The sequence below is a fragment of the Microbispora sp. NPDC088329 genome, from assembly GCF_040685655.1.
GTDB lineage: Bacteria > Actinomycetota > Actinomycetes > Streptosporangiales > Streptosporangiaceae > Microbispora.
In genome coordinates this window covers 112,919-170,589 of the sequence record NZ_JBFBIP010000004.1, presented here as the reverse complement: position 1 = coordinate 170,589, position 57,671 = coordinate 112,919, and the positions used below count along the sequence as shown (strand labels likewise).

42 protein-coding genes (2 of these 42 running past the window's edge) are annotated in these 57,671 nt (G+C 71.5%); 18 read left to right on the top strand and 24 right to left on the bottom strand.

Features of this window, described 5'->3' with window-relative positions; genetic code table 11:
• The 3 genes from AB0O28_RS10865 to AB0O28_RS10855 form a co-directional block, all read left to right on the top strand.
• On the top strand, positions 1-229 hold the 3' portion of the coding sequence (locus AB0O28_RS10865; RefSeq protein ID WP_363638677.1) for a sensor histidine kinase. It extends 1,619 nt beyond the left edge of the window; 229 of the gene's 1,848 nt are visible here — the last part of the coding sequence; its start codon lies beyond the left edge, outside the window; its stop codon occupies positions 227-229.
• Entirely contained in the window at positions 214-879 is a 666-nt protein-coding gene (locus AB0O28_RS10860; RefSeq protein ID WP_363638675.1) for a response regulator transcription factor, read from the top strand. The genes AB0O28_RS10865 and AB0O28_RS10860 overlap by 16 nt, the downstream gene beginning before the upstream one ends.
• A gap of 120 nt (positions 880-999) precedes the next feature.
• Positions 1,000-1,632, top strand: coding sequence for a hypothetical protein (locus AB0O28_RS10855; RefSeq protein WP_363638673.1), 633 nt, complete (start codon positions 1,000-1,002; stop codon positions 1,630-1,632).
• Here the strand turns inward: AB0O28_RS10855 and hemQ are convergent.
• Entirely contained in the window at positions 1,604-2,305 is a 702-nt protein-coding gene (hemQ, locus tag AB0O28_RS10850; protein WP_363638671.1) for a hydrogen peroxide-dependent heme synthase, read from the bottom strand. The two genes, AB0O28_RS10855 and hemQ, sit on opposite strands and share 29 nt — an antisense overlap.
• An 84-nt stretch (positions 2,306-2,389) precedes the next feature.
• On the bottom strand, positions 2,390-3,823 hold the full coding sequence (gene hemG, locus AB0O28_RS10845) for a protoporphyrinogen oxidase (RefSeq protein WP_363638669.1): 1,434 nt from the start codon (positions 3,821-3,823) through the stop codon (positions 2,390-2,392).
• 278 nt (positions 3,824-4,101) lie between these two features.
• On the opposite strand from hemG, the gene AB0O28_RS10840 reads away from it, so the two are divergent.
• Positions 4,102-5,280 carry an ROK family protein gene (locus tag AB0O28_RS10840; RefSeq protein ID WP_363638667.1) on the top strand — a complete coding sequence of 393 codons (1,179 nt, stop codon included), beginning with the start codon at positions 4,102-4,104 and terminating at the stop codon, positions 5,278-5,280.
• Between the two features lie 88 nt (positions 5,281-5,368).
• Here the strand turns inward: AB0O28_RS10840 and AB0O28_RS10835 are convergent, their stop codons facing one another.
• Genes AB0O28_RS10835 through AB0O28_RS10805 form a run of 7 tightly spaced genes read right to left on the bottom strand, consistent with a single transcriptional unit; the run spans position 5,369 to position 11,946 of the window.
• Positions 5,369-6,694, bottom strand: a complete 1,326-nt coding sequence (locus tag AB0O28_RS10835; RefSeq protein WP_363638665.1) for a nucleotide pyrophosphatase/phosphodiesterase family protein — start codon at positions 6,692-6,694, stop codon at positions 5,369-5,371.
• Positions 6,694-7,806 (bottom strand): metabolite traffic protein EboE, encoded by a 1,113-nt coding sequence (eboE, locus tag AB0O28_RS10830; RefSeq protein ID WP_363638663.1) that lies wholly within the window; start codon positions 7,804-7,806, stop codon positions 6,694-6,696. The genes AB0O28_RS10835 and eboE overlap by 1 nt, the downstream gene beginning before the upstream one ends.
• A 2-nt stretch (positions 7,807-7,808) precedes the next feature.
• Entirely contained in the window at positions 7,809-8,651 is an 843-nt protein-coding gene (locus tag AB0O28_RS10825; protein WP_363638661.1) for a TatD family hydrolase, read from the bottom strand.
• A 5-nt stretch (positions 8,652-8,656) separates the two neighbouring features.
• Positions 8,657-9,160: an EboA domain-containing protein gene (locus AB0O28_RS10820; protein ID WP_363638659.1), complete on the bottom strand. Its 504-nt coding sequence runs from the start codon at positions 9,158-9,160 to the stop codon at positions 8,657-8,659.
• Complete coding sequence (locus tag AB0O28_RS10815) at positions 9,126-9,965, bottom strand: sugar phosphate isomerase/epimerase family protein (protein WP_363638657.1); 840 nt, start codon at positions 9,963-9,965, stop codon at positions 9,126-9,128. The genes AB0O28_RS10820 and AB0O28_RS10815 overlap by 35 nt, the downstream gene beginning before the upstream one ends.
• Positions 9,962-10,807, bottom strand: a complete 846-nt coding sequence (locus AB0O28_RS10810; RefSeq protein ID WP_363638655.1) for an SCO3242 family prenyltransferase — start codon at positions 10,805-10,807, stop codon at positions 9,962-9,964. The genes AB0O28_RS10815 and AB0O28_RS10810 overlap by 4 nt, the downstream gene beginning before the upstream one ends.
• Positions 10,804-11,946 carry an inositol-3-phosphate synthase gene (locus tag AB0O28_RS10805; RefSeq protein ID WP_363638653.1) on the bottom strand — a complete coding sequence of 381 codons (1,143 nt, stop codon included), beginning with the start codon at positions 11,944-11,946 and terminating at the stop codon, positions 10,804-10,806. The genes AB0O28_RS10810 and AB0O28_RS10805 overlap by 4 nt, the downstream gene beginning before the upstream one ends.
• A gap of 495 nt (positions 11,947-12,441) precedes the next feature.
• Here AB0O28_RS10805 and AB0O28_RS10800 point away from each other — a divergent pair, with 495 nt between their 5' ends.
• The 3 genes from AB0O28_RS10800 (at position 12,442) to AB0O28_RS10790 (ending at position 18,304) form a co-directional block, all read left to right on the top strand.
• Complete coding sequence (locus AB0O28_RS10800; protein ID WP_363638651.1) at positions 12,442-13,590, top strand: sugar phosphate isomerase/epimerase family protein; 1,149 nt, start codon at positions 12,442-12,444, stop codon at positions 13,588-13,590.
• Between the two features lie 105 nt (positions 13,591-13,695).
• Positions 13,696-17,010, top strand: coding sequence for a PQQ-dependent sugar dehydrogenase (locus AB0O28_RS10795; RefSeq protein ID WP_363638649.1), 3,315 nt, complete (start codon positions 13,696-13,698; stop codon positions 17,008-17,010).
• A gap of 205 nt (positions 17,011-17,215) precedes the next feature.
• Entirely contained in the window at positions 17,216-18,304 is a 1,089-nt protein-coding gene (locus AB0O28_RS10790) for a DUF4349 domain-containing protein (RefSeq protein ID WP_363638647.1), read from the top strand.
• A 6-nt stretch (positions 18,305-18,310) separates the two neighbouring features.
• Here the strand turns inward: AB0O28_RS10790 and hemE are convergent, their stop codons facing one another.
• Entirely contained in the window at positions 18,311-19,348 is a 1,038-nt protein-coding gene (hemE, locus tag AB0O28_RS10785) for a uroporphyrinogen decarboxylase (protein ID WP_363638645.1), read from the bottom strand.
• Positions 19,349-19,902: 554 nt separating this feature from the next.
• On the opposite strand from hemE, the gene AB0O28_RS10780 reads away from it, so the two are divergent.
• The 4 genes from AB0O28_RS10780 (at position 19,903) to AB0O28_RS10765 (ending at position 22,846) form a co-directional block, all read left to right on the top strand.
• Positions 19,903-20,499: a DUF3000 domain-containing protein gene (locus tag AB0O28_RS10780; protein WP_363638643.1), complete on the top strand. Its 597-nt coding sequence runs from the start codon at positions 19,903-19,905 to the stop codon at positions 20,497-20,499.
• 3 nt (positions 20,500-20,502) lie between these two features.
• On the top strand, positions 20,503-21,726 hold the full coding sequence (locus AB0O28_RS10775) for an HRDC domain-containing protein (RefSeq protein WP_363638641.1): 1,224 nt from the start codon (positions 20,503-20,505) through the stop codon (positions 21,724-21,726).
• A gap of 1 nt (position 21,727) precedes the next feature.
• Positions 21,728-22,123, top strand: a complete 396-nt coding sequence (locus AB0O28_RS10770) for a VOC family protein (RefSeq protein WP_363638639.1) — start codon at positions 21,728-21,730, stop codon at positions 22,121-22,123.
• Positions 22,124-22,432: 309 nt separating this feature from the next.
• Complete coding sequence (locus tag AB0O28_RS10765; protein WP_363638637.1) at positions 22,433-22,846, top strand: hypothetical protein; 414 nt, start codon at positions 22,433-22,435, stop codon at positions 22,844-22,846.
• 147 nt (positions 22,847-22,993) lie between these two features.
• Here AB0O28_RS10765 and AB0O28_RS10760 read toward each other — a convergent pair whose 3' ends face one another.
• On the bottom strand, positions 22,994-25,417 hold the full coding sequence (locus AB0O28_RS10760; RefSeq protein ID WP_363638635.1) for a hypothetical protein: 2,424 nt from the start codon (positions 25,415-25,417) through the stop codon (positions 22,994-22,996).
• 230 nt (positions 25,418-25,647) lie between these two features.
• On the opposite strand from AB0O28_RS10760, the gene AB0O28_RS10755 reads away from it, so the two are divergent.
• The 4 genes from AB0O28_RS10755 (at position 25,648) to AB0O28_RS10740 (ending at position 29,865) form a co-directional block, all read left to right on the top strand.
• Entirely contained in the window at positions 25,648-26,832 is a 1,185-nt protein-coding gene (locus AB0O28_RS10755; RefSeq protein WP_363638633.1) for a thiolase family protein, read from the top strand.
• Positions 26,829-28,934, top strand: coding sequence for a 3-hydroxyacyl-CoA dehydrogenase NAD-binding domain-containing protein (locus AB0O28_RS10750; RefSeq protein ID WP_363638631.1), 2,106 nt, complete (start codon positions 26,829-26,831; stop codon positions 28,932-28,934). The genes AB0O28_RS10755 and AB0O28_RS10750 overlap by 4 nt, the downstream gene beginning before the upstream one ends.
• A 352-nt stretch (positions 28,935-29,286) precedes the next feature.
• Entirely contained in the window at positions 29,287-29,619 is a 333-nt protein-coding gene (locus AB0O28_RS10745; protein WP_363638629.1) for a DUF6247 family protein, read from the top strand.
• A complete protein-coding gene (locus tag AB0O28_RS10740; protein WP_363638627.1) occupies positions 29,620-29,865 on the top strand; it encodes a hypothetical protein in 246 nt (81 codons plus the stop codon).
• 535 nt (positions 29,866-30,400) lie between these two features.
• Here AB0O28_RS10740 and AB0O28_RS10735 read toward each other — a convergent pair.
• From AB0O28_RS10735 to AB0O28_RS10725, 3 genes are all read right to left on the bottom strand, one after another.
• Entirely contained in the window at positions 30,401-30,883 is a 483-nt protein-coding gene (locus AB0O28_RS10735) for a DUF4241 domain-containing protein (protein ID WP_363639154.1), read from the bottom strand.
• Positions 30,823-31,665 carry a hypothetical protein gene (locus tag AB0O28_RS10730; protein WP_363638625.1) on the bottom strand — a complete coding sequence of 281 codons (843 nt, stop codon included), beginning with the start codon at positions 31,663-31,665 and terminating at the stop codon, positions 30,823-30,825. The genes AB0O28_RS10735 and AB0O28_RS10730 overlap by 61 nt, the downstream gene beginning before the upstream one ends.
• A gap of 94 nt (positions 31,666-31,759) precedes the next feature.
• Complete coding sequence (locus tag AB0O28_RS10725) at positions 31,760-32,833, bottom strand: alkene reductase (RefSeq protein WP_363638623.1); 1,074 nt, start codon at positions 32,831-32,833, stop codon at positions 31,760-31,762.
• A 127-nt stretch (positions 32,834-32,960) separates the two neighbouring features.
• On the opposite strand from AB0O28_RS10725, the gene AB0O28_RS10720 reads away from it, so the two are divergent.
• The gene (locus AB0O28_RS10720; RefSeq protein WP_363638621.1) at positions 32,961-33,341 is read left to right on the top strand and encodes a MerR family transcriptional regulator; all 381 of its coding nucleotides are present in this window, start codon (positions 32,961-32,963) and stop codon (positions 33,339-33,341) included.
• A gap of 64 nt (positions 33,342-33,405) precedes the next feature.
• On the opposite strand, the gene AB0O28_RS10715 is transcribed toward AB0O28_RS10720, so the two are convergent.
• From AB0O28_RS10715 to AB0O28_RS10690, 6 genes are all read right to left on the bottom strand, one after another.
• The gene (locus AB0O28_RS10715; protein WP_363638619.1) at positions 33,406-35,586 is read right to left on the bottom strand and encodes an alpha/beta hydrolase-fold protein; all 2,181 of its coding nucleotides are present in this window, start codon (positions 35,584-35,586) and stop codon (positions 33,406-33,408) included.
• Positions 35,587-35,867: 281 nt separating this feature from the next.
• Entirely contained in the window at positions 35,868-36,005 is a 138-nt protein-coding gene (locus AB0O28_RS10710) for a hypothetical protein (protein WP_363638617.1), read from the bottom strand.
• A gap of 76 nt (positions 36,006-36,081) precedes the next feature.
• A complete protein-coding gene (locus tag AB0O28_RS10705; RefSeq protein ID WP_363638615.1) occupies positions 36,082-38,931 on the bottom strand; it encodes a BTAD domain-containing putative transcriptional regulator in 2,850 nt (949 codons plus the stop codon).
• A gap of 75 nt (positions 38,932-39,006) precedes the next feature.
• Complete coding sequence (locus AB0O28_RS10700; protein WP_363638613.1) at positions 39,007-39,507, bottom strand: hypothetical protein; 501 nt, start codon at positions 39,505-39,507, stop codon at positions 39,007-39,009.
• Between the two features lie 74 nt (positions 39,508-39,581).
• Positions 39,582-46,655, bottom strand: coding sequence for a polymorphic toxin-type HINT domain-containing protein (locus AB0O28_RS10695; RefSeq protein ID WP_363638611.1), 7,074 nt, complete (start codon positions 46,653-46,655; stop codon positions 39,582-39,584).
• A gap of 45 nt (positions 46,656-46,700) precedes the next feature.
• Positions 46,701-50,168, bottom strand: coding sequence for a LamG-like jellyroll fold domain-containing protein (locus tag AB0O28_RS10690; RefSeq protein ID WP_363638609.1), 3,468 nt, complete (start codon positions 50,166-50,168; stop codon positions 46,701-46,703).
• 268 nt (positions 50,169-50,436) lie between these two features.
• On the opposite strand from AB0O28_RS10690, the gene AB0O28_RS10685 reads away from it, so the two are divergent.
• Positions 50,437-51,084: a LysE family translocator gene (locus AB0O28_RS10685; protein ID WP_363638607.1), complete on the top strand. Its 648-nt coding sequence runs from the start codon at positions 50,437-50,439 to the stop codon at positions 51,082-51,084.
• Here AB0O28_RS10685 and AB0O28_RS10680 read toward each other — a convergent pair.
• Entirely contained in the window at positions 51,050-52,531 is a 1,482-nt protein-coding gene (locus tag AB0O28_RS10680; protein WP_363638605.1) for an amino acid permease, read from the bottom strand. The genes AB0O28_RS10685 and AB0O28_RS10680 overlap by 35 nt on opposite strands.
• 66 nt (positions 52,532-52,597) lie before the next feature.
• The gene (dxs, locus tag AB0O28_RS10675) at positions 52,598-54,511 is read right to left on the bottom strand and encodes a 1-deoxy-D-xylulose-5-phosphate synthase (protein ID WP_363638603.1); all 1,914 of its coding nucleotides are present in this window, start codon (positions 54,509-54,511) and stop codon (positions 52,598-52,600) included.
• Positions 54,512-54,750: 239 nt separating this feature from the next.
• Between dxs and AB0O28_RS10670 the strand changes: the two genes are divergently transcribed.
• Positions 54,751-55,542, top strand: coding sequence for a neutral zinc metallopeptidase (locus AB0O28_RS10670; protein ID WP_363638601.1), 792 nt, complete (start codon positions 54,751-54,753; stop codon positions 55,540-55,542).
• Between the two features lie 5 nt (positions 55,543-55,547).
• Here AB0O28_RS10670 and AB0O28_RS10665 read toward each other — a convergent pair whose 3' ends face one another.
• Both AB0O28_RS10665 and AB0O28_RS10660 read right to left on the bottom strand, forming a co-directional pair.
• Complete coding sequence (locus AB0O28_RS10665) at positions 55,548-56,750, bottom strand: ROK family transcriptional regulator (protein WP_363639152.1); 1,203 nt, start codon at positions 56,748-56,750, stop codon at positions 55,548-55,550.
• Between the two features lie 87 nt (positions 56,751-56,837).
• Positions 56,838-57,671, bottom strand: the 3' portion of a protein-coding gene (locus AB0O28_RS10660) for an ABC transporter permease (protein ID WP_363638599.1). It continues 414 nt past the right edge of the window; 834 of the gene's 1,248 nt are visible here — the last part of the coding sequence; the start codon falls outside the window, past its right edge; the stop codon is at positions 56,838-56,840.

Sequence of the window (57,671 nt, the reverse complement as noted above, 5' to 3'; positions counted from 1 at the left end):
CAACGCGGTGCGTCACGGCGCGCCCCGCCGCTGCGCGGTGCGGCTGGGCCGGGCCGGGGACGGTTTCGAGCTGAGCGTGTGCGACGACGGACGGGGACTCGGGCCGGAGGCCGTCCCGGGAGTCGGGCTGACCTCCATGCGGGAGCGGGTGGAGGAACTGGACGGAACGCTGACGATCGGAGCCGCCGCGGGCGGCGGAACGGTGGTGACCGCGTGGATTCCCCTGTGATCGGGCATGTGATCAGGCTGCTCGTCGTCGACGACCATCCGGTGGTCCGCGACGGCCTCGGGGCGCTGATGTCGACCGTGGAGGGCATCGAGGTCGTCGCGGTGGCCGAGGACGGCCTCCGGGCGCTCGCCGCCGTCCGCGAACACTCCCCCGACGTCGTGCTGATGGACATCGCGATGCCGGGCATGGACGGCATCGAGGCGACCCGGCGCCTGTCGGCGGGACCCCGCCCGCCCAGCGTGATCATGCTCACGATGTCGGACGACGACCTGTCGCTGCTGGCGGCCGTCCGCGCGGGTGCGAGGGGTTACCTGCTCAAGAACGCCGCCCAGGACGACGTGATCGCGGCGGTGCGGGCGGCGGCCCGGGGGCAGGCCGTCTTCGGGACCGGCGCGGCCGAGGCCGTGATCAAGCTGCTGCACGCACCGCCCCGCGTGTCCCCGCGGCCGTTCCCCGCGCTCACCGACCGGGAGTACGAGATCCTCGAACTCGTCGCCCTGGGCCTGGGCAACCAGGCGATCGGGGCGCGTCTGGGCGTCAGCCCGAAGACCGTGGCCAACGCGGTCTCCGGTGTGCTGGTCAAGCTCGGCGTGCGCGACCGGGCCGAGGCGGTCGCCGCCGCCCGCTCGGCGGGGCTCGCGCCGGGCTGAGCCCGGCCCCCGCGGCTCGGGAGGCGTTCCCGGGCCGACGGGAACATCGGCTCCTGCCTTCGGGATCGGCGCGGTCCGAACCTGGACGGGTAACGACAGCCCATCCCGGAGGAGATCCTCATGGACGCCACCACATCGCCACGCCCGGCCCGCCAGGACGGGCCGCAGGGCCGGGACGAGCCGGACGGCGCGGCGGTCACGGCCGCCGCGCCCGGCCGGATCGCCGCGCTCGCCGCCGCTCCCGTCATCGCCGCCGCGGTGGCGCTGGCGCTCGGGGTGACGCAGATCCTGCACACGCAGACGGTGCCGTTCGCCTCCGTGGGCGACTACGTCTGCGAGGGCGCGTACGCCCTCCACCTGACGGCGGCGGTCGCCGCCGTCCTGGCCCTGCGCCGCGTCGGCCGCCCGGCGCCGGGCTGGGGGCGGATCGGCGACGCCGGGGCGCTGCTGTACGGCCTCGGCCACGCGGTCGTGGCGGTCCCGGTGACCGCCACCTTCGTCCTCGCCACGAACCCGCCGGACCCGCTCGGCGCGCTGTACGCGCCGGGGATCGTGCTGTGGCTGGCCGGCCTGGTCCCGCTGGCGATCGCGGTCTTCCGCTCGGCGCCGGTTCCCCGCGCGGTCGCCGTCGTCCTCCCGGCGACGCTGCCGCTGGCGATGGCGCTCGGCGCGGCGGGCCCCCTCGTCGAGGCCCTCACCTGGGGCGTCCTGGCGTTCGCGATCGTCAGGGCAGCGCGGCGACGAGTTCGCTGACCGGCTTGCGGGTGCCCGTGTAGAAGGGGATCTCGATCCTGGTGTGCCGCCTCGCCTCGGCTCCGCGCAGGTGGCGCATCAGGTCGACGATGCGGTGCAGCTCGTCGGCTTCGAAGGCCAGCATCCACTCGTAGTCGTTGAGCGCGAAGCAGGCGACCGTGTTCGACCGCACATCGGGGTAGTCACGGGCCATCTTCCCGTGCTCGGCGAGCATCCTGCGGCGCTCGGAGTCCTCCAGCAGGTACCACTCCAGGGACCGTACGAAGGGGTAGACGCACACGAAGCCCTTGGGCTCCTCGTCGGCGAGGAAGGCCGGGATGTGGGACTTGTTGAACTCGGCCGGGCGGTGCAGGGCCATGGCCGACCAGACCGGCTCGCTCGCGCGCCCGAGGGCGGTGCGGCGGAAGCGGGTGTAGGTCTCCTGCAGGTCCTCGGCCGAGGGGGCGTGCCACCAGAACATGAAGTCGGCGTCGGCGCGGAACCCGGCCACGTCGTAGCAGCCGCGGGTCGTCACGTCCTTGCCCGCCGCCTGCGCGAGCAGTTCCTCGACCTCGCCGGCCACGCCCTCGCGGGCGGCGGGAAGCTGGTCGCGCAGCCGGAAGACCGACCACATGGTGTAGCGGATGACCAGGTTGAGATCGCGTGCCTTGGGGCGCGGGGCGGGCTCCGTCATGCCTCCATTCTGCCGGTACGGCGCGGTGGTCCGGCCGCCGGGTACCGCCGCTCGGGCGGACCGGCGGCCGGTGGCCGCGCCCGGTCAGGCGTCCTGGGCCGGTGCCGCGTCCCGGGTCTCCCGCAGGTGCTCGAGGACGAGTTCGGCGGCGGTGCGGGCGCTGGCGACGCAGGCCGGGATGCCCACACCGTCGTAGGCGGCACCGCAGACGGCGAGACCGGGCTGCCCGGCGATCGCGGCGCGCACGCGGGCGATCCGGTCGAGGTGGCCCACGTCGTACTGCGGGAGCGCGCCACCCCAGCGGGTCACGCGGGTGTCCAGCGGCAGACCCCGCACGCCCATGATCTCGGCCATCTCGTTCGTCGCGAGGGCCGTCAGCTCGGCGTCGTCGCGCTGGAGCACGAGCTCCTCGCCCAGGCGGCCGACCGAGCACCGCACGATGACGACGTCGCGGTCGGCCTCGGCCAGGTGGGGCCATTTGACGCTGCTGAACGTCGCGGCCTTGACCGGCCTGCCCTCGACCGGCGGCACGAGGTAGCCGCTGCCCTCCGGCTGCTCGGGGAAGGCGGTCCTGGGGTAGGCGAGGGTGACGATCGCCATGCTGGCGTACTCGATGCCGGCCAGTTCCGCCGCCGCCTTCGGCACCTCGCGCCGCAGCAGGCGGGAGGCGGGCCGCGCGGGGACCGCCAGGACGACGGCGTCGGCGTCGATCACCTCTTCGTCCCGGGTGGGACCGGCGATCAGCCGCCAGCCGTCCGGCGTACGGATCAGCTCGCGCACGGTGACACCGGTGCGTATCTGCGCGCCCGACTCCTTGGCCACCGCGGCGGGCAGGGCGCCCAGGCCGCTCCTGAGCGTGGTGAAGACCGGCCCGGCGTTCGCGGGGGCCTCCGCGGCGATGCTCCTGGCCGCCTGCAGCAGCGACCGCTCGGTGCGGGCGACGGCGGCGATCCGCGGCATGGTGGCGTCCAGCGACAGCGTGTCGGCCCGGCCCGCGTACACGCCGCCGAGCAACGGCTCGACCAGCCGGTCGACGACCTCGCTCCCCATCCGGGCCCGGATGTACGCCGCCACGGAGACGTCGCCGGTCACGAGCGTGGGCGGCAGGAACTGGTCGAGGGGCACCCGGGCGAGCCCGGCCGGCGACAGGACGCCCGAGCGCGCGAGGGCGACCACGTCCGAGGGGACGCCCATCACCTGCTGCCGGGGCAGCGGGCGCAGCGACCCGCGCGACAGGACGGAGGCCCGGGTCGTGCCGGGGTCCACCAGGTCGTCGCCGAGCCCGGCGAGCCGGGCCAGTTCCTTGCCCTCGGGCCGCCGCGCGAGCATCGACTCGGCGCCCGCGTCGACCTCGATCCCCGCCACCTGTGAGGCGTACAGCTTGCCGCCGGTCCTCGGCGCCGCCTCCAGCACGGTGATCCGCAGGCCGGCGTCGGCCCGGTTCAGGTGCAGCGCCGCGGCCAGACCCGCGATGCCCCCGCCGACGACGACCACATGGCGACCCGCAATCCCGTCCATGGGGCAAAGCTACCGGCCCGTAGCCGCGGGTTCCGAACCGGCGCGGGGCGTGTCCGCCGCAATACCGGAAGCCGGGCCCCCACTGCACGAACACAGATAGTCACGTACCGGAACATTGACCCGCAAAGCCGCCCGGAAGGCAAGATTCTCAGAAACTTTTCACCTATAGGGCAAAAAGTAAGGGTGTGCTGTAATAAAGTTGATGCCGTAAGAGCAGAAGTAGAGTCACTTCTGGCACGCACCCCCGATTCCCCGATGCGAAGAGCGGCGTGAAGCGAATGACGGCTCGCCCCGAGAACCCGCACCAGGCGCGGCTCCTGCGCCTCCTGCGTCAGGACGGCGCGCGTTCGCGCGCCGAACTCGGCGAGGTGGCCCGTCTGTCGCCGTCGAGGCTCGCCCTCGAACTCGACCGGCTCGGCAAACTGGAGCTCCTGGAATCCGGCGGACTCGCGGCCTCGCGGGGCGGCCGCAGGTCGGGCATCGTACGGATTGCGTCGCACCTGCGTTTCGTCGGCATCGACATCGGCGCCACGTCCATCGACGTGGGGGTGACCAACGGCGAGCTGGAGGTGCTCGGCCACCTGTCGAAGCCGGCGGACGTGCGGGACGGCCCCGAGGCGGTGCTGGAGCAGGCCCTCGATCTCGTCGGCAAACTGCGGACCGGCGAGACGACCGAGATCCACGGTGTCGGGATCGGAGTTCCCGGTCCGGTGAGCTTTCTCGAAAGGACACCGGTCTCGCCCCCGATCATGCCGGGCTGGGACCGCTTCCCCGTGCGGGAGACGCTGAGCCGGGAGTTCGGCTGCCCGGTGCTCGTGGACAACGACGTGAACATCATGGCGCTCGGCGAGCTGCACGCGGGGCTCGCCAGGTCCGTCGGCGACTTCCTGCTCGTGAAGATCGGCACCGGCATCGGCTGCGGCATCGTGGTCGACGGCGAGATCTACCGCGGGGTCACCGGCAGCGCCGGCGACATCGGCCACATCCGGGTGTCCGACGACGGTCCCCTGTGCACCTGCGGCAACACCGGCTGCCTGGAGGCGTACTTCGGCGGCGCGGCGCTGGCCCGCGACGCCCTGGCCGCGGCGGAGTCGGGCGACTCCCCCTTCCTCGCGGAACGGCTCACCCATGAGGGCGCGCTGACCGCGGAGGACGTCGCCGCGGCGGCGGCCTCGGGCGACGCCGCCGCCGTCCGGATGGTCCGCGAGGGCGGCCGGCACATGGGCATGGTGCTCGCGTCGCTCGTGAGCTTCTTCAACCCCGGCCTGGTGATCATCGGAGGCGGCGTCGCCGGCCTGGGTCACGCGCTGCTCGCGGAGATCCGCAGCGTCGTCTACCAGCGCTCGCTGCCGCTGGCGACCGGCAACCTGCCCATCGTCTTGTCCGAACTCGGCGACGCGGCCGGGATCATCGGCGCGACCCGGCTCATCAGCGACCACGTCTTCTCCGCCGAGTGAGCCGCGGGCGTCCGAGGAGCCCCGCCGCACGCGACGGCCGCCGCCCCGTGGGGGCGGCGGCCGTTTTCACGCTCGGCCTTCGTACGGCTCAGCGCTTCAGAAGCTGGGTGAGCAGGCCCTTGACCTCGGTCGCGGCGTACGCGTCCTTGTCGAAGGGGCCCAGCAGCACCGGCCCGTCCGCCGCCGCGTCGGGCAGGCGGCCGTGGCTGCCGCGCACCGGCGCCGGGTCCAGCGGCACCACCGACATCTTGTAGCGCATGCCCGCCTTCTTGCGGGCCAGCGCCGCGCCCGCGCGCAGCTTCACCAGCGGGTCGTTGGGATCCATGAACAGCTCCGCCGGGTCGTAGCCGGGCTTGCGGTGGATCTCCACGAGCTTCGCGAAGTCGGGCGCCCGGTCGTCCGAGAGCCAGTAGTAGTAGGTGAACCAGGCGTCCGGGTCCGCCACGGCGACGAGGTCGCCGGCCCGCTCGTGGTCGAGGCCGTACTTCGCCTTGCCCTCTTGGCCCAGCACCTCGTCCACACCCGGCAGTTCGGCGACGATGTCGCGTACGCGGGGCAGGTCGGCGGTGTCGTTCACGTAGACGTGGGCGACCTGGTGGTCGGCGACCGCGAAGGCCCGTGAGGCCCAGGGGTCGAGATACTCCATGCCGTCCTGCGTGTAGACCTCCAGCAGCCCGGCCCTGCGCAGCGCGCGGTTGACGTCGACCGGGCGTGAGGCGTTGGTGATGCCGTACTCCGACAGCACGACGACGGTGGCGTCCTCCCGCAGCAGCGGCGCGAGCGCGGCGTCGACCTCCCGGGCCGCCGCGACGGCCTGCGGCGCGTCGGGCCCGAAACGCTGCAGGTCGTAGTCGAGGTGCGGGATGTAGACCATGAGCAGGTCGGGCCGCTCCTTGGCGAGGATGCGGCGGGCGGCCGCGATGATCCACTTGGAGGAGGCGATGCTCGCCGTCGGTCCCCAGTAGGTGAACAGCGGGAACTCGCCCAGCGCGCCCACCAGGTCGTCGTGCAGCGACGGCGGCCGGGTGTAGCAGTCGGGCTCCTTGCGCCCGTCGGCGTAGTAGATCGGGCGCGGGGTGACGATGAAGTCGCTGGAGCCGCCCATGGCGTACCACCAGCAGACGTTGGCCGTGCGGATCCCGGGCACCGCGTCCCACAGCTGCTCGCCCTGGATCAGCCGGTTGTGCTGCCGCCACAGGAAGACCTCGCCCAGGTCACGGAAGTACCACCCGTTGCCGACGATGCCGTGGTCACGCGGCATCGATCCGGTCAGCAGCGTGGCCTGCACGGAACAGGTCACCGCCGGCAGCACGGGCGTCAGGGACGCGGCGGCCCCCACTTTGGCCACGTTCGGCATGTGCGCCAGTAGGCGCGGGGTCAGGCCGACGACGTTCACGACGACGACGGGCGCCATCAGATCTCCTTAAGTCCGAGGGCGGCGAGCCGCCGCCGGGTCCAGTCGAGCTCGGCCGCGATGCCCTCGGCGATGTCCACCGGCCCGGGCAGCACGCTCCAGGTGTAGGTCTCGACCTCGAGGTGCCGGGTGAGGGGCGCGTCCGGGGAGGCCAAGAGACGTTCCAGCAGGTCCTCCAGGTACGCGGTGGTCGTGGTGAGCGGCGGCGGGGCCGCGGCGTGCAGCGGCATGTGGAAGTGCGTGCGCCACGGCAGGTCCCCCGGAAGCCCCCCGGCCAGCGCCTCGGGCAGGTCGTCGGTGTAGCCCGCCGCGCAGCGCGTCTGGTGGAGGTACCGCTCCTCCTCGTACGCCGCCAGTGCCGCCTGGCCGCCCGGCGGCGCCTCGACCGCGGCCGACACCTGGAGCTTCACGATCGGCAGCCCCAGGGCGGCGGCGTCGGCGGGCTCCTCCAGACCGACGGCGAGGTGACAGGCGTCCAGGCAGACGCCGAGGTGCTCGGGATCGGCGCCGGCCAGCAGCGTGACGGCCTGCGGGGTGGTCTCCACGATGCAGCCCGGTTCCGGCTCGAAGCCGACGCGGATCGTCTTGCCGGTGCGTTCCGCCAGCGCCCGCAGGCCCCGGGTGAGCGCGCCCAGGTTCGCGTCGACGGCGGCGGCCTTGTCCGGCGTCCACTCCGTGCGCCAGGCGAGGGGCAGCGTCGAGATCGAGCCCTCGGTCACGTCGTCCGGCAGCAGCACCGCGAGGATCTCTGCCAGGTCGAGGGTGTAGGCGAGCCGTTCCGGCTCGGCCCAGTCGGGCCGGTACACCCGGAGCTTGACGACCTGGTCGTGGAAGCCCTGGTAGGGGAAGCCGTTGAGGGTGACGACCTCCAGCCCCAGCTCGTCGAGCCGGGCGCGCAGCCGCGCCAGTTCCGCGGGGTCGGCCCGCAGCGCCCGCGCCGCGCGGGACGACAGCCACAGCCCGAGGCCGAGCACCGGCGCGCCGGTCAGCGCCCGCACCCGGGCGGCGACCCCGGACAGCTGTTCGTGGATCCCGGCGAGGTCCTCGGCGGGATGGACGTTGGTGCAGTACGCCAGGTGGACGACGGAGCCTGAGGGATGGAGCAGGCGCATGGTCAGCGCGTCCCGCGCAGGATCGTGTTGCCCTGGTAGTCGCCGCCCGACTCGACGTCGTCCAGGTGCAGGCGCCCGCTCTGGCCGTAGAAGGCGACCGGGTTCTGCCACAGCACCCTGTCGACGTCCTCGTCGGTGAACCCGGCGGCCAGCATGGCCTCGCCGACCTCGCGGGTCTTCAGCACGTCGCTGCGCCCCCAGTCGGCGGCGGAGTTCACGATCATCCGCTCGGTGCCGTACTCCTTGAGGATCGCCACCATCCGGTCCGGATCCATCTTGGTGTCGGGGTAGATCGAGAAGCCCGCCCAGCAGCCGGCGTCGCGGACCATGGCGACGGTCAGCTCGTTGAGGTGGTCGACGAGAACCTTGCCCGGGTCCATGCCCTTGACCACGTCGAGCGTGCGCCGGGTGCCGGCCGCCTTGTCACGGTGCGGCGTGTGCACCAGCACCGGCAGGCCGTGCTCCTCGGCGAGCGCGAGCTGCGCCTCGAAGACGCGGTCCTCCTCCGGCGTCACCGAGTCGTACCCCACCTCGCCGACCGCGACCACGGAGTCCTTCAGCAGGTAGCGGGGCAGCTCGTCCAGCACGCCCTGGCAGCGCGGGTCGTTGGCCTCCTTGGGGTTGAGCGCGAGCGTGCAGAAGTGGCGGATGCCGTACTGCGCGGCGCGGTAGGGCTCCCAGCCGAGCAGCGCGTCGAAGTAGTCGAGGAAGCTCCCGACGTTCGTGCGCGGCTGGCCGAGCCAGAAGGCGGGCTCCACGATGGCACGGACCCCTGCGGCGTACATGCGCTCGTAGTCGTCCGTCGTGCGGGACGTCATGTGGATGTGGGGGTCGAAAATCCTCATCGGAATCAGAGCCTCTCGAGAACGTCGGGGGGAACGGGACGCCCGGCCGCGCGGCGCTCGGCGGCGAAGTCGGCCAGCATACGCCGCAGCTCCTCGTCGAAGCGCCGGCCGAGGCCCTCGACCGACGCGAGCGGGACGGACATGAAGACGCACTTGAGCACGCCCTGCCGGAAGGCGTGGTCGTCCAGCCAGGCCGAGCCGTACGGGCCGAGCGCGGCGGCGACCAGCCGGGTGTCGTTGGTCCGCAGCGCGTCGTGGACGAGCGGGAGAGCGGCCGGACCGAGGTCGAGCTGCGGAAGCGTCTCCAGGATCTCCAGCCGCTCCCCCGCGTCGCCCTGCCAGTAGAGCCTCGTGATGGCCGCCGCCGGGTCCTGGGCCGCCTTTGTGAGCGTTCTCAGCAGCTCGGCACGGGCACCGGGACCGCCCTCCCGCGCGGCCCGCGGGAACAGCGCGTAGACGCTCTCCGGGTCGCGCTCAACGTCCGCTACGGCCCGCGCCAGCCAGGTCATGTGCCCTCCTCAGGAATTCGATCGACCTTCTCGCCACATCGGGCGCCGCGTGACTGTGCCTGGCCAGCTCGACGGCGACCAGGCCGGTGAAGCCGCCGAGCGCGGCGAGCACGGGCGGGAAGTCGATCTCGCCCTCGCCGAACTCGAGGTGTTCGTGCACGCCCCGCCGCATGTCCTCGATCTGCACGTGCACCAGGTGCGGCAGCGCCCGCTCGACGCATTCGGGCACGTCGTACGGCTCGAGGCAGCGGCAGTGTCCGATGTCGAGGGTGAGGCCGAACCTCGGGTGCCCGCCGAGCAGGCCGCGCAGCCGTTCGTATCCGGCGAGGTCCGCCACGAGCATCCCCGGCTCGGGCTCGAACCCGAGCGTGACGCCCGCCCTGTCCGCCTCGCCGAGCAGGCGCTCGCAGTGCCGTACGAGCCGGTCCCACGCCTCGGCCTCGGGCACCTCGGGGGGCCGGATGCCGCTCCACAGGTGCACCACGGGAGCGCCGAGGTCGGCCGCGATCCGCATCGCCCCGCGGATGAAGTCCACCCGCGCCTCGGCCTCGTCGTGCAGCAGGGTCGGGAAGTGCTTGCGCCGGGGGTCGAGCGTGTACCTGCCGCCCGTCTCCACGGCGAGGGCCAGGCCGAGCCGCCCCGCCAGCGCCGCGATCCGCCCGACCTCCGCCGGAGAGGCGCCGGGCATGAGGTGCCCGTGGTCGAGCGTGACCGCCGCACCGGTGTAACCGAGGTCGGCGAGCACCTCCAGCGTCTGATCGAGCGGATGATCGCGGAAGCCGTTGGTGCAGTAGGCCCATATCACGACGTGGCCACCTTCGCCGACAGCCAGCGGCCGGCCGGCAACGCGGCCAGCAGCGCCGCCGCCTGGGCGAGCCTGCCCCGTCCGGCCACCCCCGCCGCCTGCAGCGGGATCAGGCCGAGGATGCTCATCCGCACCGCCTGCCGCACGTGCTGGGGGTCGGGGTCGGTGCACAGCGCCACCTGGGCCCGCCCGGCCGTGGCGAGGTACCCGGCGACCAGCCCGGCGGCGCCGAGGCGCGCCGCGGTCCCGCCTCCGCGGCAGGCGACGGCGGCCAGCGCCGCGGACGCGCCGGTGGCGGCCATCGCGCCGACGATCGTCGGAGGGTCGGCGCCGTCGACCTCGGCCCGGCCGAGCAGGGTGATGCCGTACGTGTGCGCGCCGACGGCCAGGGCCATGGGGGCCGCGGCCCGGGTGCCCGGGCCCGCGCCGAGCAGGACGTCGAACACGCGGCAGGCCGCCATCGCGGCCGGACCCGCCGGCGTGTGCTTGAGCTTCAGGTCGTAGGCCCACACGGAACCCGCGAGCAGGCCCGCGATCGCGAGCCCGCGCCGGCCGCCGAAGATCCCGGCGGCGGCCACCCCGGCGCCGGTCAGCGCGGCGGCGACCCCGAGCGCCCCCGCCGGGCTGATCCGGCCGGAGGGGATGGGCCGCTCCGGCCGCTCCACCGCGTCGAGCTCACGGTCGGACCAGTCGTTCAGCGCCATGCCGGCCCAGTAGAGCAGGACCGACGCGGCGGCGAGGCCGGGCCGGGCCGATCGCCCGGCCGCCGCCGCACCGGCGAGCGTGTCCCCGGGAACCGACAGCGCCGCGGGCGCGCGGACCAGCTCCAGCCAGGCTCTCACGGCCGTTCACCCGTCAGGGTCTGTGCGAACTCCACCAGCCGGGCGTACTGGGTGGGCAGGTCGTGCCCGGCGCCGCCCAGCGGGTCCTTGAAGAAGTAGCCGAGCTCGGGAAGCACGCCGCCGTGCCCGGCCTCGTGGGCCCGCGCGACGATGCGCACGAGGTCGAGGACGAGCGGGGCGGCCAGCGTCGAGTCACACCCCTGCCAGGTGAACTGCATGGTCATCCGCACGCCGAGGAAACCCTCGAACGTGATGTGGTCCCAGGCGGTCTTCCACTCGCCGAGGTCGGCCACGTAGTCGATGTGCGTCAGGCCCTCGACGTCCTCGCCCACGATCGCGGGGACGGCGCGCGCCTTGCTCGCCGACTTGCTCTCCCGGGCCGCGGGATCGGCCAGCGTGGCGCCGTCGCCGCCGCCGAGGAGGTTGAGCCCCGACCACGAGCGGACCCGCAGCGCGCGGCCGGCGAACATCGGCGCGAGCGCGCTCTTGACCAGCGTCTCGCCGGTCTTGCCGTCACGTCCGGCGTACGGCACGCCGTTGCGCCGCGCCAGCTCGTCGAGGGCGGGCGGGGTGGGGCCCGACGAGGGCGTGAAGGCCACGTAGCCGCAACCGGCCTGGAAGGCCGCGTACGCGTAGAGGGAGCTGGCGGGCAGGACGTCCTGCCCGGACGCGAGCGCCTCCTCCAGGTCGGCGAGCCGGGCGTACGGCACCTCCGCCGGGGGCTCGGTCGACGACACGTCCACCACGACGACCCGGGACAGGCCGTGCCGCTCCCGGAAGCCGGTGATGTCGGCGGCCAGCCGCCGCGCGGCCTCCGCCTGGCTCTCCTCTCCGGGGACGTAGCCGTGCCTGATCTCCGCGTCCGCCGCGTCGAGGTCGGCTGCGAGCAGGGTTGTCAGGACGGGAGGCAGCACGCCCGCCTGGGCGAGCAGCTCGGCCCTCTTGCGCAAGGGGACCGCGGCCACGTCATGACCGCCGAACACCAGGTCACGCAAGGAGACGAATCCCCCGGGGAAACCCGGGGCCTCGATGACGCAGCCGGTGGGCGGGGCCGCTCCCGCGCGGACCGCTGCCGCCCCGACCACAGCCGTGGTCGCGACGGACCCTCGCGCGCCGACCAGCCAGACACCGATGGGCACTGTAACTCTCCCGTCAACTCGGGTATGAAGGATGACCCGGAACATTCGGATAGTAAGAGGGATCTTTCGTCACTGACAAGAAAAAGTCCCCCGAGAGTTATGGAAAGTTCATCCACCTGCGTGGGAACGGTGCAACCAGGCCCGGTTGCCCACCCCCTCCCGGCCCGAGCAATGGAGATCGGGGGCGCCCCACGCCGCCGCGGATCCTGGCGAGTCGCCGACTTTGTCCTCTACAAAGACAAAGTTCAAAAGATCATGGCGAAACTTCTTCCCAGAAGAGTAAAAGTGTCGTAACTTGCTCGCCAAGTACTCCGCACAGTAACGAGGGGTCGGAGTGAGGCGAACGACAGCACCCGGGCAGCCCACCCCGTGGGTCCCCCGCCACGGGAGCGGCTCATCACGCCTGACCCTCTCGTCCGCTCCGGGGAGTCACCAGCGGCTCGGCCGCGTCATCGGGGGAACAAGGTTCTTCACGCAGATGGAGTTGGCACGACGATGAGTGCGTACGAAGAAGAGATGGAGACGGCCGGCACCCTCGGCCGCAGGCTGGGGCTCAGCCGCCGCCAGCTGCTCGCGGCCACGACCGGCATGGCGGCGGCCGCCGCCGTGGCGGCCGCCGGCCCGATGAAGTCGGTCGCGCATGCGGCCCCCGCGGGCAACGGCCCGAACGGCGTTCTGGTTCCGCCGCCGCGGCGCGGCATCATCCTCTACACGGTCCGCGACGCCATCTCCCGTGACCCGCAGTCCAGCAACCTCCCCTCCGGCTTCCGCGCCGTGTTCGAGGAGCTCGCCCGCATCGGCTACGCCCAGGTGGAGTTCGCCGGCTACAGCCAGCACCGCAACGCCGAGGGCGGCGCCAGCCTGGAGAGCGTCGAGGGCGCCAAGCTGCTGCGCGGCTGGCTGGACGACAACGGCCTGGTCGCCCAGGGCAACCACGGCTTCATCCCCGGCTCCTGGCCGCTGAACCAGGCCGACCTGGACCGGTTCAAGCTCCACCTCGAGATCGCCAACATCCTCGGCATGGCCCACGTGGGCACCGGCAGCGACCCGACCGGCAGCGCCTACAAGGCCGACTGGGACGTCGCCGCCGAGAAGTGGAACGCGCTCGGCGAGATCGCCACCGCCGCGGGCCTCAAGCTGTACACGCACAACCACGACGTGGCCTACAGCTTCCTGCTCGACAGCGGCCCGCTCGACGCGCAGGGCCGGCCCACCCGTTCCTCCGGCATCCGCCGCCTCGAGTACTTCCTCCAGATCACCGACCCCAAGCACGTCTGGCTCGAGATGGACATCTTCTGGGCCCACGTCGCGCAGTACAAGCACAAGACCTTCACCGCTCCCGACGGGTCGACCCAGACGCAGGTCTTCAACCCGCTCGGCGTCGTGCAGGCCCAGACCAAGCGGTTCCCGCTGTTCCACGCCAAGGACGGCAAGATCAACACCGGCACGGCCAACGGCTACGACATGGTTCCGTTCGGCACCGGCGACATCGACTACGCGGCGTTCCTGCGCGGCGTGGGCGCCAAGGGCTACCACAACCCGATGTACGAGCAGGACAACGCCCCCGGCAACGCGTCGAACCCGGGCCAGTCCCTCCAGTACGCGGACCTGAGCTACCGGAACATGTCCGCTCTGCGCGGCTGACGACTTCGACGAGTACGGCGGACCGCCACGCGTTCGACCCGTTCCACCGGCACGCGGCGGCCCGCCTTCCCCCTGTCACCCCCCGGAAGAAGAGGCGCAGCAGACTTGAAGCGTACTCGCATACTGGGCGGCGTTCTCGCCGCCGCCTTGACGCTCCCGTTCGCGGCGGCGCTCACCGCCGCACCGGCGCAGGCGCACGACGACCCCCTGCACTGGGAGAACTACGAGAAGGTCACCCTCACCAAGGACGTCGGCGAGCCGATCGACATGGCGATCCTGCCGGACGGCCGCGTCCTGCACACCGCCCGCAACGGCGACGTCCGGATGACCGACCCCGCCAGCGGCGTGACGAAGATCATCAACAGGATCGACGTCTACAACAACTCCGAAGACGGCCTGCAGACGATCGGCATCGACCCCGACTTCGCCGACAACAAGTGGGTTTACGTCTACTACGCGCCCCGTAAGATGACCGGGCCGTACCCGGCGGAGACCCCCGCGGGCTCGGCGCCCAACTCCCTGCCGGCCGGCGCGGACGAGTCGTACTGGAACCAGTGGAAGGGCTACAACCAGCTCTCCCGGTTCAAGTGGGACGGCGACAAGCTCGACCTGTCCACCGAGCAGGTCATCATCAAGGTCGAGACCAACCGCGGGCAGTGCTGCCACGTCGCCGGTGACTTCGACTGGGACGACGAGGGCAACCTCTACCTGGCCACCGGTGACAACACCCCGGCCAGCACCCCCGGCGCGAACGGCATGGCGCCCAACAACGACGCCCCCGGCATGAACCCGGGCTTCGACGACCGCCGCGGCGCGGGCAACACCAACGACCTGCGCGGCAAGATCCTGCGGATCACGGTGCAGGAGGACGGCTCCTACACGGTCCCGGACGGGAACCTGTTCGCCAAGGGCACCGCCAAGACCCGGCCCGAGATCTTCGTGATGGGCGTGCGGAACCCGTTCCGCATGGACGTCGACGGGAAGACCGGCACGCTGTCGTGGGGCGACTACGGACCGGACGCCGGCGCCGCCGACCCCAACCGCGGTCCCATGGGTCTCGTCGAGTGGAACGTCACCCCGCTGAACAAGCCGATGAACGGCGGCTGGCCGTACTGCACGGGCGACAACTTCAACTACAACAACTGGGACTACGCGACCTCCAAGCCGCGTGACTGGTTCGACTGCGCGGCGGGGGCGAAGAACACCTCGCGGTGGAACACCGGCCTCGACACGGTGCCGCCGGCGACCCCGGCCGACCTGTACTACGGCGACCGCGCGAGCGACCAGCCGGCGGAGTGGTCCGGGCTGACCGAGTTCGACCCGGTGCAGAACGGGCAGGCCCCGATGGGCGGCCCGGTCTACCACTTCGACCCGGCCAACCCGTCGCCGACGAAGTTCCCCGAATACTGGGACAACAAGTTCTTCTTCGGCGAGTTCTCCCAGGACTACCTGGCCGCGTTCACCGTGTCCGGCTCGGACGGCCCGGTGACCAAGCTTGAGCACTTCCTGCCGAACGCCGAGCTGACCAAGATGGCGATGCCCATCACGGACAACCCGATGGACCTCGAGTTCGGCCCCGACGGCGCGCTGTACGTGCTCGAGTACGGCGACGGCTTCTTCCGGGCCAACCCCGACTCGGGTCTGTACCGCATCGACTACTCGCCCGGCAACAAGGCCCCGCAGGCGAAGATCACCACGGACAAGACCTCGGGCAGCGACGCGCCGCTCACCGTCGAGTTCAGCGGCGCCAAGTCCACCGACTCCGAGGCCGGCGACCTGACCTACGAGTGGGACTTCGACGGCAACGGCACCTTCGACGCCAAGGGCGTGACGGCGAGCCACACCTACGACAAGCTCGGGCAGTACACCGCCCGGCTCCGCGTCACCGACGCGGGCGGCAGGTTCGGCCTCGCCACCGCCGAGATCACCGTGGGCAACACCGCCCCCAAGGTGAGTATCCAGACCCCCGGCGACGGCTCCTTCATCGACTGGGGCAACGCGGTGCCGTTCACGGTCAAGGTGACCGACCAGGAGGACGGCGACAACCCGACCTGCAGCCGGGTCGCGTGGACCTTCGGCCTCGGCCACGACACGCACGCCCACCCGATCACCACCGGCACGGGCTGCACCGTCACCTGGGCGACCCCCGCGGACGCCCCCGAGCACGGCGAGACCGAGAACATCTTCGGCGTCGTCGTGGTCAGCTACCGCGACAACGGCGCCAACGGCATTCCCGGTGCCACCGGTGACGCGACCCTGGTCCTCAACCCCAAGCTCATGGAGGCCGAGCACGGGGACGACAGCAAGGGCGTCACCAAGACCCAGGACGAGACGGCCTCCGGCCTCAACAAGGTCACCTCGTTCGACGCCGGCGACCACATCGGCTACGACCCGGTGAATCTCGCCGGGATCACCTCGGTGAAGACCAAGGCCAGTGGCGCGGGCACCCTGTCGCTGCGGTGGAACTCGCCGACCGCCGCCCCGTTCGCGACCGTCGCGATCCCGGCCGGCTCCGGCTGGCAGACGGTGACGACCGAGCTGAAGAACGCCCCCACGGGCAGCGGCAAGCTCTATGTCACCTCGACCGGCGGTGTGGAGGTGGACGCGTTCACCTTCGTGGGTGACGGCGCCGCCGACAAGACCCCGCCGACCGTGACCGCCACCCTGAACCCGGCCCAGCCGAACGGTGAGAACGGCTGGTACACCGGCAACGTGACGCTGACGGTCGCCGCGACCGACAACGGCACGGTCGCGAGCCGGCAGTACTCGGTCAACGGCGGCAGCACCTGGTCGAACGCCAACAACCCGGTGACCCTGAGCACCGAGGGCACCACCGAGGTCCGCTACCGCGCGACCGACAGCGGCGGCAACGTCTCGCAGATCGGCACCGTCACGGTGAAGATCGACAAGACCGCGCCCGAGCTGACCGTCAGCGGTGTCGAATCCGGCGAGCACGGCGACTCGGCCTCGATCACGCCGGTCTTCACCGCGACCGACGCGGGCTCCGGAGTGGCGAGCGTGACGGGCGCCGTCGGCGACCTGCAGGTCAAGTCCGGCGAGGCGCTCCCCCTGTGGAAGCTGCCGCTCGGCGAGAACGAGCTGGTCGTGACCGCCAAGGACAAGGCCGGCCAGGTCACGAAGAAGTCGGTGACCTTCACGGTCACGACCTCCTTCGAGGACATGAAGGCCCTCCTCACCGCCTTCCGGAGCGCCGGCACGGTGACCGGGGACGGCGACGTCCTGACCGCGCAGCTCGACCAGGCGGCCAAGCAGGCCGGCATGGGCAAGAAGGACAACGCGATCAAGGCCCTGGAGCGGTTCGCCGGATTCGCCGGCGACGCCAAGCGGGTGACCGACAAGGCCGCGGGCGACGCGCTCATCCGCGACGCGCAGGCGCTGATCAAGCAGCTGCGCGGCTGACGGGCGGCTGACAAAGACGTCCCGTGGGTCCGGCCCGGCCCGGCCGGACCCACGGGACCCCACCTCCGGAAACCCTCTCACCACCCGAATCTCTCTGAACCCTCGCACCCCCCGAAACAGAGGCGCCGGCGACCATGGCGGCATCGTGATGCCATCGTGATCGCCGGCGTCGAACTGTCCCTACCGGTGAACCGATGTAAAGGACATGAGGCGAATCCGGTACGGAGCGGCGGCCCTGGCGGCCGTCGCTTTCCTGTTGACGGGCTGCGGCGGCGGGGATGACTCGGCCGGCGGGACGGCCTACGCCCCCGCGGCGCCGGCCGCGGACGCCCCCACGGCGGTGGCCGAGAATGAGATCAGGGAGCAGGCTTCCGCCGCGGGCGGCGCAAGCGGCGCGCAGGACAAGGCCAGGATCGAACCGGCCGACCGCGCGATCGTCTACCAGGCCGAGCTCACCGTCGAGGCCGCGGACGTCCCGGCCGCGGCCGACCGTGCGAAGGCGATCGTGACGGGCGCGGGCGGGTACGTCGCCGAGGAGCGCAGCTCGTCCGTCTCGGGCGGCGACCGGTCGACCATCGCGTTCAAGGTGCCCCCGGCGCGCTACGCCGACGTGCTGGCCCAGCTCGGGCGCGATCTCGGGAAACGCAAGTCGATGCGGCAGAACGCGCAGGACGTCACCGAGGAGGTCGCCGACGTCGCCAGCCGCGTGAAGTCGGCGGAGGCCGCGCTCGGGCAGTTCCGCACGCTGCTGTCGAAGGCGAACAAGATCGGCGAAATCCTGGAGATCGAACGGGAGATCTCCAACCGGGAGGCCGACCTGGAGTCGCTGCAGGCCAGGCAGAAGGCCCTGGCGGCGCAGACCGGCATGGCCACCGTGACGCTCACCCTGGCGTCCCCGCCGAAGTCCTCCACCCGGCCCAGCGAGGACGACGACGAGTCCGGCTTCCTCAGCGGGCTGCGGACCGGGTGGAAGACCCTCACCGCGTCGACCGTGGTGGCGCTGACCGTGCTGGGCGCGCTGCTGCCCTGGATCGTCGTGGCCGGGGTGGTGTGGCTGGCCGTCCGGGCCGTCCTGCGCCGTAGACGCCGCCGTGCCGCCCCGCCGGCCGGTCCCGTGCCCCCCGGTCCCGTGCCCCCCGGATATGGGCCTCCCGGATATGGGCCCGCCTCCCCCGCGCAGCCGCGCTTCGCCTCGCCGGATCCGGCCCCCCGTGAGGACCGGCCCGAGAACCAGGACGAGGACCGGGACGAGGACCGGGACGAGGACCGGGCGTCGGAGCACACCCGGGGGTAGGGCCCGTCAGCGGGCGGACGACTCGTGAACGAAGTCGGTGAGCCTGGCGAGCTGGTCGGGGTCGGTCGAGGGAAGCACGCCGTGACCGAGGTTGAACACGTGCCCCTCGGCCACCCTGCCGCGTTCGAGCACCTCCCTGGCCCGCCTCTCGACGACCTCCCAGGGCGCGAGCAGGATCGCCGGGTCGAGGTTGCCCTGCAGGGCCTTGCCCGCGCCCACGCGCAGCGCGGCCTCGTCGAGCGGCACCCGCCAGTCGACGCCCACCACGTCGGCGCCGGCCTCGCCCATGAGGCCGAGCAACTCGCCGGTGCCGACCCCGAAGTGGATGCGCGGCACGCCGAGGTCCGCCAGGCCCGCGAAGATCCGGCTGGTGTGCGGCAGCACGTAGGTGCGGTAGTCCTGCGGCGCGACCGCGCCCACCCACGAGTCGAACAGCTGGACGGCCGAGGCCCCCGCAGCCACCTGCACGCGCAGGAAGGCGAGCGTGATCGCGCCCAGCCGCTCCATCAGCTCGTGCCACAGCTCCGGCTCGCCGTACATCATGGCCTTGGTGCGGTCGTGGTTCTTGGAGGGGCCGCCCTCGATCAGGTACGACGCGAGCGTGAACGGCCCTCCGGCGAAGCCGATCAGCGGGATCCCGCCCAGCTCCTCGGTGAGCGCGCCGACGGCCTCGGTGACGTACGGAACGTCGTCCGGCTCCAGGGGCCGCAGGATCTCCATGCCCGCCTTGTCGCGGATGGGGGCACCGACGACCGGGCCGACGCCCGGCTTGATGTCGAGGTCGACTCCGATGGCCTTGAGCGGGACCACGATGTCGCTGAAGAAGATCGCCGCGTCCGTGCCGTATCTGCGGACCGGCTGCATGGTGATCTCGACCACGAGATCGGGCGTGGCGCAGGCGGTGAGCATCTCGACGCCCGCGCGCACGCGGCGGTACTCCGGCAACGAGCGCCCGGCCTGGCGCATGTACCACACCGGCGTGTACGGAACGGGCTCGCGCCAGCAGGCGCGGATGAAAACGGAATCGGCGAGCTGGGGTTTCACGGGACCAGCCTGCCATGTCCCTGCCTCGCCCGGCGCCCGGACCCACGACCTGGGACTCCAGAACGACGCGCGACGGCCGTTGATCGCGTAAGGTGATCCCCATCCCCTCCTGTGAGTCATCTCACAGCTCGGCAATGTGTTCGCCAATCGGCCATCCGGCATCGATTCCAATACCACTTTCGAGACACGCCGAGTGCGATGCGGGGAAATGTCGCCGGGACGTGCCAACGTCGGATCAGTCCCGAGCGACCGCCACGACCGTGGATCCGACGAGAGGCCCCGGAGCGATGACTTCGATGTGGAGTTCCCCCGAACGCCGCACTGAGCACTGTGCCGGCAGCGACGCCGCGCGCCCCGCCCGTCCCAGCCGCGCGGCGCGGGGAACCGCCCTTTCGGACGTGACAGAGCGGCGGGGCCGCGGGCGCGGACGTGCCACGGCGCGTCCGGCCGGCGGGATGGCGGCTCGACTGGCGGCGACGGTGTGACGACTCCCCATGCCCCCCACAGCCACCCCCCTGCTTCGCGCTCTCCCGAATCCGACCTACTCTTCCGTCATGACCCTCGGTGAACCGCCGGCGCCTCCCGCCGCCTTCCGGCGCGCGCTGGAGACGTTGCGCCCCGCCGAGGTACGGCCGGAGATCGAGCTGGAGGACATCCCCGCGCCCCAGCGGCTCGCGCCGTACTCCGGAGCCGTCGGGGCGTCCGTGTACCGTGACGACGACGAACTCGCCGTCGGCCGCCTGATCATGCTGTTCGACCCCGAAGGCCAGCGCGGCTGGGAGGGGCCGTTCCGCCTCGTCGCCTACGTACGGGCGGACATGGAGCCGGAGATGACCACCGACCCGCTGCTGGGGCCGGTGGCCTGGAGCTGGCTGACCGAAGCGCTCGACGCCCACGGCGCGCGATACGCCGCGGTGGGCGGCACGGTCACCCGCGCCGTCTCCGAGGGGTTCGGCAGCAAGGCGGACGACCCCGTCACCACCGAGATCGAGCTGCGCGCCTCGTGGTCGCCGCTCGACGAGGACCTGTCGCCGCACGCGGCCGCCTGGTGCGACCTCATGTGCCTGGCCGCGGGCATCCCCCCGCTGCCGCCCGACGTGGCCACGCTGCGTCCGCGCCCCGCCCGCCGAGATGATCCGAAAGTTCCGTAGCCCGTGACAGAACCCGTAGTCCAGCCACTGTTGGAGCCGCGCGAGGGAATCCCGCCCGTCATCGAGGACTCCGCCGCGCTCGCGGCAGCCGTGGACGCCTTCGCCCGCGGGACGGGGCCGGTGGCCGTCGATGCCGAGCGCGCCTCCGGATACCGCTACAGCGGACGCGCCTACCTGGTGCAGCTCCGCCGGACCGGCGCGGGAACCGCGCTGATCGACCCGGTCGCCTGCCCCGATCTGTCCGCGCTGGACGAGGCCGTACGCGACGCCGAGATCGTCCTGCACGCCGCGAACCAGGACCTGCCGTGCCTGGCCGAGCTGGGCTTCCGTCCGCGCCGCCTGTTCGACACCGAGCTGGCCGGGCGGCTGCTCGGCTACGAGCGGGTGGGCCTGGGGACCATGGTCGAGCTCGTCCTCGGCCTGCGGCTGGAGAAGGGGCACTCCGCCGCCGACTGGTCGGCCCGCCCGCTGCCGGAAGACTGGCTGCGCTACGCGGCGCTCGACGTGGAGGTGCTGGTCGAGCTGCGCGACGTCCTCCACGACGAGCTGACCGCCAGCGGCAAGCTGGAGTGGGCGATGGAGGAGTTCGCGTCGATCCTGGCCGCTCCCGCCCAGCCCCCGCGTACCGACCCGTGGCGGCGCACATCGGGCATTCACCGGGTGCGCACGCTGCGGGGGCTCGCCGTGGTGCGGGAGTTGTGGACGCTGCGCGACCAGATCGCGCGCGAGGCCGACCTCGCGCCGGGCCGCGTGCTGCCCGACTCGGCGATCGTGCAGGCCGCCCTCGACCAGCCGCGCACGACCAAGGCCCTCACCGAGATCACGCCGTTCGTCGGCCGCAGCGCCCGCCGTCACCTCAACGACTGGCTGGCGGCGGTGAACCGGGCCCGTACGATGCCGGAGGCGGGGTTGCCGCAGCCCGTGGGGCCCGGGGACGGCCCTCCTCCGGCCAACCGGTGGGCCGACCGGGACCCGGCCGCGGCCAAGCGGCTCGTGGCGGCGCGGGCCGTCGTGGCCGCGCTCGCCGACGAGCACCGCATGCCGACGGAGAACCTGCTCCAGCCCGACGCCGTACGCAGGCTGACCTGGGAGCCGCCCGTGCCGATCAGCGAGGAGACCGTGGGAGACCGGCTGCGCGAGCTGGGCGCGCGGAAGTGGCAGATCGGCCTGACCCTCCATCCGCTGACCAAGGCACTCGAACGTCTGGAGATCAAGGGCGAGGTGTGACATGCGGGGCGACGGCCCGGACGTGGAGTCTCCCTTCGGGTACCGCCTGCACCACGTCCAGCTCGCCATTCCGCCCGGGACGGAGGACGACTGCCGCGCCTTCTACGTGGGCGTGCTCGGGATGACCGAGATCGGCAAGCCCTCCGTGCTCGCCGCGCGCGGGGGCCTGTGGGTGCGGGCCGGCGCCTCGGAGATCCACCTCGGCGTGGAGGAGGACTTCCGCCCCGCGCGGAAGGCGCACCCGGGCATCCTGGTGAGCGGCCTCGACGACCTCGCCGCGCGCCTGGAGGCCGCCGGCGTCGAGGTCGCCTGGGATCCGCACTTCCCGGGCCACCGCCGCTTCTACGCCCACGACAACGTCGGCAACCGGCTCGAATTCCTCTCCCCGGAGACCTGACCGGCGCGTACGACCGGGGCCGCCCCGACGCCCGCCCATGGCTGTACGGCATCGCCTCGAACATGATCGGGAAACGGCGCCGCGCCGAGACCAGCCTCTACCGCGCATACCTCCGCAGCGGCGTGCACCCGGGAGAGATACCGGGCGCGCAGGTGGAGGACGGAGTCAACACCCTGGCCGTCAACCGGCCGCTGGCGCGCGCCCTGCTGCGGCTCAAACGGGCCGACCGCGACGTGCTGCTGCTCGTCGCCTGGGCCGGCGACCGTCACCGCACCGCTGGTCGCCGGCGGCGGGACCCCGGCGTACGCGGTGACCGAGAACCCCGACGGCACGATCACGGCGGCTCTCAACGAGATGCGCGACCCCGAGGGACTGCGGGCCGATCTGCTGGCGGCCGGCGTCACGGCCGACGTGTCGTTCCTGGCGCCGCACACGCGGTGCGCGGACTCCCGGTTCGAGGGCGTGGACCCCTCGTACGGGTCACGGGGCCATACGGAGTCGCGGCTGCGGAAGGGCGTGGAACGGTGGCGCTCGTTCAAGGCGGCCCAGGTGGTCGACGTCCGTGAGATCAATATCCGTCCGGAGTTCATCCGGCCGGGCGAGACGCTCGTCCTGGAGTTCCGCGACAACCAGGACGCGCAGCGGCCCTGGCGGCTCGGCGCCTGGCTGGCCAGGGCCGGCTCGCCCGTGAAGCCCTGCACGCCCGCGGCCGACGCCGGCTGAGCCCTGTCGCGGCCTGCCGGTGAAGGGACGGATCGGAGCATGCGGAAGCTCCCGGAGGTACGCGACCGGCAGCGGCAGGCGTACGTCCAGGAGCTTCCTCGCCCGGCGGGGGCGTCTCGGCCGCGCGGCCGGAGGGACCGCTCGTGGTCAGCTCGCGTCGTCGTCGACGACGACCAGCCGGGTGAAGCCGCCGCCGATCGTCGCGTTGACCGGCGCCGAGGCGACCACCTGGTAGGACCGCGGCGCGGGCGCCACCGCGGTGTCGCCGTTCACCGGCACCCGGAAGGACGCCTCCAGGGACCCGGCCGGGATGACGACCTCCTGCGCCGCCGAGGCGATCGCCGGGGCGGCGCCGGTCGCGATCGTCTGGATCTGCACCGTCACCGGCGCGGCGCTCTTCCGCGACAGCCGCACGGTCATCGTGGCCGTGCCCGGCCCGTCGCCCTCATCCACCGTGGCGCCCTCCACCGACACCTGCGGCACCCTGTCGGTGCGGGCCTCACCCGCGGCCATCGTCGTGAACGCGAGATCCGCGAGGTAGACCGCGCCCTTCCGGCTCGCGCCCGAGATCCGGATCTCGCTGATCTGCTGCGGCTTGACGCCGGTGAGCGCGCTCAGCGGGACGCGGACCGTGCGCAGCCAGGTCTTGGGCAGCGGCGAGGCCGTGCCGGGAAAGGCCGTGAGCGCGTCGCCGACCTCGGACACCGTGACCTTCCGGGACGCGCCCCGCTTGTCGACGATCTCGACCGCGAGGTCCACGTCGCCGGTGGCCGTCTCGTCCCTCGCCGCGCGGAAGGTCAGCGCGTCATAACGGGAGACGTTCTGGTCCGGCGTGTCCAGCGGCACCGTCACCGTGCCCGTGGGGTCGCTCCAGGAGAACCGCAGCACCGGGGTCGAGGCGACGTTGTTCGCGTACGTCGCGGGCGTCCAGGACGGCGCCTGCGAGGTGGTCAGCGTCGAGGCGCAGGACGGCAGGCCGCTCTGCGGCGAGCGGTCGAGCATCCCCGCGCAGACGACCGCGGTGGCCGCGCCGGAGACCTGAGTGGACGGCGACGGCGACGTGAAGGCGGCCACGTCGAGTCGCTTGCCCGCGGGCGCCTGGGCGACGGCGTGCACGACGGCCCGCCCGGCGGAGGCGGTGGTGCCGCCACTGCCGTCGAACAGCGGCAGCAGGCCCTGCTCGCCGCCCTGGACCAGGCGGAAGAACCCGGCGATGTACGCCGTGCCGACGGCGTACTGCTCGGCGGCGGTCAGCCGCGACGGCGCGGCGCCGCCGCAGACCGGGTCGTTGCGGTTCGACCAGTCGTCGGACGCGGGCGCGTGCGCCACGCCCGGGGTCCACTCGGTGTTGAAGAAGTTGTGGTCGGCGCCCATGACCATCAGCGAGGAGCGGAATGCCGGGTCGCCGTCCACGGCGTACCGGGAGTCGTCATAGAAGTGCTGGCCCTGCTGGTTGGAGACGTCCCCGTCGCAGTACGGCAGGATGACGGCCATCGGCGTGCCGGGCAGGGTCGCCCGCGCGAAGTCCGTCGGCGCGAGCGGGAGCACCGCCCTGATCCCGTACGGCTTCGCCCGGCCCGCGTTCATCAGCGCGGCCTTGACGACGCCCTCGCCTCCGCGCGAGTGGCCCATCAGGCCGACGTCGGACATGTCGAGCCGGCCCTTGAACAGGCTCACCAGCTTCGCGTCGCCCACGCCCTTGCCCGCGTCGGCGAGCAGGTCGAGGTGCCGCATGACGACCTCGCCCCGGGCCAGCGCGCCCCGGTCCTCGCTGTAGGGGTTGTCGGCGGCGTTGACGCCGTTGGCGCTCACCGACACCACGACGTACCCGTGGCTCGCGAGCACGTCGGCGGGGCCGTCGTAGCCCCGGTAGCTGGCGATGGGCTGCTGCCCGGCCGGGCACGGCCACTGGGTGTTGGACGTCGTCCAGGCCGTGGGGTTGTAGCAGGCCGAATGACGGCCGTGCAGGAAGACGACCAGCGGGCGCTTGCCGCGGACGCCTTCCGGCAGGTAGACCTTCGCACGGATCTCGGCCTGGCGGCCGCCGAGCCCCTCCAGGGTGATGGCGGTGTCGCCGAGGTCGTACTCGTCGTGGGCCACGGCGTAGGGGCCGGGCGCGGCCGGATCGACGGGCGCCGGAGCCTTCTTGCCGTGCGACTTGCCGGGCGGCTCGGCGGGCGCCGGGGCGGCCTTGCCGCTGACCGTCCCGGTGGCCGCGGGGACCTCGCCGTTCCAGGCGACGTCGACCGACGACGCCGTGGCGACGGCGGGGTCGGAGGTGACGACGGTCAGCGTCGTCCCGTCGGGCGACTCCTCGGCCGGGCCGAGCGACCGGCCGTCGGCCGCGAGTTCGGGGACGGCGTCGCGGACCGGCAGGGGTTCATCGAGGTGGAGGGTGACCCGGTGGCCGCCGCTGACGGGTTCCACGGTCCAGGTGCCGTCCCCGCCGCTCCGGCCTGCCGGCGTCGGCGGCGCGGCGTGCGCGGGTCCCGCGAGGAGTGGGGTGGACAGGGTCGCGGCCGTGACGGCCGCGGCGAGCGCCGCGGCCCAGGCGCGTGCAGGAGAGCGCATCGGTTCCTTTTCGAGTGCAATGCCCCAGAAAAGTCACTCTCAGGAGTGGTTCTTGGGGTTTGTGCGGTTGCATCCCGAATGAGATCGTCACCGGTGGCATGTACTGATTCAGTGCTGTTTCTCTGCAGTTAACGATCACTCACGGGCCTCCGTGGACCCGGGGATCCCAGAGCCGGTTACTGACCAGTAGCATGGGTGGCCGGAAGCTACCGACAAGTAGGAGCGAACCCGTGCCTGCGTCCCGTGAAGTCGTCTTCGTCGACGGCGTTCGGACGCCTTTCGGCAGGTCGGGCCCGAAGGGCCTGTACGCCGAGACGCGTGCCGACGACCTGGTAGTCCGCGTCATCCGCGAGCTGATGCGGCGCAACCCCGGCCTCCCCCCGGAGCGGGTGGACGAGGTGGCCATCGCGGCCACCACCCAGATCGGCGACCAGGGCCTGACCATCGGCAGGTCCGCGGCGGTGCTCGCCGGCCTGCCGAAGTCGGTCCCCGGTTACGCCATCGACCGCATGTGCGCCGGCGCGATGACCGCCGTCACCACGGTGGCCGGCGGCATCTCCTTCGGCGCGTACGACGTGGCCATCGCCGGCGGCGTCGAGCACATGGGCCGCCACCCCATGGGCGAGGGGGTGGATCCCAACCCCCGGTTCCTGTCCGAGCAGCTCGTGGACGGCTCGGCGCTGATCATGGGCATGACCGCGGAGAACCTGCACGACCGCTACCCGTCCATCACCAGGGAGCGCGCCGACGCCTTCGCCGTCGCCTCCCAGGAGAAGGTCGCCAAGGCGTACGCCGACGGCAGGATCCAGCGCGACCTGGTGCCGGTGGCCGCCCGCAAGGCCGCCGAGGGCTGGGGCCTGGCCACCGTGGACGAGGCGCCGCGCCCCGGCACGACGCTGGAGGGCCTGCGCGGTCTGAAGACGCCCTTCCGCGCCCACGGGCGCGTCACGGCGGGCAACGCCTCCGGCATCAACGACGGCGCGACCGGCTGCATCGTGGCCGCCGAGGACGTGGCGCGGGAGCTGAGTCTGACCCCGCGCATGCGGCTGGTGTCCTACGCCTTCGCCGGCGTGGACCCCGAGGTGATGGGCATCGGGCCGATCCCCTCCACCGAGCGCGCGCTGCGCCTGGCCGGGCTGTCCATCGACGACATCGGCCTGTTCGAGATCAACGAGGCGTTCGCCGTACAGGTGCTGGCCTTCCTGGAGCACTTCGGCATCGCCGACGACGACCCGCGCGTCAACCCGTACGGCGGCGCGATCGCGTTCGGCCACCCGCTCGCGTCGTCGGGCGTACGGCTGATGACGCAGCTCTCGCGCGAGTTCGCCGAGCGGCCCGACGTCCGCTACGGGATCACCACGATGTGCGTCGGCATGGGCATGGGCGGCACGGTCATCTGGGAGAACCTGTCATGAGCACCCTCGACACCTGGAAGTCCCTCCTGGAGGGCAAGAACGCCGACGAGGTCGTCACCAAGGCGCTCGTCCGCGACGTGGAGCTTCCGTACGGCGCGGGCACGATGGCGCTGATCACGCTCGACAACGGCCACGACCACACCAAGCCGAACACCTTCGGCCCGTACGGCCTGCTCGCGCTGAACGACGCGCTCGACGCGATCTCGGCGCGCTCGGATCTGGCGGCCGTGGGCGTCGTCGGCAAGCCGTTCATCTTCGCGGTCGGGGCCGACCTCAAGGGCGCGGCCGCGGTGTCCTCCCGGGAGGAGGCGCTGGCGATCGGACAACTCGGGCACCACGTGTTCCGCCGCCTCGGCGAGCTGGACGTGCCGTCGTTCGCGTTCGTCAACGGCGCGGCGATGGGCGGCGGGCTGGAGATCGCGCTGCACTGCGCTTATCGCACCGTGTCGTCCGGCGTCCCGGCCATCGCGACGCCGGAGTGCTTCCTCGGCCTGGTGCCCGGGTGGGGCGGCACCCAGCTGCTCCCCCGCCTGATCGGCCCCGAGAAGGCGCTCAAGCTCATCATCGAGAACCCGCTGTCGCAGAACCGCATGATCAAGGGTCGCGACGCGTACGCCCTCGGGATCGCCGACGCGATGTTCGAGCCCGCCGACTTCCTGGAGGAGTCGCTGCGGTGGGCCGCCCAGGTGCTGCGCGGCGAAGTGACCGTCGAGCGGGCCGACCACGCCGCCGAGGACTGGGCGCCGGTGGTCGACCAGGTGAGGACCCTCGTCGATCTCAAGATGCGGGGGGCCTCCCCCGCGCCGTACCGGGCGCTCGACCTTGTGGCGCTGGCCCGTACGGCCTCGCGCGACGAGGGCTTCGCCGCCGAGGACGAGGCGCTGGCCGACCTGCTCATGAGCGACGAGTTGCGCGCCGGGCTGTACGCCTTCGACCTGGTGCAGCGGCGGGCCAAGCGGCCCGCCGGCGCGCCGGACAGGTCGCTGGCCCGCCCGGTCACCAAGGTCGGCGTGGTGGGCGCCGGGCTGATGGCCTCGCAGCTCGCGCTGCTGTTCGCGCGCCGTCTGGAGGTCCCGGTCGTGCTGACCGACCTCGACCAGGCCCGGCTCGACAAGGGCGTCGGCTACGTCCACGCCGAGGTCGACAAGCTGCTGGGCAAGGGCCGGATCTCCGCCGACCAGGCCAACCGGCTGAAGGGCCTGGTGACGGGGTCGCTGACCAAGGACGCCTTCGCCGACGCCGACTTCGTGATCGAGGCGGTGTTCGAGGACCTCGGCGTGAAGCAGAAGGTCTTCGCCGAAGTCGAGGAGGTCGTGTCCGACACCTGCGTGCTCGCCACCAACACCTCGTCGCTGTCGGTCACCGACATGGCCTCCGGCCTGCGGCACCCCGAGCGGGTGGTGGGCTTCCACTTCTTCAACCCGGTCGCGGTGCTGCCGCTGCTGGAGATCGTCCGGGGCGCCGCCACCGACGACGCGACGCTGGCCACGGCGTTCGCGGTCGGCAAGACGCTGAAGAAGTCGTGCGTGCTGGTGAAGGACGCGCCCGCGTTCGTCGTCAACCGGCTGCTGACGCGGTTCATGGGTGAGGTCACGGCCGCGGCCGACGAGGGCACCCCGCTGGAGGCCGCCGACCACGCGCTCGACTCGCTCGGCCTGCCGATGACGCCGTTCGCGCTGCTCCAGCTCGTCGGCCCGGCCGTCGCGCTGCACGTGGCCGAGACCATGCACGCGGCGTTCCCGGACCGCTTCGGCGTCTCGGAGAACCTCGCCAAGCTGGTGGCCGCGGGCAAGCCCGGCCTCTACGGCGCGGACTTCCAGATCGACCCGGAGGTGCGGGCGCTGTTCGAGGGCGGCTCGTCCCCCTCGTCGGCGGACGACGTGCGGCTGCGCGCGCTGCGGGCCCTCGCCCAGGAGATCGGGCTCATGCTCGACGAGGGCGTGGTCGCCGCGCCGCAGGACATCGACCTGTGCATGATCCTCGGCGCGGGCTGGCCGTTCCACACCGGCGGCATCACGCCGTACCTCGACCGGACGGGCATCTCCGAGGAGGTCACCGGCTCCCGCTTCCTCGAGCCCGGCGTCGCCTCCGTACCGGCCTGACGCACGGGGTCGCCCGGCCCGGCCTGGCCCGGCCTGACGCCTGGACCGCCCGGCAGGCCTGCCGCCGATGCGGCACGCGCCCGCGCCGTGCGGCCCCTCCGAGCCTTCCGCGACGGCACCGCGAACCACGAGACCGCGGGCCCACAAGGCCCTTCAACCACAGGGCCGTGCGGAACACCGGGGCCCCGCACCACAGGGCCCCAGCACCCGGGCCGCCGCGCCACACCGGCGCGGCGGCCCGGTCCTACGGCAGCCGCAGCCGGCGCCCGCATGCCCCGAGCCCGAGAGCCCTGCCGAGCCGGAAAACTGTTGCCCCTTGTCTTAGGCTTTGTGAGCGGGAAGGGAGCAGGCCATGACAGCGCAGCCGCACGACTTCGTACTGGGTGAAACGCCGTTGCCGGAGAAGAACCTGCGTGCCATACGCGCCGCGTTGGTCATCCCCCAGGACCGCGAGGCGTTCGACGCGGGGCTCAAGGCGGTGCTCGACGAGGTCAGGGTCAGCCTGGACCTGAGTGCGCTGAATACGTTCGTGCACCGGTGGTGGATTTCCGCCTGTGACTCGGTACGCGATCCCGAAGGCCGTAGGCAGATGCACAACCGGGCCGAACAGGTCCTAGCCGGCGGCTCCCGTGCAGAGGGCAAGTCGTGGCGCGAGATTCTCGCCGCTCGCGGAATCGATGTGTAGGTGTACAAGCTCGTCATCGATCCGATAGCCGAAGAGCAGATCGCCGCGCTCCCTGAGGAAGCGCTGCGCCCGCTCGCGGAACTGTTCACGCTTCTGGAGCCCGCTCCGTGGAGCGGAGAACCCTGCAACCGGGCCAAGCCGAGATCGAACATGCTCACTCACCCCTTCGGCGAACGGGGACTCGCCACCTACGTCGTCCTCGACGAGCAACGTGAGAGCTACCTTGTTCGCATCGAGTGGCCATAGCGGCCGCGCCTGCCGCTGAGACAGCGGCCTGCCTTTCCGCGCGCGAGCCTTGCACCGCACGCCCGACGGGTCCAGGTCGCCGCTCTCCACGCAGATTCCGCCGACAGGCGGGTCCGTGACATCTCACCACTCAGCAGAACAGCCGTGCGGCGCGAAGCAGTGATCAGTAACCCTGTCGACGAAGACGTTCCTTGCGCTCCCTACGTTCTCGTGACCGCGCCTCAGCGAGGGCCTGAGCAGCCTCGATATCAGCGCGAGCGGATTGCTCGACCGTGCGGTTCTCCGTCCAGTTGGGCGAGAGAATCGGACAACGGATTGTCTGCGAGAGGATTCCCACGAGAAATTCCAGCAGTGACCCACGGAAGTGCCAGTACCGCCCGTATTCCGCGACCATAATTGTGCAGTCAAACTGGTGGAGCAGCCTTGACAGGAGGCCCGATGAGAGCCTCCAGCTCCGATAGAAAGCCGCCGGTCATAAATATTCCACCTTCTTGTCGTGCTCCATATACGCATCCAGCGCCTGGGAGCGCTTCGATCACACGGGCGAATTCGCCGGTCTTCCACCGGTCGAGCAGGATGCCGGCGGATGGATCAGATGGCTGCGTCGTCCAGGATGAGCATGTCGGCGACGAAGCAGACGACGTCGCTCGTCCGCGTCGCGGCCCACCCAGACTGGATAGGCGCCGTCGCCCCAGCCGCTGAGGAACGCGACGCAGTTGACGCCCGGCACGGCGTCGAACTCGGCCCACGCATGCTCGCAAACCAGATCGGAGATGCGTTCGAACTCGTCGTCGTCATCGCCGACGGCGGCCAGCGCCTGGACCGCCGAGGCGTCGAACAGGCACCCCATGCCGGTGTCGACGCCGAAGCCGTGGAACTCCCCATCGCTGAGCAGTCTCGGATCCTGGCCCGGCTTCAGCGCGAGTTCCCAGGTCACCGGCGGCCGATCGGCGATGGTCACTTTGACCCCGGCCACGCGCCGGTGCTCGGGATCGTCCGCGAAGGCGGCGACGGCCAGGCTGACCTCGTACGTGCCCGGGGGGGACCGCGACGGTGAACGCCTCGGTGTCGTCCTCGACGCATCCCGGATCGGCCGCGATCATTCTGCCGGTGGGGCATCACCAGGGATGGGCCCGGCCTGACGTCCATGAGGATCTCGCCCATCTCGGGGAGGGCGAAGCGCTCCCCCGGGCGGAACATCCGATCGAGCCATGTGGGGCGCAGCGGCGCGGGAGGACGCCATGGGGGTGTCACACGCTCCGGCACGTCCGGAGCGCCGGTGACGCGCACAGCGGCGGCCGGAGAGAGACCGGAGTGGTACCGGCGCGCGAACGCCCACTCACCGAACACCGGCATCGGAAACCACAACCGGCCGGGGTCGGCCTTCGTCCAGGTGTGCCTCGACCCGCCCCTCTCCCCCTTGGGCTTGAGAATCTCCTGGCAGCGGCCATCGGGACTGAACGTGCGGCTCCTGGTCCAGGCCCCGGTGTCGAACTCGGCCTGCTCGGCCGAGTCGTAGCGCCACTCGCGCGTGTGGCGCAGGAAGATCTGGTCGTCAGCCAGAACGCGATGGTCGTACTTGACGGTCCGGCGGCCTTGTTCGTCCAGCAACCAGACGGCCCAGTGACCGTGTCCCCAGGCGACCTCCAGCACCATCCACGGGCGGCCGGCGGACACGACAACGGCGTACTGCTCGCCGCGCCTGTCCCGTTCGGCGGCGGCGCCCTTCGAGAGCAGGCCGACCGCGGCCTTCCTCGCGGGATCCCATCCCTCGCAGTACGTGAGGTCCAACTCGTTCACGAGCACCCTGCCGACCTCGCCTTCCCGTAGATGCGAACGGCCCAGACCTTAGCGGCCGACGCCGACACTTCTCCGGCTGCCCGGAGCGGCGCGGTCAGGCCGCGTGGCGGTACGCGGAATAGGTGAGGTAGCCGGCGTCGCCGCCCTGATACCAGGTGGACTCGTCGTCCGGCGCGATGGGAAGTCCCTGGCGCAGCCGCTCGACGAGGTCGGGATTGGCGATGAAGGCGCGGCCGAAGCTGATCAGGTCGGCGCCGAGCCCCAGCCAGTGATCGGCGGCCGCCTTGTCCGTCTGCCGCGGGCCCATGGGGAAGACCGGATTGACGATGAGCGTGCCGGGCCAGGCCTTACGCAGTTCGACGAGCACGTCCTCGTCGGTGGTGGCCTCGAGGTGGACGTACGCCAGGTCCAGAGGGGCCAGCTCGGCGAGCAGCGCGCCGTACAGCTCGGGGACGTCGCTCTCCTCCGCGCCCCAGAAGCCCGCGCCGGGCGAGAGCCGGATGCCCGTCCGGTCGCCTCCCACCGCCTCGACGGTCGCCGACACCGCCTCCACGGCGAAGCGGACGCGGTTCGCGATCGACCCGCCGTAGGCGTCGGTGCGCAGGTTGGCGGTGCTCGACAGGAACTGCGCGATGAGGTAGCCGTTCGCGCCGTGCAGTTCCACGCCGTCGAAGCCGGCGTCGACGGCACGGAGAGCGGCCTGCGCGTAGGACAGGGCCTGTTCGGGCACCTCGGCGGTCTCCAGCGCCCTCGGCACCGGCGCGGGCTTCGGCCCCGCCGGGGTGAACACCTCGCCGGGGGCGGCGACGGCCGAGGGGCCCACCGGCCGCATCCCCGTGGTGTCGGGGTGGGAGACGCGGCCCCCGTGCATGATCTGGGCGAAGACGCGGCCGCCGTTGGCGTGGACGGCGTCGGTGACCGGCCGCCACGACGCGACCTGCTCGTCGGTGTACAGCCCCGGGGTGCCCGGATTGGACTGCCCGACGAGGCTCGGCTGCACTCCTTCGGTCACGATGAGCCCGGCGGTGGCGCGCTGGGCGTAGTAGGCCGCCATCGACGGCGTCGCCAGGCCGCCCGCGGCCGCGCGGACCCGGGTCATCGGCGCCATCACCACACGGTTGGGCAGGGTCAGCGCGCCGAGCTGGTAGCGGTCGAAAAGGGTCGTCATCTCTGAGCGCCTTTCAGGGGTTCCTGTGGAAGGACGCGTCCGCCGGCTGGACACGCGACTACGCTAAGACCTGACATTGACGTCAGAGGCAAGCGTTTGGGCCGAGGTTTTTCCGACAGGAGGCGCGATGCGGATCGGCGAGCTGGCGGGGCGGGCGGGGGTGAGCGTCCGTTCCCTGCGCTACTACGAGGAGCAGGGCCTGCTCACCAGCACGCGCAGCCCCAGCGGTCAGCGCCACTACACCGAGGACGAGGTCGAGCGGGTGCGGCTCATCCAGTGCCTGTACGCCGCCGGGCTCTCCAGCCGGACGATCGCCGAAGTGCTGCCGTGCGTCGACTCCCCGAGCGAGCGGAACTCCGACGAGGCGTTCGAGCGGCTGCTCCAGGAGCGGGACCGGATCAGCCGGCACATCGACGAGCTCGCCCGGGCCCGCGACGCCCTCGACCTGCTCATCGACGTCAACCGCGCGCACCGCGCCCAGCTGACGCCTCGCCGGCCTCGGGCATGACGGTGACGAACGGACGCGGCGCGGTCGCCCGTAGCGTGGGCGACCGCGCCGCGAAAGTGGTGGATCAGCGCCTGAACAGGCGCGGCGCCAGGTCGATGAGGTTCTTCTGCCACACGTCCCAGCCGTGCGGTCCGGGCGTGACCCCGTCGAACTCGTAGCGGATGCCGAGGCTGTCCAAGGTGGGCAGGGACCCCATGAACAACGGCTGCACGAAGTCGGTCTGGTCGCCGACGTACAGGCGCAGCATCTTGGTCCCCTTGTTGATCGCCGCCGCGTCGACGCCGGTGCCGTCTCCGAACCAGGCCGAGAACGCCGCGACGTAGGCGAACCGGCCCGGGTACGCCTTGAGCACCCCGAGCGTCTGCACACCGCCCATCGAGAGACCGGCCAGGGCCTGCCCCGACGGGTCGCCGGAGACGTTGTAGCGGGCGCGGGCCGCCGGGACGATGTTGTCCAGCAGCTCCTTGGTGAAGTCGGGCACGTTGCCGTTGCCCATCACGACCACCATCGGCACGAGCTTCCCGTCCAGATACTCGTGGTCGAGGATCTGCTTCGCGCGTCCCATCTCGACCCAGTCCGTGTAGCTCTGGCCGCTGCCGTGCTGGAGGTACAAGACGGGGTAGGGCTCCGCCCGCTTGGCGTCATAGCCGGGCGGGGTCCACACCAGCGCGGTCCGGTCCTGGTTCGCGACGTCGCTGTGGTACATCAGGCTCTCGACCTTCCCGCCCCGGCCCGCGGGAACGTCCGACAGCAGGCGTGACCTTTCGCCCGGGATGAAGAAGCTGCTCCAGTTCGGCTCGGAGGTCACCTTCGTCGGGTTCGACGCGTCCTTGACCGCGACTCGGTCCACGATCCACTGGTAGTAGTAGAACCACGGGTCCAGCGGACCGATGGTCACCCGCCACCGGTCGCCGTCACGGGACATCGGAACGCGCAGCCAGCTCCCGCCGGGAGCGTCGTTCGCCCACACCGTGACGTGCTTGGCGTCCTTGAAGTCCGTCGTGGTCTCGAAGGTGACGAAGCCGTCCCGCACGAACGGCGTCGGCGTGGTGCCGGGCGCGGGCGGGGTGAACTCGCCCTTCAGCGGTCCGTGACCGGCGCTCGGACCGTGGTCCCTCACCGTACGGAACAGCCGCGGCACGAAGTCGATCAGGTTCTCCTGCCAGGCGTTCCAGTTCGCCCCGCCGTCGGGGTTGACCCCGTCGAACTCGTACCTGACACGGGCGCGGTCCAGCGCCTTCGTCAGGCGGACGGTCGCGTTGTACGCGGGATCGGTCACGTTCCCGGTGTACAGACGCACCAGCGTGACCCCGGGGCCCGGTGCGGGACCGGGCTTCCCGCCGGGGATCTCCGTGAGCAGACCCGAGAACGAGCCGGCGTAGGCGAAGTCGTTCGGCTTGGCCAAAGCGGCACGCAGAGCCCGCGTCCCGCCCTCGGACACACCGGCGATCGCCTGGTGCGCGGGGTCGCGCAGGACCCGGTACCTGCCCGCGACCGCCGCGCGGAGGTCCTTCAGCTCCTTGTCGTCGGCCGGCCCGTCACCGCCGCTGATCACGACCACCATCGGCTCCATGGAGCCACCTGCCGACAGATTGTCGAGGATCTGCTTGGCCCGGCCGAGATCGAGCCAGTCGGTGGCGCTCCTGTCCGTGCCGGACTGCAGGTACAACACCGGATACGGCTTGCCGCCCTTGGCCGCGTACCCCGGCGGGGTCCAGACCAGAGCCGACCGCTCCTCCTTCTTGGCCCGGTAGGTCAAGGTCTCGACCTTGCCGCCCTGTCCCTGCGGCGCGTCCGCCAGCAGGCGCACCGACTCGCCCGGAACGAGGAAGGTGCTCCACAGGGGCTTGGACGCCACGCTGGTGGCGTTCGTCGGGTCCTTGAGACCCTTGGTGTCGTCGCCCGTCACCTGGTAGGAGTACAGCCCCGGCTTGAGCGGGCCGAGGGCCCCCCACCAGACGTCGCCCCGGCGGGTCAGGCCGTACTCCGCCCACGCGAAGGAGGGGCCGAAGTTCCCCTCGACGGCCAGCTGCGACACCTGGCCCGCGTTGGCCTCGACGTAGGCCGCCGGAATGCCGATCGACACGTAGCCGTCGTCCGAGACACTCAGCCAGGGCGTGTCCGCAGCCGCCGCCGGTCGCGGCGTGAGCGACACCGCCGCGATCGCCATGACGCTCGCGGCGATCACCGCGGAGAGCCGGCGCAGGCCCTTGAGGCGCAGGCCGCCGTGATGGAATAACGTCATACCGAAACTCCCTTGATGGCCGGCAGCGACCAACCGATTCGAATCGCCGGTATTTTCGCGCCATGGATTCCGCGCCTGGACCTCCGTCGTCACGGGCGCATTCACTCTCTTTTGGCCGCAAGCGCTATCAGTCGCGATTCCACCAAGTCAAGGTAATTGATACATTTTGGGAACACAAGACCGTTTCGACCCTCTCGGCCTGCCGACCGCGCCCTCGAAAGGACACCGCGACACCGCGTCGATCGGCAGAAGTCCTGCGTGCCGCGCCGACCCGGCACCGATCAGCAGCAGCTGCCCACCGGGTTGGAGACCGCGACGATCGGCTCGGCATGATGGGCCACAGTGACGAGGCCGTTCCCCGCGACCAGCCCAGAGCCGATCAATGCGGCGATCAGGAGGTGTTTCACGAGTCTGTTCATGTTTCTCCCCATTCGAACGGGCTTCGGGAATATTGACGAGCTTCCTGTCGAGAAAGTTCGGACAGGCCTGGAACGATCAGCCATGGATCTCGGACTGCTCCCGAAGGGCACGCCGTTCGTCGTGCCGATCGCCGCTCTCCCTGGCGATTCGCAGCGCCTCAGCGATATGCCTCGCCGCCTCGTCGAGGTCGCCGAGCATCCGGGACGACCGGGCCAGCGCGACGAGGGCCTGCGAACGCTCCTGCGGCCCCTGCGCGCAGGCGTCGAAGCTCGCCAGCGAATCCCGTAGATGCGCGCGGGCCATGACGGCGTCCCCGGCCGCGAGGTACGCCTCGCCGAGACGCCGCAGTGTCATCGCCTCATGCATCGCATCACCCTCCTCCCGGGCGCGCTGCAGCGCCTGCCGCAGCGTCGCGACGGCCTCTTCTGTGGATCCGAGGACCAGGCGCGCGTCGCCCACCATCATCAGCGCATAGCGCTCGCCCACCGAGGACCCCACCCGGCGGCTGATCATCAACTGCCGGTCGGCGTACCGCAGCGCCTCCTCCGCACGCTCCATGAGGAGGCAGGCGCTGGCGAGGTTGCCGAGTGCGCGCAGTTCTCCAAGGGGGTCGCCGAGATCCCGGCACAGGTCCAGCAGTTCGTTGAGGCACTTCAGTTCTTCCGCGTCGTGGTTGAGCAAGCGGTGCGCCATCGCCACCATCGCCAGCGCCTGTGCCTCGCTCTCCCGGTCCGCGAGCCGGCGCGCGGTCCGCAGCGACCTCGTGCCGAGCCAGAGCATTTCGTGACGGTACCCCTGCGCGGCGAGATGCCACTGCAGATTGAGGGCGAGGCCGACGGCGAGGCGGGCCGTCACGGCATCGGCGTCGCAGGCCTCGCCCACGAGTGTCAGCAGGTTGGGCCGTTCCCGTTCCAGCCAGCGGGTCGCCTCTTCCCGGTCGTGCAACGCCTTCGGCTTCTGCGGCACCTCCGGCACGCCCGCGTGCAGGCGGTGCGAGTCGATCACGCGTACGGCCGCACTCGTGGTGGCGAGAAGGAAACCGAGCACGCGGCGGAGCGCGGCCTCCCGCCGATCCGGCGGTTCGGTGTCCAGCGCGCGCTCCTGCGCGTACAACCTGATCAGGTCGTGCATCGTGTAGCGGCCCGGAATCGGGCTCTCCACCAGCCGCGCGTCGAACAGCCTCTCGATGACCTGCTCGGCGGCCCGCGGCGGCCGTTCGAGCAGCACGGCCACCGCCTCCAGGCTGAGGTCGGGCACGCGCAGCAGCCCGGCCATGCGGAAGGCGGAGGCCGCCTCGCGGTCGAGGGCCTGCCCACTGTCGGCCAGGGCCGTGTAGCTGACCGCGATGCTGCTGCGCACGCCGACCTCCCCGGTGCGCAGCACGTCCAGCCGGCTGCTCTCGTCCTCCAGGCGTTCGATGAGCATGTCGGCCGACCAGCCGGAGCGGCTCGCCAGACGGGCACCGGCGACGTGCAGTGCCAGGGGGAACCCGTCACAGAGGTCGGCCAGCCGTTCGACGGCTCGCTGCGAGAACCCGATGCCGCCGGCCTGGAACCGCCGGGACAGCATGGCGACGGCCTCGCCCCGTGGCATGGGGCCGAGGTCGACGTGCGAGGCGGGAGCGGCCTGCGCCAGGTTCTCGCGGGACGTGAGCAGGACGGTGGAACCGGACGTCATCGGCAGGAGGGGGCCGGCCTGCGCGATCGAGGAGGCGTCGTCGAGGAGGAGCAGAACCCGCCTCCCGTGGAGGATCGTACGCAGGGCCGAGGCGGCTTCGTCGACGTCGGGAGGGACCTCCGACCCCGGCGTGCCGAACGTCCGCAGGAGCCGGCCGATCAGCTCACCCGTGTCCAGCCGGCGCACCCCGGGCATCGCGCCGCGCAGATTGACGTACACCTGGCCGTCGGGAAAGCGGGCCGCGGCCCGGTGCGCGGCGTGGAGGGCCAGGGCGGACTTGCCCGCACCCGGCGGGCCGCAGATCGCCACCACCGGCGTCGGCGGCGACCCCTCCGGCGGGTTCAGCCAGCTCTGCAGGCGGCTCAGCTCCCGCTCCCGGCCCACGAAGTGCGGCGTGTCGGAGGGAAGCTGCCTCGGCACCGCCGGGGGCGCCACCGGGGGTGTCCCCGGTTCGCCGCCGCTCGCGTCCGGTGCGGCGTGGGCGGTATCGAGGAAGAGGCCGGCGTCCCCTGCGAGAATCCGCTGGTGGAGCCGCTGCAGGGGTTGCCCCGGCTCCACGCCGAGGTCCTCGACCAGGCGGGTCCTCAGCTCGTGGAAGGCCGCGAGCGCGTCCGCCCGCCGGCCGTCACGCGCCAGGGCCAGCATCAGCTGGCCCCACGGGCGCTCACGCAACGGGTGGTTTCGTACGCACTCTTTGAGTGGACCGATCGCCTCGGCATGCAGACCGAGATCGAGCCGCGCGCCGACCCAGTCTTCGAAGACCCCCAGCCGCTCCTCCCACAGCCCTGCCGCGATCTCCTCAAGCGGGAGGGTGCGCGGCACGTTGTGGAACGGGTCGTCGCGCCACAGCAGAAGGGCCCTCCGGAGGATGGCCTCCCCCTGGCGTACGTCACCCGCCTTCAGCAGGCCGCGGCCCTGCCGTACGAGGTCCCTGAACGTGAGGAGGTCGAGCTCGCCGGCTCGTACGACGAGGCGGTATCCGTCTCCCACGGTCTCGATCGGCGCGGCCCGCGGGTCCGCGGGTGACAGCAGCCGGCGCAGCGCCGAGATGTAAGTCTTGAGGTTGCCCCGCGCCGAAGGGGGCGGGGTGCCGTCCCAGAGATGCTCCACGAGCTGATCCGCCGTGACGGCCCTGTCGGCGCTCACAAGCAGGGTGACGACGACCTGACGGTGCTTCGCGCGGACGAGGGGAACCTCCCGGCCGTCCGTGTCACGGACGCGCACCGAACCGAGGAGCCGGTATTCCACGCCGCCTCCACCCTGAGTCGCGAAGACGCCTAGATCCTAGACACCTCCCTGACTCAGAGCAAGATCACGCTGTGGTCAACCACTCGCCGCCAGCATCGGACCGTAGCGGCCGGTGAAATCCTCGGCTACTTCGCGAGCGTCGGGATCGTCGCTGCCGGCGGCATGCCGGACCAGGACCCGCAGGAGCTGCCAAGCCTCGATGCCGCCGAGCAGTTCGGCCATCCTGCGAAGGTCGTCCGCATCCGCCGTGGGAAGTTGTTCGACCACCAGGTCCCGCAGGCTGGGCAGCACGAGGTCCCTCCTCCCCCGGGCGATCGCCTTCCTGGCGTCCAGGGCCCACGCCTGCGACAGGGCCAACTCCATGAGTGGGCGCAGGAGAGCCGGGACGTCGGAGGGAAAGGTCTGCAGGAATGTGAGCGCCGCTCCGCGATCCCAGGTGGAACCCCTCAGCGCGGCCGAGAGCGTCTCTGCCCTCGACGCCGCGTGGCGGTAGAAGTCGGCGCGCAGCCGAGCGGACTGCTGCTCGGCTGCGATGATCGCCTCCCACATACGCCGATCGGTGACCTGCTGAGCCATTCATCCTCCGCTGTGCGTCTGGCTCGTGGGCCGTATCGGTGGATGCTCCCGTCTACCGGAACGAGCCCTAGAGCTCAACCCTTGACGTTCTCCCAGCCCATGCTCTTGATGCGTCCGACGAAGTCGTCGAAGGGCATGCTATCCGTCGGATAGATGGTGTGATGCCCCTCTGGCATGGGCCCGCCCACTCCGGCACCGTCCGAGACGACGCCCAGACCTTCCGCCAGCGGCTTGGTCGGCTGACGCACCTTACCGTTCAACCCGAGAGCACGAAGGTTCTCCACGGTGTCGAACGTCGACAGACCCTCCACGCTGAGGTTCTCCAGGTCCTCCGCGCTCGGCGGATGCACCATGCCCTGATCGTCGACGGTGATGTCGCCCCTGCCCGTGGCCGGGTCACGGGGGCGTACGCGAGGTCCGCCGGCGGTGTGCAGGCCGAGACGGCAGTTGTGGACGAGAACCGGAGCCGAGCCGGCCTGGACGTAGAAGGTGTGGGTGTCGGCGACGGTGAGGTCGTAGACGGTGGGGTGGGCCGGAACGGTGGTGGTGCCGACGACCTGGACCGTGGCGCCGGACGGAGTCCGGAGACGGTCGGCCGGCGTCAGCTCGTCGGCCCGGACCCACGTCTTGTCCTCAGCGTCCCAGAACAGGTGGTGCTCGGTGGCGAGGATGACGCCGGTGTCGTCGCCCTTCCCGCCGTCGGTGTCGACCGTGATCTGGACGAGGCCCAGATAGCCGACACCGGAGAAGGCGGCGACGACGAGCCTGGGCGAGGTCCTGCCGGTCGAGGGGTCGGTGGCGAGGACCCTGTCGCCGGGCTTGATCTTCTCGATGGCCTTGGTGGAGCCGTCGGCGAGCTTGACCAGGGTGCCGGCGACGAAGCTGTTACAGCCACGAGGGGATCCCGACGAGGCGTGCGGCTTCCCTCGGGCCGCGCTCCTTCCGGCCGATCGCGCGGCCGCGCCTTCTCCCGCCGCGGCCGCGTCGTCCGCGGCGCCGCCCATCTTGCCGAGCGCCGCTCTGGCCTTGCCGGCCGCCTTGCCGACGGCCCCGGAGACGACCTTGCCCGCCGCCGTGGTGGCCAGCTTGCCGAGCGCCGCCGATGCGGCCTTGCCGAGCACCCCGCCGGCGGCCCCGGCGACGGCTCCCGCCGCCGCGGACCTGAACGCGCCGCCCATGCTCCACTGGTCACGCGGCGTCGAGACGAGGTATCCGGCGAGGTTGCCGGCGGCGCCACCCGCCGCGGCGCAGCCGATGCTGCCGGCGCCGCTCGTGGCCGCCTCGCAGCCGATGGTCACGGTCACCGAGACGGTGACGTTGACGATGGTGGCCTTGTGCTGGTTCCAGAAGTTCTTGGCCTTGCAGCCGAAGCTCCAGCGCCCGCAGTGCGGCGGGTTGCTCGGCGGGGGCGGCGGGTTGTACACCGGGCCGCCACCGCAGTCTCCGCAGCCGGGGTTCCTCTTTCTTCCGGAGCCGCCGTTGCAGGGGTTGCTCTTGATCACGCCGCACTGGGTGCCGCCGTCGTACATGAGCCCCGTCGGGTCCGACGCGTTCACCGGGTCGTTGCCGGCGTAGGCGTAGCCGTTCCAGCTCTGCGGGTCGGTGACGTCGAACACCGGGTCGACCGAGATGAAGCGGCCGGTCTCGGCGTCGTACTCGCGGGCGCCGAGGTGGGTGAGAGCGGTGGCCTCGTCGATGACGCCGCCGACGAAGCCTCTTTGGCCGGGCCAGAACGACGGCGGCGTGCCGCGCTGCTGCCCGAAGGGGGTGAAGCGGCGGCGGACGGGTGTCTGCGCGTCGTCGTCGGTCACCGAGACGTCGGTGGTGCCGTGTTGGTCGGCCCCCAGCCAGGTGAGAGCCTTGCCGGTGGTGCGGGCGGCGACGACCTGGCCGCCGTGGGAGTAGTAGCGGGTCGCGCTCTTGGCCCCCGTGGCCTTGTCGAGCCGAATCTCCATCCCGGCGACGTAGAGAGTCGTCGAGGTGGGAGCGCGGCGGATCAGCCGGTCCCCGCCGGCGTCGTAGACGAAGGTGCTGACGCCGGACGGGTCGGTGGACTTGGCGAGGTGACCCTCGACGTCCCACTCCAGAGTGCGGCCGGAGCCGCGCTCGGTGGTGTTGCCGACGGCGTCGTAGGTGTAGCCGTCGATCTGACCGTCGCGGCCGCCGCCCTGATAGGCGATCGAGGTGAGGGTGTGCGGCTGGGGCTTGCCTGCCCCCGCGTACGCGTAGGTCTTGGTGACGTCACCGCCGGCCCCGTGGTCGACCTCCTTGGTGCGGTTGCCGACCTTGTCGTAGCCGAAGGACTGCCAGTACGGCGCGGCCCCGCCGACGACGGCGGCCGAGGGTCCGGAGGCGCAGCCGTCGGTGGCGGTCCAGGCCTCGGTGAGGCGCTGCAGATGGTCCTGGCGGAAGCACTGGACGTCGGGCGTCTGGCCGGACGGAGTGTCGGCGATCCTGGTGATGTTGCCCGACGGGTCGTAGGTGTAGTTGGTGTCCACGACCGAGATCGGGGAGGTCTCCCGTTCGAGGAGGGACCGGGTGAGCCGGCCCGTCCCCTCCTCGTAGAAGTTGGTCTCCTTCACCCGCTTCAGGCCGGTGCTCATGGTCATGTCGAGCAGCTGGCCGAGCTTGGAGTAGGTGGTGGAGGTGACGTAGTTGGTCAGGCCGCGCGTGGTGGTGGGATGGCCGAGCTCGTCGTAGCCGTACAGCATCGTCTCGGCCGGCAGGCCGCCCGCGGCGGGCAGCACGGCCCGGTGGACGGTGCCGTCGAGGTTGTAGTCGGTGCTGACGGTGTAGGTGCCGGCCAGGGCGCCTTCGGCGGCCGGGACGACCGTCTGGGCCTGCAGGGGCCGGTAGGCGTCGTCGAGGCGGGTGACCACGTCGGTATAGGCGTCCGTCGCGCCGGTGGCGGCGTTCTTCACATACCGCGTGGACGAGACCGGCTGGCCCTTGGCGGCGGTGCCGTCGGGCAGCACGTCGTACTTCCACTCGGCGAGCTTGGTGCCGCTCGCGGAGGTCCCCTCGTATTCCGCGGTCTTGCGGCCGAGGGCGTCGTAAGTGAAGTAGACGCTCTTGCCGCGGGCGTCGGTGGTCGTCAGCAGCCGGTCGGTCTTGTCGTCATAGGTCAGCTTCGCGGTGCCCTTGTCGGGGTCGTCGAGCTGAACGAGGCGGCCGCGCAGGTCGTAGTGGTAGGCCCACGCGTTGCCGTCGGCGTCCTTGATGGTCGCGGGCTGCCCGGTGGCCGTGTAGGTGTAGGTGGTGGCGTCGTAGTCCCCGCTCGGGCCGTCGCTCCTGTACTCCCGGAACTCGACGAGCTCGCCGTGTGCGTTGGTGATGCTGGTGGTCGGGGTGCCTCCGGCCGGTGGGTCGACGCTGATACGGTCGCCGCCGTACGTGGTGGTGGTCCGCCACTGCTCGCTGCCGCGCTTGCGGAAGATCTGCGCGGTGGCCCACTCCATGCCGTTGTAGAGGGTGACGCTCTGCCCGGGGACGTCGTCGTCGCTGGCCGGGGTCCACAGCGTGGCGCCGGGGGCCCCCTCGACGTAGTAGTCCTGGTTGGTCTTGTGGACCAGGCCGCGCGTGTCGTACAGCGTGTCGTTCACCACGCGTCCCCCGCCGGGGGCGGGCTGCTGGGTCTGCCGGTGACGCAGGAGGCCGTCGTAGAGGGCGTAGCCGGTGGTGTAGGTCGCCCCGTCGTTGCGGAGTGTCGAGGTGGTCACCGAGGTCGGCCCGTTCGCCCGGACCAGGTAGCCGAACTTCATGTTCGGCGCCGAGGCGTACGTCGCCTTGGCACGCCCCGGCAGCCAGACGGCGGTCAACCGGCCCAGCGCGTCGTAGGCCAGGTCGGCGCGCTTGCCGTTGACATCGACGGTGGCGACCGGCAGGCCCCAGGCGGGCTCCAGCTCGGTCCTGGTGACATGACCCATCGGGTTGGTCTCCGCCTTGACGGTGACCAGTCCGGTCGCCGGGGTGTACGCCGTGGTCGTCTTCCCGCCAGAGGCGTCGGTGACGACCAGCGGCCTGCCGTAGGCGTCGAAGGTGGTGGTGCCGACGGTGACGTACTGCGGGCCGCCGTCCCATGAGCCGAGCTTCTCGGTCCTGGTGACGTCGCCCCTGGACGGCGCGGCGCCGAACGCCTTGCCGTCGTAGTACTTGCGCACGTCGGAGGCCACGTCGCCGGGCCGGGCCGGGGTGACGCCGCACGCCTTGGTGACGGTCTCCACCCGCGAGACGTACGAGACCATCCATCGGGCGGTGTCGCGGACGTACTCCGTGCGGGTGCACTGGTCGTCGCCCGCGGTCGACTCGTCGCCGAGGTCGTCGACCTGGGTGGGCAGGCCGTCGGCGTTGTAGTCGGTGTCGGTCCGGGTGCGGCGCCAGCCACCGGAGGCGAGCGCGGCGCGGGTGCGCTCGGTGTCCTCGCGCACCATGCTCGCGGTGGTCGTGCCCCAGGAGCGCACGCGCGTGGCGGTCCGCTTCACCCAGTAACCGGTGATGGTGCCGCTCAACGCGGGCCCGCCGGGACCGTCGTAGTGGATCTCCTCCCGAACCCGTCCCTGCAGTGCGCCGGCGTCGTCCACCGCGGCGCCCGTGGAGTCGGTGACCTTCGCGTTCCGCGTGCCCCCGCCGGGCATCTCGTCGCCGTCCATGCCGCGGAAGTAGAGGTATTCCGACTGGGAGCGCTGCTCGGGCGCCTCCCCGTGGGTGACCCGCACCCTGCCGTAGCCGCGCCACTGCGACCAGGTCTTGTATTTCTCCTTGGTCAGCCCGTCGTCGTCATCGTGGTGCCAGGCGCCGCCGCCGAGGTACTCGTAGCTCGTCACCTCGTCGGGCGCGCCGCCCGTGCGGTCGATCTCCCGCACCTGGGTGACGACGTACTTGTGGAACCAGTCGAGCTTGGGCGAGGTCGCGCCCTCGGGCGACCAGTACTGCGGGTAGCACCGCCGGGTGTTGGTCCCGATGTCCGGCGTGTCGCCGGCCGTGCAGTCCTCGCCGGAGTAGGCGACGGACAGGGAGCCGCCGGTCTCGTTGTCGATCGCCGAGATCCGCCATTTGGTCAGCGGCGGGCGTCCTTCGAGGGCGTCGACGCGGTTGGGCTTCTGGACGCCCCCGAACCTCACCGCCGGCAACGACGCCGTGCCGCCGACCTTGCCGGTGTGGGTGATCCCGGCCAGCCAGAGCGTGGCCGCGGTGCCGTCGCCGGGGGCGCGCATCTGCTGGTCGAGTGTCCAGGTGTCGACGTCCTTGTACGCGCTCCCGGACAGCACCTGGGTGGTGACGGCGGCCAGCCGCTTGCGCGTCCAGAACGTCGGGGAGTACCGGTCGAGGCACTTCTCGCCGGAGTCGCAGTTCTGGTCGTAGGGGACGTCCGGCCAATATTTGGCGTTGTCCTTGGTGAACTTGTCCGCCGCGCAGTCGAAGCTCGACGTCGGGATGCATCGCTCCTTCACGTCGAAGGAGACCCGTGCCGGGGCGGACGAGGTGAAGATCGCGTCCGAGCGCTGGCCGTAGTCGATGCGCTTGAGGTAGCCGCCCCGGTCATAGACGGTGGGAGTGCCGTTGGGCGCGCCGTCGGTCAGCGTGGTGACGTCGCGGCGGTAGTAGTTGGTCTCCTTGCCGTACCAGAAGGTGCTGACCGTGCCGTGCGGATCGACGACGTAGTCGAGGTTCCACCGCCAGGCCTGCCGGCACCAGGAGTCGGAGAAGGACGACTTGTGACAGGGCTCGCCGTCGTCGTCGCCGAAGACCGGCACCGTCCAGGTGGAGTCCGTCTCCGCCTTGCCGTCGGTCCAGCCCGGCAGGTGGTTGCGGCCGAAGTAGTACTGAGTGCCGTCGGGGCTGGTGACACGCCAATACTCGCCGTCGTCGTCGCCGTTGTCGGCACCGGACAGCTTCTCGATTTTCGCGCCGTCGTCGTCCTCCGGCTGCCAGGTGCCGGTCGCGTCGTCCAGCACCAGCTCGGTGGCCTGCCCGTTCAGCGACAGCGTGGCGTTGTGATTGCCCCAGCACTGGTCGTTGCGCTTGGGCGTGACGCCGTCGTCGGCGCACGCCTTGTATCTGCGCTCGACGAACCCGGGCCAGTAGTCGAAGCCCTCTCCGATCCAGGAGGCCTGGTTGTTGGTGGCGACCGTACGGCCGTCGACGCTGCCGGAGGAGTAGGCGAACCCGACGTTCGGGGTCGGCCCGCCGGGAACCGGCGGCAGGCGCAGCGGATACGACCAGGAGAACGCGCCGCTCTGGTTGCTGACGCTCCAGGTCGCCGAAGGTGACAGTGAGGTGGCCTCATAGGTGCCCGCCGACCCCGAGGGCGCGGCCTCGGCCGCCAGCGTCATCGTCGTCGCGGCGGCGAGGTCCACGTCGGCGGTCAACCGGCCGGTCGTGACGTCGTTACGGGTGGGCAGCGGCGTCCGTGCCTGGCAGCCGGGCAGGTCCGGAGTGGTGGCCGCGCAGTCCGGCAGACGCACCAGGCGCAGCCGGGACGCCCAGTCGCCGCCGTAGGCGTACCGGAAGCCCGAGTAGCCGACCTGGACGGCGACCCGCCGGGCCGCGCCTCCGGCCCGCGCGGCCTCTTGTGGCGTCGCTCCCGGGGCCGCTTGCGCGGTCGGGAACGAAGTCGCGTGCGAGGTCGCCCGCGGGGTCAGCTGGAGGCCCAGGCCGACGACCCGCAACTGTTCAGCCGTTCGCGGGTCGAGCACCCGCACCGACACGGCCGGGACCGGCTCGTCCTCCGACGAGGCCCTCGCCGAGGCCGGGCTCTCCTCCCCGGCCGGAGTCCCGGCGCGGGAGCCCGCCGGGCCGATCCACACCGGCAGCCCGCCGGCCCGCGCCATGCCCGCCTCCGCGCCTGCCCCCGCGGAAGACTTCGCGGCCGCCGCGTCCTCCGCCGGGGGACCGAGGGTGACCGTCGCGGTGCCCGGCTGCGGCCAGGTCACCTCGGGGGCGCCCCGCAGATCGAACCGGGCCCCGGGGTCGGGGACGGCGGCCCGTGTGCGGCTCTCGTGGCCGGGCACGGGACGCTGGTCCTGCGCCTCGTGCCAGCCCGGGTCGCCTGACGCCCGAGCCTCCGGAACGGGTACGGCCAGAGCGGCCGGCACCACGACCGCCAGCATTCCGGCGACCCCGGCCCAGCCTCGCCATGTAGCGAGCACGACTACCTCCGGTTGAACGTGGATGAGAGAGGGACGAGGCGGCGGTCAGCCAGGGAGGTTCATCGCGATGTTCAGGACCTGGCGATCGGTCAGGACCCCGGTGTACGCGCGGACGTCGTCGATGTCACCGCCGAAGTAGTCCACGGGCGCGCTGCGGTATTTGGCGCGGCCGATCTGCAGCGCCCCTGCCGCCCATCCGCCGGTGACGGGACGCTGGTCGTTGAGCTGGCCGTTGACGTAGAGGCGGATCTGCTTGGACTGCTCGTCGTACACACCCGCCAGGTGCGTCCAGGTGTTGAGCACCGAGCAGTCGACGGGCTCGGCCGAGATGGCGTGCGTCAGGGTGCCGCTGTCGGCGTCGGGGGTCGTCGAGAACGACCAGTGCGGCACCGCGACGCCGTTCTCGGCGATGAGCCGGTAACCGAGGTAGAAGGAGCTGTACGCGGTTCCGTCCTGGGCCAGGACGGTGATCGCGTGGTTCGGCAGCACGCAGGTGTCGTCGCCCGCCAGGCGTACCCAGGCCGTCACCGTGTAGCTGTGGTCGCTGCGCAGCGGCGCCGACGGGGTGGCCGCGTAGCCGGTGGTGCCGTTGAGGCTGAGTGCGCCGCCGCCGTCGAAGCCGTCGCCGGACCAGCCGGCGTCGCCGCCGAGCGCCGCGGGCCAGCGGCTGTCGGTGGAGTTGGCCGCGGTGGTGCCTGTGCCTTCCTCGAACGTCCACAAGCCGCGCTGGATGGGCGGCTGTTTGGCCATGGCGGCGATCTCGTTGCCGAGCGCCGGGTCGTTGACGGTGCGCGGGTCGTCCGACAGCTCCCGCTTCCAGATCTTCACGTCGTCGATGTCGCCGGCGAAGTTCTCGATGTACGTGCCGTGCCACTGCACCCGGCCGAGCTGCAACGGGCCGGTCGCGTCCCAGGGCGTGTAGGGGAAGGGACCCGTCGTGGACTGGAGAATGCCGTTGACGTACAGGCGCAGTTGCCTGTGGGGCGCGTCCCACACGCCGGTCAGGTGGGTCCAGACGCCGGTCGTCGGCTCGTCATCGCTGATCGCCCTGACGATGGTCATGTCGTCGACGTCGGCGTCGATCTTGTTGAAGATCCACCGCTTGTAGCCGGAGGAGTAGTAGAGCTGGAATCCCGAGTTGCGCGCGGCGTTCTGGCTGACCACGGTGGAGTTCTTGCTCTTGTCGTTCAGCAGTGCCCAGGCCGAGACGCTCATGCTCCTGTCGGTGTGCACCACCGGGCCGTCCGTGCTGCCGTACCCGGTGCCGCCGTTCAGGCGCAGCCCCCCGGCCACGCGGCCGGGGAACCAGGTGGCGCCGCCCGCGATCGTCGCCGGATGCGTCGTCGCCCCGGAGTCGGCCGCCGTGGTGCCCGAGGTCTCGTCCAGCCGCCAGTGTCCCTCCGGGCCGAACCCGGCGTTGACGTAGAAGCTGTAGACGGCGGGGGTCTTGCCGACGTTGCCCGCCCGGTCGACCGGATAGACATACAAGGCGTTCAGCCAGTCATGGCGGGGGGCGACGCGCACGTTGACGGAGGTCTGCCCGGCCGGGATCTTCACCTGTGTGGCGGCGGTGGCCAGGGCGGGGTCGTCCAGCGCCCATCGGAAGGCCGTCACGTCGGTCTCGCCGTCGCCGGGGGCCAGCGTGAACCCGCCCGCCCAGCCCACGCTGCCCTTCCACTCGTCGGGAGTGTCGGCCGGATAGTCGGCGGAGGTCACCTTGGGGAGGGTGACCGGGTCGATCGTGTCCACGGTGAACTCGCACCACTTGCTCCACGCGCTGGAGTCGGTGCTGTCGTAGGCCTTGACCTTGAAGGCGTAGCTGTGACCGGTGACGAGCCCGGACAGCTTGACCGAGTGGTCGGTGGGCGAGGTGGTGTATTTGTAGGCGGTCTTGCCGCCACCGGGCATGGTCGAGGTGATGTCGTCCCACACGCCGGTGGCCGCGTTGTAGTGGTGCAGGACGAACTCGGCCCGTACGCCGTCGTTGGCCTTGTCCGGGTCGTAGATACGGGCCTTGAGCTGGAGCGGGTTGGCCGCGTCACCGGCGTTCACGGCCGGGCGGGAGGCTCCGGTGACGCACGGGGTCGCCGGGTAGGTGCCGATGCCCGACGGGACCGCCGGCGGGGTGTTGTAGTCGATGACGAGCTTCGGCGCGTTGCTGAAGCCCTTCCACCCCCACACGCTGCCGCTGGTGTCGTTGTAGTCCCTCAGCCCGAACGTCGTGCTCGACCAGCCGTTCTTGGCGGCCTTGACGATCGCGCCGGTCACGTTGAACTCGATGCCCTTGTCCGGGCAGGAGGAGCTGTAGCCGGCGTCGGAGGCGACGCTGTCCAGATGGCTGCTCCAGGACGGCTGACGGTTCCAGGTCGTCGAGGACGATATGCCGCCGGTCAGCCAGAGTTGCACGGCCTGTGGATCGGAGGTGCAGCCCCACGACTTGACCTGCGTGATCCGGAACGTCGCCTTCAAGATGTGCTTGCCGTTGACGTTGTCGGAGTCCATCCGGAAGAACGACCGTTTGACACCGCTGCCGTAGGAGCCCGCCTCCGGCATGTGGCTGGAGTTCCAGTACTGCTGCGACGGATAGGCCTTGTCCACATATGTCCAGGCCAGCTTCGACCCGGACCACTGCGGGTCGATGTAGACCGGATACGTGGTGTCGGCGGCGGTCAGCAGGTCCCTGTCCGGGGTGAGCGCGATACGGTCCGGAGCGGCGTCGACACCCATGACGGCCTGCCTGCCCTCGCGTGCCGGCTCGGCCCTCATCGTGGCGGCGGCAGCCGGCACGCCCGAGGAGTCCCACATGCGCGGCGCCGGCGCGTGGAACACCTCGGTCCCCGAGTCGGTGACCGCGCTCAAGCCGCCGGTCGCCGTCTTGCGCACCGTCAGCCCGTTCGCCCGCATGCCGAAGTCGAGCCGGCTCAGCGCGGGGTTGGCGGCGGCCTGCCTGGACTTGACCACGAGCACCTCGGAAAAGCCGAACACCGACGCGGTCACCCGCAGGTCCACACCCGGCAGCACCTCGGCGTACGTCGCGGTGTCGCCCTCGAGGGACGGCCTGGGGAGGTTTCCCGGCCAGGTCATCGCCACCGAACGCCCGCCCTCGCCGATAGCGGCCAGAGGGGCCGTCCCGCCGCCGGAGAAGGTCAGCTCCAGCGGGGTCGCCACCGTGCGCACCGTGCCGTCATCGGCGAAGACCAGAGTCGGGTCGACATCGGCCCAGCCGGTGCCGCGCCGTACCCGCTCGGGCAGCGCCGACGTCTCGGAGGTGAGGCTGCCGTCGGCGTTGGCGAACACCTGCCGCGTCTCGGTGCGCAGCGGCAGCACCTCCACCCGCTGCCGCGACGTCCGCGCGAGCTCCACCGCCTCCCGCTCGGACGAGGCGGCGGACGGCGACGGCGACGGACCGGCGGTCCTCTCGGCCGCCGCGGGGACGGCGGGGACGGCGTGTACGGCACCGGCCGTCAGCAGAACACAGGCAGCCAGGGCGATGCCGCGCGGGCGAGGGCGCATCGAATCTCCAACGAGCGGGGGTACGCACAGAACCGCGATGGTTCGCCGCAAGGAGATCAGGACCGGGTTCACCGCCGGTTCATTCGGCGTGAACCGGAGTAGACCGGCGCAATCGGCCATCTATCGCCCGTGGTCGCCCACGGGGTGACCACGGCGCGACCGGCTCCCGTGAGCAGAAGGCGCCCGTCGCCGCTGATCCGCGGTCGCGCCGGCGCGGCGGTCTGGGCAAGGCGGTGATCTCGACCGCCGCGACCGGCGATAACCTCTCGTGCGGACGAAACGGGAGGTCACCGGCGTGACGGAACTGCTGATGGGGCTCAGCCTCGGCCTGGGGGCGGGCGTCACACCCGGGGCGCTGCTGACGCTCGTCATCACCGCCAGCCTGCGTGGCGGGTTCCGCTCGGGGGTGCGCCTGGCCGGCGTGCCGCTGCTGTCCGACCTGCCCGTGGTGCTGCTGGCCGTGACGGCCGTCGGAGCGCTGCCGCAGGTGCTCCTGCGGGCGCTGGCGGTCGGGGGCGGGCTCTACGTCGTGTACCTGGGCGTGGAGACGCTGCGCGAGGCCCGTACGGCCCTGCCGCCCCGGCCCGGCGAGGACGCGCCGTCCTCCGTCCGGGAGGTCCTGCGCGGTGTGGTGGTGAACCTGCTCAACCCCCACCCCTGGCTGTTCTGGATCGCGGTGGGCTCACCGATCTTCGTCTCGGCCTGGGACCGGGCCCCGGCGTACGCGCTGGCCTTCGTGGGCGGCTTCTACCTGGTCCTGGTGGGTTCCAAGGTGGCGCTGGCGGGAGCCGTGGGGGCCGGCCGGCACCGGCTGACCCCCCGCGGCTACCGTCTGCTGCTCGGCGCGAGCGGCCTGCTGCTGGCCGCCGTCGGCGCCGTGCTCACCGTTCGAGGACTGGTTCCCCGGGGGTTGTAGCCGCCACCCTGCTGCGGCGGCGGCCGTACAGGAAGTAGACGGCCGAGCCCATGATCATCCACACGAAGAACCGGATCCAGGTCTCCACGGGCAGGTTGAGCATCAGGTAGGCCGAGGCCAGCACCGACAGGACCGGCACCAGCGGCACGAACGGCGTGCGGAAGGCGCGGGGCAGGTCGGGACGGGTCCGGCGCAGGATCACCACCGCCACGGCGACGATCACGAATGCGAACAGCGTGCCGATGTTCACCAGCTCCGCGATGGCGCTGAGCGGAATCAGCGCCGCGAGCAGCGCGGTGGCCACGCCGATGACGATCGTGATCCGGTACGGCGTGCGGAACGTCGGGTGGACCTTGGCGAGGGTGCGGGGCAGCAGGTTGTCGCGGCACATCGCGAACAGCACCCGGCTCTGGCCGAGCATGAGGATCATCACGACCGTGGTGAGCCCGGCGATGGCTCCGACGCTGATCAGCGTGGCCATCCAGGGCTGGCCCACCGACCGGAAGGCGTCGGCGAGCGGGGCCGTCGCGCTGAGCTCCGAGTAGTGCTGCATGCCGACGACCACGAGCGAGACCGCCACGTAGAGGATCGTGCAGACGACGAGCGAGGCGATGATCCCGATCGGCAGGTCGCGCTGCGGGCGGCGGGTCTCCTCCGCCGCGGTCGCCACGACGTCGAAGCCGATGTAGGCGAAGAACACCAGGGCGGCGGCGGTGAAGACGCCGAAGACGCCGTACGCGACCGGCTGCACGCCGAACAGCACCTGGATGAGCGGGGCCTTCATGCCCGACCCCGCGGCCATGTGCTGCGACGACGGGATGAACGGCCGGTAGTTGGCCCCCTTGATGAAGAACAGCCCGGCGATGATCACGAGCAGCACCACGGCCAGCTTGACCGCCACCATGGCGCCGTTGAACCGGGCCGACATCTTGATGCCGGCCACCAGCACCCCGGTCAGCAGGAGCACGATCAGCGCCGCCGGGATGTTGATGACGGCGTCCTCTCCGGCGATGGACGGCGGCAGGTAGATCCCGAAGTTCTTCAGCAACGAGGCGAAGTAGCCCGACCAGCCCGAGGCGACCACCGCCGCGCCCAGTGCCAGCTCCAGCATCAGGTCCCAGCCGATGATCCAGGCCGGAAACTCGCCGATGGTGGCGTACGCGTAGGTGTAGGCGGAGCCCGCGACCGGGACCGTGGCGGCGAACTCGGCGTAGCACAGGGCCGCGAGCGCGCACACGACCCCGGCGACGACGAAGGAGATCGCGACGGCCGGGCCCGCCGTGTTGCGCGCCGCCAGGCCGGTCAGCACGAAGATGCCCGTGCCCACGATGACGCCGATGCCGAAGACGGTGAGGTCGAACGCGCTCAGGCTGCGCCTGAGCCGATGCTCGCCGCCTTCGGCATCTTCAATCGACTGTTCTACCGGCTTCGTCCGGAAAAGGCTCATCGGCAGGCTCCTCATCACGTCGATGACCTGCAGACTTCCCGGTCACACCGGTATTACTCCTGGTTGTCAATCGGTGGGCTGCGCGAGCCGCGCCGGATGACTCTCCATCACCTGCGACCGGCGCGCCACGGCCTCGGTGATCTGACGGGCGAGGTCCTGCGCCGTCAGGCCGATGTCGGAGAGAATCTTGGCCCGCTTGGCGTGGTCGAGGAAGCGCTGGGGGATCCCGTGGGTCCGCACCGGCACGTCCACGTCGGCGTCGCGCAGCATGCGCGCCACGGCGTCGCCCACGCCGCCGACCCGCCCGTTGTCCTCCACCACGACGACCAGCTTGTGCGCGGCCGCGGCCAGCACCAGGGCCTCGTCCAGCGGCTTCACCCAGCGGGGGTCGACGACGGTGGCCGAGATGCCCTGCGCGTCGAGGAGGTTCGCGGCCTCCATGCAGATCCCGGCCATCGGGCCGACCGCGACCAGCAGCACGTCGGCGTCGCCGGCGCGCAGCACGTCCATCTCGCCCAGCTTGCCGACGGCCTCCACGTCCGCGGGCAGGCCGCCCTTGGGATAGCGGACCACCGACGGGCCGTCGTCGATCCGGACCGCCTCGGCCAGCAGTTCGCGCAGCCGCGCGCCGTCGCGCGGGACGGCGATCGACAGTCCCGGGATCACCTGCAGGATCGACAGGTCCCACATGCCGTTGTGGCTGGGGCCGTCGTCCCCCGTCACGCCCGAGCGGTCGAGCACGACGGTGACCGGCAGGCGGTGCAGCGCCACGTCCATCAGGAGCTGGTCGAAGGCCCGGTTGAGGAACGTCGCGTAGAGGGCCACGACCGGGTGGAGGCCGCCGATCGCGAGCCCGGCGGCGCTCGTCAGGGCGTGCTGCTCGGCGATGCCCACGTCGTAGATCCGGTCGGGGTACGTCTCGGCGAACGCGGCCAGGCCGACCGGGTGGAGCATCGCCGCGGTGATCGCGACGACGTCGTCCCGCTCCCCGCCGATCTTGACGATCTCCTCGCTGAACACGTTGGTCCAGCTGTGCGGCTTGGGCCGCTCCTCGCCCGTCAGCGGGTCGAACGGGCCGGGGCCGTGGAAGCAGTCCTCGTCGTGGTTCTCCGCGTGCGTGTAGCCGTTGCCCTTGCGGGTGAGCGCGTGCACGATGACGGGCCCGCGGAAATCCCTGGCCCGGCGCAGGGCGGCCTCCACCGCCGCCTCGTCGTGGCCGTCGATCGGGCCGACGTACTTCATCCCGAGATCCTCGAACATGGCCTGGGGGGTCAGGATGTCCTTCAGGCCCTTCTTGATGCCGTGCAGCGTGTCGTAGAGCGGCGTGCCGACCACCGGCACCTTGGCGAGGTTGTGCTTCACCAGTTCGAGCACGTGCTCGTAGCCCTGGGTCATCCGCAGGGACGACAGGTGGGAGGCGAGACCGCCGATCGTCGGCGAGTAGGAGCGGCCGTTGTCGTTGACCACGATGATCAGCGGCAGGTCCTTGCGCCCGGCGATGTTGTTGAGCGCCTCCCAGGCCATGCCGCCGGTCAGCGCGCCGTCGCCGATCACCGCCACCACCGTGCGGCCGGTCTCCCCCCGCAGCACCATCGCCTTGGCCAGCCCGTCGGCGTACGACAGGGCGGTGGAGGCGTGGGAGTTCTCGATCACGTCGTGCTCGGACTCGGTCTGGCTGGGGTAGCCCGACAGGCCGCCCTCCTGGCGGAGCGTGCCGAACTGCCCGGCCCGGCCCGTCAGCATCTTGTGCACGTACGCCTGGTGGCCGGTGTCGAACAGGATCGGGTCGCGCGGTGAGTCGAAGACCCTGTGGAGGGCGATGGTCAGCTCGACGACGCCGAGGTTGGGCCCGAGGTGGCCGCCGGTCTTCGCAACGGAGGACACCAGCAGCTCGCGGATCTCCGCCGCCAGCGCGGGCAGCTCTCCCGCCTCAAGGCGCTTCACGTCGAGCGGGTCCTTGATCGTCTCCAGAATCCCCACCGCTCATCCTTCCCGCTCGCCATCGAACGGATCGAGTCTAGTTCTAGCAAGGCCTGGTGGTATCAGGGGTCGCACCGAACCTTCACGAGACCTCGCCGGCGCCTGCATCGATTCCGCTTTACCCGTCGCCGCCTCCTGCCCTACCCTCATGATCCACGCAAGGAAAGCTCGCATTACCGGGTCTTCGGGCGATTCGCCGGATTCCTGACTATCTCTCTGTCCGTTTTGGATGCCCACTCATGATTCGCATAAGCCTCCGTACGGTGGCCGTCGCGGCCACGGCGGCGGCGGGGGTCCTGTCCCTCACCGGCACGGCGAGCGCGTCCGGCACGCCGGCGCGGCCCGTGCCCACCGGTCATAAGGCGCTGACGAGGAACCCGCTCTACAGCGCGGGCGCGTTCGAAACCTCCCGGTGCACCGAGCCGGCCCGCCGGGCCGGCGACCTGACCACCTTCCGGGCCTATCTGGACGCCCTGTTCGGCTGCCTGCGGCGCACCTGGAGCGAGGAGTTCCACCGGGCCGGGCTGAGGTTCTCCCCGCCACGGGTGCGTTACATCACCAAAGGCGTGTACACGGGCTGCACCCAGTACATGGCGAGCTACCTGGCGGGCCAGTACTGCCCCAAGAACACGACGATGTGGGTCCTGCTGGACAAGGAGGCGCTGTCCGATCCCACGGGGTTCGACCTCTTCACGGTCGTCACCCACGAGTACGGCCACTACGCGCAGGACCGCGCCGGCATCCTGGCCGAGTTCGACCGGCAGTCCGCCAAGGCGGGCGGGAAACGGGAGGCCGACCTCAACCGCCGCATCGAACTTCAGGCCGAGTGCTTCTCCGGCGCCTTCGTCGGCAGCGTCTGGCGTTCGCTGGGCCGCGACCGGCTCGACTGGGACGAGCAGCTCAAATGGGTCGTCGGCGACAGGTGGCACGGCACGACGCGCAACATCCGCTACTGGCTCAAGCGCGGCTGGTACGGCAGGGGCCCGCAGGTGTGCGACACCTTCTCCGCCCCCGCCTCCCGGGTCGCCTAGCGCCCTCAGGGGGCGACGCGGGACAGCGCTTCGAGGGGGTCGGCGAGCACCTGGGCGAAGGCCAGTTCGGCGGCCCCCATCAGCGTCGCGTCGTCGCCCAGCGCCGTGGTGCGCAGCCGCACCTGCTCCCGCGTCGCGCGCAGGGTGCCGGTGGCGATCCGGCTGCGCACCTGGGCGGCAGAACCCAGGTAGATCTCCCGCAGGATGCCGCCGAAGACGACCATCTCGGGGTTGAAGACGTTCACCAGGCTCGCGACGCCGAGCCCGAGCCAGTTCCCCACATGGGCGAGCGCCTCCTGGGCCATCACGTCGCCCCGGTCGGCGGCGTCGACGACGGCGCGGACCGCGTCCCTGCCGATCATCTCGCCGTACCGGCCGGCGTGCTCCATGAGGGCGGGCTCCCCCACCTCGGCCTCCAGGCAGCCGTGCGAGCCGCAGGCGCAGGGGCGGCCGTCCGGGTTGACCACCATGTGGCCCACCTCGCCGCCGTACCCGCCGTACCCCCCGAGGAGCTGGCCGTTCACGATGATGCCGCCGCCGATGCCCACGTCGCCGTGGAGGTAGATCAGGTCGCGGCAGCCGGCGCCGATCCCGCGGGTGTGCTCGGCGAGCGCGCCGAGGTTCGCCTCGTTGCCCACCGTCACCGGCAGCCCCAGCGCGAGCCGCTTCGTCAGCTCCTCGCCCAGAGGCACCTCGAACGCGCCGATGTTCGGCCCGATCCTGACCACGCCGTCGGAGGCGCGGACCACACCGGAGACCGCCGCCGCCGCGCCGACGCAGATCGTGTCCTCGCGGGTCTTGCGCCGCATCTGCCGGGCGAAGCCCGCCAGCGTCCCCACGACCTGCGCCATGTCGAAGTCCCCGCGCGCCCGCACGGCCTCGCGGCGGTCGAGGATCACGCCGCCGAGGCCGATGCGCGCGGCGGCCAGGCGGTCGACCCCCACCTCGAAGGCCAGCACGTAGACGCGTGCCGTCTCCGGGCGGACGACCAGCGACGGCCGTCCCGCCCGGCCGGTGTCCTTGGGCAGTTCCTCCCTGACCAGACCGGCCGCCGTCAGGTCCGCCGTGAGCGCCATGATGGTGCTCCGGTTCAGCCCCATCAGCGAGGTCAGCTCGGCGCGCGAGGTCGGCCCCCCGAGGTGGACGTGCCGCAGCAGCGTCCCGAGGTTGTGCTTGCGGATCTCCTCCTGTGAGGGACCGGCGCGCATCATCGGGGCAGCCTCGGATTCCGTGGGGGGTCGGGGGAAACCTGAGCAGGTCAGGGGCCGGAGATCACCTTATCGGTCCCGATCACGTCATCTTCTGCCGGTCGCCGCCGCACGCTTCCTCGACAGCGCGTCCACGCCCGCGGCGAGCAGGAGCACCGAACCGGTCACGACGAACTTGACGCCGGCGCTGTAGCCCATCAGGCCCATGCCGTTCTCGATGACCGCGACCACCGCGCCGCCGAGCAGCGCGTCGAGCGCCCGGCCCTTGCCGCCGAAGAGGCTGGTGCCGCCGATGACGGCCGCGCCCACCGCGAACAGCAGCACGTTGCTGCCGCCGGTGTTGGGGTCGACCGAGTTGGCCCGCGACGCCGCGATGATGCCGCCGAGCGAGGCCATGAAGGAGCAGATGACGAAGGCGGAGATGCGGATGCGGTCCACGTTGATGCCGGCCCTGCGGGCCGCCTCGGCGTTGCCGCCGACCGCGTAGATGTGCCGGCCGTACGCCGTGCGCCGCAGCACGAAGGTCCACACGATCAGCAGGATCACGATCAGCGGGACGACGATCGGCACGCCCTTGAGCGACACGAGCGCCGCGTTGCGGCTGCGCTCCAGGTTGAGCACGTACACCGCGACCCCGGCGACCACGGCGAGCGTCGCGACCCGGGCGGCGATGACCGCGACCGGAGTGGCGACCAGGCCTCGGGCCGCGCGGCGGCGCGCCTGCACGAACTGGAGGGCGGCGTACGCCAAGACGCCCGCGACCAGCGCCACCCAGCCGACGACCGGCGGGACGTTCTTGTTCGCGATCGCGAGGATCGTCTCGTCGCGGATCGAGATGTTGGTGCCGTCCTTCACCAGCAGCAGCACGACGCCCTGGAAGGCCAGGAACGCCGCCAGCGTGACCACGAAGGACGGGATGCC

What these genes read in the sequence shown, in the direction of transcription:
- AB0O28_RS10855 (WP_363638673.1), top strand. Translation starts at nt 1,000, where the DNA reads ATGGACGCCACCACATCGCCACGCCCGGCCCGCCAGGACGGGCCGCAG.
- hemQ (WP_363638671.1), bottom strand. Translation starts at nt 2,305, where the DNA reads ATGACGGAGCCCGCCCCGCGCCCCAAGGCACGCGATCTCAACCTGGTC.
- hemG (WP_363638669.1), bottom strand. Translation starts at nt 3,823, where the DNA reads ATGGACGGGATTGCGGGTCGCCATGTGGTCGTCGTCGGCGGGGGCATC.
- AB0O28_RS10840 (WP_363638667.1), top strand. Translation starts at nt 4,102, where the DNA reads ATGACGGCTCGCCCCGAGAACCCGCACCAGGCGCGGCTCCTGCGCCTC.
- AB0O28_RS10835 (WP_363638665.1), bottom strand. Translation starts at nt 6,694, where the DNA reads ATGGCGCCCGTCGTCGTCGTGAACGTCGTCGGCCTGACCCCGCGCCTA.
- eboE (WP_363638663.1), bottom strand. Translation starts at nt 7,806, where the DNA reads ATGCGCCTGCTCCATCCCTCAGGCTCCGTCGTCCACCTGGCGTACTGC.
- AB0O28_RS10825 (WP_363638661.1), bottom strand. Translation starts at nt 8,651, where the DNA reads ATGAGGATTTTCGACCCCCACATCCACATGACGTCCCGCACGACGGAC.
- AB0O28_RS10820 (WP_363638659.1), bottom strand. Translation starts at nt 9,160, where the DNA reads ATGACCTGGCTGGCGCGGGCCGTAGCGGACGTTGAGCGCGACCCGGAG.
- AB0O28_RS10800 (WP_363638651.1), top strand. Translation starts at nt 12,442, where the DNA reads ATGAGTGCGTACGAAGAAGAGATGGAGACGGCCGGCACCCTCGGCCGC.
- AB0O28_RS10790 (WP_363638647.1), top strand. Translation starts at nt 17,216, where the DNA reads ATGAGGCGAATCCGGTACGGAGCGGCGGCCCTGGCGGCCGTCGCTTTC.
- AB0O28_RS10780 (WP_363638643.1), top strand. Translation starts at nt 19,903, where the DNA reads ATGACCCTCGGTGAACCGCCGGCGCCTCCCGCCGCCTTCCGGCGCGCG.
- AB0O28_RS10770 (WP_363638639.1), top strand. Translation starts at nt 21,728, where the DNA reads ATGCGGGGCGACGGCCCGGACGTGGAGTCTCCCTTCGGGTACCGCCTG.
- AB0O28_RS10760 (WP_363638635.1), bottom strand. Translation starts at nt 25,417, where the DNA reads ATGCGCTCTCCTGCACGCGCCTGGGCCGCGGCGCTCGCCGCGGCCGTC.
- AB0O28_RS10750 (WP_363638631.1), top strand. Translation starts at nt 26,829, where the DNA reads ATGAGCACCCTCGACACCTGGAAGTCCCTCCTGGAGGGCAAGAACGCC.
- AB0O28_RS10745 (WP_363638629.1), top strand. Translation starts at nt 29,287, where the DNA reads ATGACAGCGCAGCCGCACGACTTCGTACTGGGTGAAACGCCGTTGCCG.
- AB0O28_RS10725 (WP_363638623.1), bottom strand. Translation starts at nt 32,833, where the DNA reads ATGACGACCCTTTTCGACCGCTACCAGCTCGGCGCGCTGACCCTGCCC.
- AB0O28_RS10720 (WP_363638621.1), top strand. Translation starts at nt 32,961, where the DNA reads ATGCGGATCGGCGAGCTGGCGGGGCGGGCGGGGGTGAGCGTCCGTTCC.
- AB0O28_RS10715 (WP_363638619.1), bottom strand. Translation starts at nt 35,586, where the DNA reads ATGACGTTATTCCATCACGGCGGCCTGCGCCTCAAGGGCCTGCGCCGG.
- AB0O28_RS10710 (WP_363638617.1), bottom strand. Translation starts at nt 36,005, where the DNA reads ATGAACAGACTCGTGAAACACCTCCTGATCGCCGCATTGATCGGCTCT.
- AB0O28_RS10700 (WP_363638613.1), bottom strand. Translation starts at nt 39,507, where the DNA reads ATGGCTCAGCAGGTCACCGATCGGCGTATGTGGGAGGCGATCATCGCA.
- AB0O28_RS10690 (WP_363638609.1), bottom strand. Translation starts at nt 50,168, where the DNA reads ATGCGCCCTCGCCCGCGCGGCATCGCCCTGGCTGCCTGTGTTCTGCTG.
- AB0O28_RS10680 (WP_363638605.1), bottom strand. Translation starts at nt 52,531, where the DNA reads ATGAGCCTTTTCCGGACGAAGCCGGTAGAACAGTCGATTGAAGATGCC.
- AB0O28_RS10670 (WP_363638601.1), top strand. Translation starts at nt 54,751, where the DNA reads ATGATTCGCATAAGCCTCCGTACGGTGGCCGTCGCGGCCACGGCGGCG.
- AB0O28_RS10665 (WP_363639152.1), bottom strand. Translation starts at nt 56,750, where the DNA reads ATGCGCGCCGGTCCCTCACAGGAGGAGATCCGCAAGCACAACCTCGGG.